Source organism: Chitinimonas sp. JJ19 (genome assembly GCF_036961565.1).
GTDB lineage: Bacteria > Pseudomonadota > Gammaproteobacteria > Burkholderiales > Chitinimonadaceae > Chitinimonas.
The window spans coordinates 286,970-344,640 of record NZ_JBAMDD010000005.1; the positions used below are offsets into that span (position 1 = coordinate 286,970).

38 protein-coding genes (2 of these 38 running past the window's edge) are annotated in these 57,671 nt (G+C 61.5%); 18 read left to right on the forward strand and 20 right to left on the reverse strand.

The features are described 5' to 3' along the window. From V7714_RS08705 to V7714_RS08730, 6 genes are all read right to left on the reverse strand, one after another. Nucleotides 1-5,256, reverse strand: the 5' end (the start) of a protein-coding gene (locus V7714_RS08705; protein ID WP_335709366.1) for an amino acid adenylation domain-containing protein. Its footprint begins 7,638 nt before the window's first position; only the first 5,256 of its 12,894 coding nucleotides appear in the window; its start codon is at nt 5,254-5,256; its stop codon lies off the left edge, out of view. Between the two features lie 28 nt (nt 5,257-5,284). Then, nucleotides 5,285-6,247: a TauD/TfdA family dioxygenase gene (locus tag V7714_RS08710; protein ID WP_335709367.1), complete on the reverse strand. Its 963-nt coding sequence runs from the start codon at nt 6,245-6,247 to the stop codon at nt 5,285-5,287. Nucleotides 6,248-6,257: 10 nt separating this feature from the next. After that, entirely contained in the window at nt 6,258-12,635 is a 6,378-nt protein-coding gene (locus tag V7714_RS08715) for an amino acid adenylation domain-containing protein (RefSeq protein WP_335709368.1), read from the reverse strand. A gap of 167 nt (nt 12,636-12,802) precedes the next feature. Continuing rightward, nucleotides 12,803-15,202: a penicillin acylase family protein gene (locus V7714_RS08720; RefSeq protein WP_335709369.1), complete on the reverse strand. Its 2,400-nt coding sequence runs from the start codon at nt 15,200-15,202 to the stop codon at nt 12,803-12,805. Nucleotides 15,203-15,276: 74 nt separating this feature from the next. Next, nucleotides 15,277-15,888 (reverse strand): acyl-homoserine-lactone synthase, encoded by a 612-nt coding sequence (locus V7714_RS08725; protein WP_335709370.1) that lies wholly within the window; start codon nt 15,886-15,888, stop codon nt 15,277-15,279. A gap of 494 nt (nt 15,889-16,382) precedes the next feature. After that, a complete protein-coding gene (locus V7714_RS08730; RefSeq protein WP_335709371.1) occupies nt 16,383-16,778 on the reverse strand; it encodes a DUF4902 domain-containing protein in 396 nt (131 codons plus the stop codon). 190 nt (nt 16,779-16,968) lie between these two features. On the opposite strand from V7714_RS08730, the gene V7714_RS08735 reads away from it, so the two are divergent. Next, a complete protein-coding gene (locus V7714_RS08735) occupies nt 16,969-17,682 on the forward strand; it encodes a LuxR family transcriptional regulator (protein WP_335709372.1) in 714 nt (237 codons plus the stop codon). A gap of 31 nt (nt 17,683-17,713) precedes the next feature. Here the strand turns inward: V7714_RS08735 and V7714_RS08740 are convergent, their stop codons facing one another. The 3 genes from V7714_RS08740 to V7714_RS08750 form a co-directional block, all read right to left on the reverse strand. Further along, complete coding sequence (locus V7714_RS08740) at nt 17,714-18,199, reverse strand: GNAT family N-acetyltransferase (RefSeq protein ID WP_335709373.1); 486 nt, start codon at nt 18,197-18,199, stop codon at nt 17,714-17,716. Between the two features lie 238 nt (nt 18,200-18,437). Beyond that, nucleotides 18,438-19,091 (reverse strand): GNAT family N-acetyltransferase, encoded by a 654-nt coding sequence (locus V7714_RS08745; RefSeq protein WP_335709374.1) that lies wholly within the window; start codon nt 19,089-19,091, stop codon nt 18,438-18,440. Nucleotides 19,092-19,371: 280 nt separating this feature from the next. After that, nucleotides 19,372-19,848, reverse strand: coding sequence for an FKBP-type peptidyl-prolyl cis-trans isomerase (locus V7714_RS08750; protein ID WP_335709375.1), 477 nt, complete (start codon nt 19,846-19,848; stop codon nt 19,372-19,374). A gap of 830 nt (nt 19,849-20,678) precedes the next feature. Here V7714_RS08750 and V7714_RS08755 point away from each other — a divergent pair. Further along, nucleotides 20,679-22,661, forward strand: a complete 1,983-nt coding sequence (locus V7714_RS08755) for a methyl-accepting chemotaxis protein (protein ID WP_335709376.1) — start codon at nt 20,679-20,681, stop codon at nt 22,659-22,661. A gap of 166 nt (nt 22,662-22,827) precedes the next feature. On the opposite strand, the gene V7714_RS08760 is transcribed toward V7714_RS08755, so the two are convergent. Further along, nucleotides 22,828-23,427 carry a hypothetical protein gene (locus V7714_RS08760; protein ID WP_335709377.1) on the reverse strand — a complete coding sequence of 200 codons (600 nt, stop codon included), beginning with the start codon at nt 23,425-23,427 and terminating at the stop codon, nt 22,828-22,830. A 436-nt stretch (nt 23,428-23,863) separates the two neighbouring features. Here V7714_RS08760 and V7714_RS08765 point away from each other — a divergent pair, with 436 nt between their 5' ends. Both V7714_RS08765 and V7714_RS08770 read left to right on the forward strand, forming a co-directional pair. Beyond that, nucleotides 23,864-24,616 carry a substrate-binding periplasmic protein gene (locus V7714_RS08765; RefSeq protein WP_335709378.1) on the forward strand — a complete coding sequence of 251 codons (753 nt, stop codon included), beginning with the start codon at nt 23,864-23,866 and terminating at the stop codon, nt 24,614-24,616. Between the two features lie 73 nt (nt 24,617-24,689). Beyond that, the gene (locus V7714_RS08770; RefSeq protein ID WP_335709379.1) at nt 24,690-25,712 is read left to right on the forward strand and encodes a hypothetical protein; all 1,023 of its coding nucleotides are present in this window, start codon (nt 24,690-24,692) and stop codon (nt 25,710-25,712) included. A gap of 121 nt (nt 25,713-25,833) precedes the next feature. Here V7714_RS08770 and V7714_RS08775 read toward each other — a convergent pair whose 3' ends face one another. The 3 genes from V7714_RS08775 to V7714_RS08785 all read right to left on the reverse strand — a co-directional run bounded on the left by V7714_RS08775 (nt 25,834) and on the right by V7714_RS08785 (nt 27,629). After that, on the reverse strand, nt 25,834-26,385 hold the full coding sequence (locus V7714_RS08775; protein WP_335709380.1) for a CPCC family cysteine-rich protein: 552 nt from the start codon (nt 26,383-26,385) through the stop codon (nt 25,834-25,836). 46 nt (nt 26,386-26,431) lie between these two features. Continuing rightward, entirely contained in the window at nt 26,432-26,731 is a 300-nt protein-coding gene (locus tag V7714_RS08780; protein WP_335709381.1) for a hypothetical protein, read from the reverse strand. Nucleotides 26,732-26,849: 118 nt separating this feature from the next. Beyond that, nucleotides 26,850-27,629: a substrate-binding periplasmic protein gene (locus V7714_RS08785; protein ID WP_335709382.1), complete on the reverse strand. Its 780-nt coding sequence runs from the start codon at nt 27,627-27,629 to the stop codon at nt 26,850-26,852. Nucleotides 27,630-27,954: 325 nt separating this feature from the next. Here V7714_RS08785 and V7714_RS08790 point away from each other — a divergent pair, with 325 nt between their 5' ends. Continuing rightward, nucleotides 27,955-29,067, forward strand: coding sequence for a hypothetical protein (locus tag V7714_RS08790; RefSeq protein ID WP_335709383.1), 1,113 nt, complete (start codon nt 27,955-27,957; stop codon nt 29,065-29,067). Here V7714_RS08790 and V7714_RS08795 read toward each other — a convergent pair. The 4 genes from V7714_RS08795 to V7714_RS08810 all read right to left on the reverse strand — a co-directional run bounded on the left by V7714_RS08795 (nt 29,064) and on the right by V7714_RS08810 (nt 32,728). Beyond that, on the reverse strand, nt 29,064-29,933 hold the full coding sequence (locus V7714_RS08795) for a DNA-binding domain-containing protein (protein WP_335709384.1): 870 nt from the start codon (nt 29,931-29,933) through the stop codon (nt 29,064-29,066). The two genes, V7714_RS08790 and V7714_RS08795, sit on opposite strands and share 4 nt — an antisense overlap. After that, nucleotides 29,926-30,900, reverse strand: a complete 975-nt coding sequence (gene bufB, locus V7714_RS08800; protein ID WP_335709385.1) for an MNIO family bufferin maturase — start codon at nt 30,898-30,900, stop codon at nt 29,926-29,928. Before bufB ends, V7714_RS08795 begins: the two co-directional genes overlap by 8 nt. A 2-nt stretch (nt 30,901-30,902) precedes the next feature. After that, entirely contained in the window at nt 30,903-31,376 is a 474-nt protein-coding gene (locus tag V7714_RS08805; RefSeq protein ID WP_335709386.1) for a hypothetical protein, read from the reverse strand. Nucleotides 31,377-31,459: 83 nt separating this feature from the next. After that, nucleotides 31,460-32,728 carry a ferritin-like domain-containing protein gene (locus V7714_RS08810; protein ID WP_335709387.1) on the reverse strand — a complete coding sequence of 423 codons (1,269 nt, stop codon included), beginning with the start codon at nt 32,726-32,728 and terminating at the stop codon, nt 31,460-31,462. Nucleotides 32,729-33,149: 421 nt separating this feature from the next. Between V7714_RS08810 and V7714_RS08815 the strand changes: the two genes are divergently transcribed. The 5 genes from V7714_RS08815 (at nt 33,150) to V7714_RS08835 (ending at nt 40,527) form a co-directional block, all read left to right on the forward strand. After that, a complete protein-coding gene (locus tag V7714_RS08815) occupies nt 33,150-35,063 on the forward strand; it encodes a DNA/RNA non-specific endonuclease (RefSeq protein WP_335709388.1) in 1,914 nt (637 codons plus the stop codon). Nucleotides 35,064-35,586: 523 nt separating this feature from the next. Beyond that, the gene (locus V7714_RS08820; RefSeq protein ID WP_335709389.1) at nt 35,587-36,312 is read left to right on the forward strand and encodes an AraC family transcriptional regulator; all 726 of its coding nucleotides are present in this window, start codon (nt 35,587-35,589) and stop codon (nt 36,310-36,312) included. Nucleotides 36,313-36,397: 85 nt separating this feature from the next. Continuing rightward, nucleotides 36,398-36,739 (forward strand): FKBP-type peptidyl-prolyl cis-trans isomerase, encoded by a 342-nt coding sequence (locus V7714_RS08825; RefSeq protein WP_335709390.1) that lies wholly within the window; start codon nt 36,398-36,400, stop codon nt 36,737-36,739. A 292-nt stretch (nt 36,740-37,031) separates the two neighbouring features. Then, on the forward strand, nt 37,032-38,483 hold the full coding sequence (locus V7714_RS08830) for a DUF262 domain-containing protein (protein WP_335709404.1): 1,452 nt from the start codon (nt 37,032-37,034) through the stop codon (nt 38,481-38,483). Next, complete coding sequence (locus V7714_RS08835; RefSeq protein WP_335709391.1) at nt 38,476-40,527, forward strand: DUF262 domain-containing protein; 2,052 nt, start codon at nt 38,476-38,478, stop codon at nt 40,525-40,527. The genes V7714_RS08830 and V7714_RS08835 overlap by 8 nt, the downstream gene beginning before the upstream one ends. Nucleotides 40,528-40,716: 189 nt before the next feature. On the opposite strand, the gene V7714_RS08840 is transcribed toward V7714_RS08835, so the two are convergent. Beyond that, a complete protein-coding gene (locus V7714_RS08840) occupies nt 40,717-42,327 on the reverse strand; it encodes a M64 family metallopeptidase (protein WP_335709392.1) in 1,611 nt (536 codons plus the stop codon). A 256-nt stretch (nt 42,328-42,583) separates the two neighbouring features. Here V7714_RS08840 and V7714_RS08845 point away from each other — a divergent pair, with 256 nt between their 5' ends. After that, nucleotides 42,584-43,207 (forward strand): OmpW/AlkL family protein, encoded by a 624-nt coding sequence (locus V7714_RS08845; RefSeq protein ID WP_335709393.1) that lies wholly within the window; start codon nt 42,584-42,586, stop codon nt 43,205-43,207. A gap of 122 nt (nt 43,208-43,329) precedes the next feature. Here V7714_RS08845 and pdxR read toward each other — a convergent pair whose 3' ends face one another. Beyond that, entirely contained in the window at nt 43,330-44,775 is a 1,446-nt protein-coding gene (gene pdxR, locus V7714_RS08850) for a MocR-like pyridoxine biosynthesis transcription factor PdxR (RefSeq protein WP_335709394.1), read from the reverse strand. Between the two features lie 94 nt (nt 44,776-44,869). Here pdxR and V7714_RS08855 point away from each other — a divergent pair, with 94 nt between their 5' ends. Beyond that, entirely contained in the window at nt 44,870-45,322 is a 453-nt protein-coding gene (locus V7714_RS08855; protein WP_335709395.1) for a rhodanese-like domain-containing protein, read from the forward strand. 1 nt (nt 45,323) lies between these two features. After that, on the forward strand, nt 45,324-45,773 hold the full coding sequence (locus V7714_RS08860) for a GNAT family N-acetyltransferase (RefSeq protein ID WP_335709396.1): 450 nt from the start codon (nt 45,324-45,326) through the stop codon (nt 45,771-45,773). A gap of 66 nt (nt 45,774-45,839) precedes the next feature. Here V7714_RS08860 and V7714_RS08865 read toward each other — a convergent pair whose 3' ends face one another. Then, nucleotides 45,840-46,346: a hypothetical protein gene (locus V7714_RS08865; protein WP_335709397.1), complete on the reverse strand. Its 507-nt coding sequence runs from the start codon at nt 46,344-46,346 to the stop codon at nt 45,840-45,842. A 392-nt stretch (nt 46,347-46,738) separates the two neighbouring features. Here V7714_RS08865 and V7714_RS08870 point away from each other — a divergent pair, with 392 nt between their 5' ends. From V7714_RS08870 to V7714_RS08890, 5 genes are all read left to right on the forward strand, one after another. Next, nucleotides 46,739-48,592 (forward strand): M4 family metallopeptidase, encoded by a 1,854-nt coding sequence (locus V7714_RS08870; RefSeq protein ID WP_335709398.1) that lies wholly within the window; start codon nt 46,739-46,741, stop codon nt 48,590-48,592. A 34-nt stretch (nt 48,593-48,626) separates the two neighbouring features. After that, complete coding sequence (locus V7714_RS08875; RefSeq protein WP_335709399.1) at nt 48,627-50,504, forward strand: M12 family metallopeptidase; 1,878 nt, start codon at nt 48,627-48,629, stop codon at nt 50,502-50,504. A gap of 631 nt (nt 50,505-51,135) precedes the next feature. Then, a complete protein-coding gene (locus V7714_RS08880; RefSeq protein WP_335709400.1) occupies nt 51,136-54,282 on the forward strand; it encodes a collagenase in 3,147 nt (1,048 codons plus the stop codon). A gap of 227 nt (nt 54,283-54,509) precedes the next feature. Next, on the forward strand, nt 54,510-56,312 hold the full coding sequence (locus V7714_RS08885; RefSeq protein ID WP_335709401.1) for a M4 family metallopeptidase: 1,803 nt from the start codon (nt 54,510-54,512) through the stop codon (nt 56,310-56,312). A gap of 27 nt (nt 56,313-56,339) precedes the next feature. After that, nucleotides 56,340-57,671, forward strand: part of the annotated coding region (locus tag V7714_RS08890; RefSeq protein WP_335709402.1) for a M12 family metallopeptidase (this coding region is incomplete at its 3' end). Its footprint extends 545 nt past the window's final position; 1,332 of its 1,877 annotated nt are in view.

Below are 57,671 nucleotides of genomic sequence, written 5' to 3' on the forward strand. Positions count from 1 at the left end.
CAGCTGCATGTAGTGGTTGCCGCAGACCAAGCGATGGATAGCCCCCTGCGGAACGGCCACACCCTTGGGCGTGCCGGTCGAGCCGGAGGTGTACATGATGTAAGCCAGCCGTGCCGGGTCTAAAGGCAGCATGGGCAGCGCCGTCATCACGCTTTCGGCCAACGCAGCCACGGACAGGCTGGGTATGCCCAGCGCAGCCAGCACGGGCAGCATGGGCTCAGTCGAAATGGCCATCACCGCACCGCAATCTTCCGCAATCTGGCGCAGGCGGGCTTCGGGATAGCTGGCATCCACCGGTACATAGGCTGCGCCCAGGCGGCTGATGGCCAACAGACAGACGATCAGCTCGCGACCGCGCGGCAGATGCAGCATCACCCGGTCGCCCTCGGTCACCCCCCTGCCTGCCAGGCGGCAAGCCAGGCGCTCGGCGGCGATCGCCAGCTCGTCATAGCGCATGGTGCCGTGCTCATCCACCAACGCAGATGCGCCGGGCTGGGCAGCAGCCCTATCGCTGAAGCACTCATATAGATTGGCTACGAAGGCAGCCGCATCACCACCACTGGCATGCTGCGCCAGGAAAGCGTGGTCCTGCGCCGCCAGCAGCGGTAGCTGACCCACCGGCAGGGCCGGGTTGGTCAACAACGCCACCACCATGGCGTTGAACTGGGCGGCCATGCCTGCGATCGTGGCCGGCTCGAACAAGCAGGTGGCGTACAGCCACTCCAGGCTGAGACCATCGGCCGACTCCACCGCCGACAGCATCAAATCGAACTTGGCATCAGCCTGGGTTCTCGCGACCTGGCTGACCGACAAACCCGCTAGCGTCATGCGCTTGGTTTCGGCCTGCTTGAGCCCGAACGCCACCTGGAAAACCGGGTGATGGGCCAGGCTGCGGTCCGGGTTCAGCATGTTCACCAGCAACTCGAACGGATAGTGCTGATGGTCCAGTGCACGGGTAAGCCGCTGTTGTGCCTGGGCCAGATAGGCCGGCGCCGGCATGTCCCGGTCAATCTGATGACGCAGCGGCAGCATATTGGCAAACAAACCCACCAAGGGCTCGGTATCACCATGGCTGCGGCCAGATACTGCCGTGCCTATCACCACATCGTCGCTGGCGCTCAGGCGGGCGATAAACAGCGCAAACAGGCTTTCCAGGCAGCTGAACAAGGTGGTATCTGCGCTGCGTGCCAGTTGCTTGAGTGCCTGCAGCTTGTCTGTGTCCAGCCGGACGATCAGCGCACCGCCTTGGTGGTCCAATATCTGCGGCCGCTTCTTGTCCAGCGCCAAACCATGGAGGGGCGCCGCCCCGGCCAGCTCCTCGCGCCAGAAAGCTGCTTGCTGCGCCAGACCCTCTCCCTGCTGTTGCGCGCGCTGCCATTCGGCATAGTCGCTGTATTCGATAGCCAGCGGAGCCAGTGCCACACTGACGAGTGCCGCACTAGCGGGTGCAGCACTATCGAGTGCTGCCGCATAGAGCACCTGCAGCTCCTGCATCAGCAGCTCGATGGACCAGCCGTCGCAAGCAATATGGTGGATGTTCAGCACCAGTTGCGCGACATCCTGCTCCAGCAGCAATACGCTGGCGCGCAGCAGCATGCCGCCGGCCAGATCAAACTGGTGACGCAGCTCGGCGTCCATCCACGCGGCAACCACTGCTTCACGGTCAACGGCCGTCAGGCCACGGTAGTCCTCAAGCTGCACCGGCAGATGCCATGCATGATCAGTAAACTGCCGTACCTCGCCATCCACCTCGGCAAACCGGGTGCGCAGCGCCGCATGGCGCGATACCAGCTGCACCAGCGCGTCGGTCAGGGCCGCCTGGTCCAGGCTACCTTCCAGACGGTAGGCCGCCAGCATGTTGTAGTGGGCGCTGCCTTGCTCAATCTTGTCTATCAACCACAGTTGTTCCTGGGCATGAGAGAGTCTGGCGGGCGCCGCCCCTGTCCGGGCGGTGATAGGTGCCAGCAAGCCGCCCTGCAACGCTTCCCGGGCGCGGCCCTGCTCAATATGCCGGGCCAGATCGGCCAGGACCGGGTGGGCAAAGATGGCGGGTAAGGCAAGCCCAGGCCAGAGCCGGCCACGGACACGGTTCAGCATGCGCGTCGCCAGCAAGGAGTGGCCACCCAGGCCGAAGAAATCATCCTGCCGCCCTATGCTGGGCCGGCCCAGCAATTCGGCCCATATGGCCTGCAGCACCTGCTCGGTTTCGCTGGCCGGCCCAGATGCACCACCCTGCAGGTCGGCGGGGACGGGCAAGGCCGCGCGATCGAGCCTGCCGTCGTGCGTCTGTGGCCAGCTCGCCACCGGCACAATGACGCGCGGTAGTTGATGCTGTGGCAGGCTTTGCTTCAGTTGCTGCAGCAAAGCATCGGGGGTGGCGCTGCTCATGACATGCGCCACCAGTTCACCCGCGACGCCCATGTCGGCGTGGAAGGTGACCGCTGCCGCCTTGACGGCAGGCAAGCGCCGCAAAGCGGCGACCGTGACACCGGGGTCTATCCTGATGCCGTTTTTGATCGTGCATTCGTCGAGACGGCCACCACAGACCACCTCGCCGGCGATGTCCATGCGGGCGCGCAAACCGGTGCGATAGGCCCACGGGGCATCTGCTTGGGCACCCAGCCGGAAGAAGCGGTCCACGCCGGATCCCGCGTGGGTACAGCCCTGCGCGACCGAGGGGCCCGCCAGCACCAGCTCACCCCAGGCACCCAGCGGCGCTGCTTGCTGCCCTTGCAGTATCCAGGCCTGCACACTGCCGGGCCGGCCGCCGCCCGCCGACAGGCCGTCTTTCGCGCCAGCGCTGTAGAACAAGCCGCTCAGGCCCGTCTCGGGCTGGCCATAACGTGCAATGACGCGGCAATCCGCTGGGGTGCCCATCAGCAGTGCGGCTTCCAGATTTACGGGATCGTGATACTCGGTCACGATCAAGCCATGGGCTGGCGCGACCTCAATCCCATCGGCCCGCCAGCATGCCAACTGCTCGGTGCTGACGGCGACCACGTCTATGGCCTGTGCCTGCACATAGCCTGCCAGCTCGGCAGCATCCCTCGGCAGTTGGTACAGCGTGCCAGCACAGGCCAAGGCCAGTTGCATGGCCGTACCAAGCGTACCCGCCTCAACTGCTGGTCCGCCGCCAAAGCGCATGCCGGGAGCAAATGCGCCACGCGCCTCCAGCGCCAGCAGGTCGTGTGCCAGGTTGCCGTGGCTGACCAGGGCATACCCATAGGCCCCGGGCAACAGGCAGGCGAGGTCATCCGCTGCCAGTACTGCCACAGCAGGCATTGCATCGGCATACTCCGCCAACCAGCCCTCGCCAGCCACCCCCTGCAGCAGCACCAGTTCCAGCTTGCGCAAGGCATGGATTTCCGCACAGGCTGGTGTAGTGAGCACCCACGCCGGGGCAGCCGTCGCCAGCGCCGCCTCCAGCGCGTCGTTGGGCGACGCAGCGTCGATAGGCACGCAGACCGCGGCTAGCCGCCAGCAAGCCAGTGTGGCAATCAGTGCCTCGACGGCACTTTCGCTACACACGCCCACGCGATCACCGCGTGCCACACCCAGCTCGGTCAGCAAGGCCGCCAGGCGAGCCGCACGCTGCTCTACCTGGGCAAAACTCAAGCAGATATCAGCAGCCACGACTGCCGGCTGCCCGGCACACAAGGCCAGTGATTGGTCCCAGCGTGCCGGCAACAGCGTGGCATCCGCCGCTGCACCGCCGACCAGGTTGCCGCCTTCCAGCGCCAAGTCTGACAGTGCCATATCCGGTGCACTGACCATATGCCTTAGCAACTGCGCGAAGTGCCGTTGGAAGCGCGTGATGCTATCGCCCTCGAACAGCCCCTTGTCGTACTCCCAGTTCAGGTGCAGTTGCTGGTCATGCAGCTCCACTTCCAGCTTCAGGTCGTAACGCCCCTGGTGCCGGGTGATAGGACGCAGCCGTGTCTCAAGCCCGGCCAACGCCAAGGTCGTACGGCGCCCCTCATGCATGGAGAACCACAGCTGGTAGAGCGGTGAATACGCCGGATCGCGCGCAACCTTGAGCTCATCGACCAGCATGTCGAACGGTACATCCTGCTGGGATAGCACGAAACCGACGTTGGCCTTGGTCACGGCAATGGCCTGACGCAGGCTGTAGTCCTGCGGTAGCCGGTTACGCAGCACCACGGTGTTCGAGAAATAACCGCTGGTGGCTTCGAATTCGGCCCGGGTACGGTTGGCTACCGGCATGCCGAATACCACATCGGCTTCATTGCCCAGCTTGTGCAGCAACACCGAGTAGGCCGATGCCAGCACGGTAAACAGCGTGGTCTGCTCAGCCTGCGCCAGCGCGCCCAGCTGGCCGACCAGGCCATCATCCATTCGGTACTCCAGGCGTCCGGCCACGCTGGGCTTGCCGATCTCGCGCGGCATATCAAAGGGCAGTGCATGCAGCCTGGGTGCATCCGCCAGGTAGTCCTGCCAGCGTGCCAGCTTGCTGTCCAGACGGGCACCCTGCAGATGGCTCCGCTCCCAGCGAGCGTAGTCAAGATATTGGCAGCTAGGTGGTGTCAGTGCCGGCGTCACCTGATCGACATGGGCGTTGTAGAACAGGCAGAAGTCCCGCAGCAGGATTTCCTGCGACCAGGCATCCGAGGTGATGTGATGCGTTACCAGGAGCAGCACGTGCTGCTCGGCCGACACGGTATAGAGCGTCGCCCGAATCAGGGTGTCAGCAGCCAGATCAAACGGCATGGCCACGGCTTGCTGCATGGCTTGTTCCAGCGCATCGCCCGTGTCGCAGCGCAAGGTGTCGTATCGCAGCTCGATCGCTGGTCGCACTTGCTGCCATGGCGTGCCATCCACTTCCACGAATGCCGTCCGCAGGCTTTCATGCCGCGCCACCAATTCGTGCAAGGCGGCGGCAAGGGCGTCATGATTCAGCTGCCCATGCAGCTCAAGTGCACTGCCGCCGTTGTAGGCGCCTTGATTCTCGCCCCGCTGAACCGCCAACTGCTGCAGGAACCACAGTCGTTGCTGGTTGTATGAGCAAGGCTGCAGCGCAGCCCGCTCTGGTTCGGCCACTATCTCAATAGCCGCCTGTGCACTCTCCTGCTGGCTGGACTGCAGCAGCTCTATCAGGTCGGCCTTGTTAGCCCGCACCATCTCCAACAGCCTGTCGTCAACCGCATCCTTGCTGCCTATCAACCGCAGGCGCCCACCATCCAGCTTGAGCTCCACCGCACGTTCACGGCAGTACGCCAATGTCTCGAGTATCTGCATTGTCCCCTCCCTGGGGTTATCGTTGTTGTCAGTCGTTCCAGGTTCGGGCGTCAGCCATGGCGACCAGCACCTTGCGGGCACCGTCGTATGGGTCGCGGCCGTGCGAATACAGCATGTTGTCCAGCAGCATCAGATCGCCGCCCTGCCAGGCAAAGGACAGCTTTTCTTCCTCGTAGACGGTACGGATGGCCTCCAGCACCTCTTCTTCCAGTGGCTCACCGTCGCCGTAATAGGCATGCCGTGGCAGGCGCGCCTCGCCAAAGGTCTGCAGCAAGGCCTGGCGGTTTTCCTCGGTATGGTTGGAGACGTGGAACAGATGGGCCTGGTTGAACCAGACCTTGTCGCCGGTGTGTGGGTGCACGGCCACGCCAGGGCACACCTGCTCGGTGCGCAACTGGTCATCGTCCAGCCACTCATAGCGGATGCCATGGCGCTCGCAGTAGGCATTGACCTCTTCGCGGGTCTCGGCCTGGAATACCTCCTGCCAGGGCAGGCCCACGCTGCTGTAATGGCGCACATACTTGACACCCTTGCGCTCAAACTTTTCGCGTATCGCGGCCGGTATGCGCTGATACACCACACGGCTGTCCGCCACGGGCGTGGCCCCCCCCTGTTCGGCCGCAACCAGGCACAGGAATGCGATCTTCATTGGCCACTCGTGCGAATAGGCATTCTCGTTGTGCTGGGGAATGCTTTCTTCCTTGGGATACTCGGTCGAGGTGTAGACGTTTCCCCGCAGCTCGGTCCGGGGCGTGGAGCGGTTGCTGTAGGACAGCAGCTCACCACCGAAAAGACCGGATGCAATAGTGGCAAACTGGCCGCTGCTGATGACATTGAGTCCGCGCATCAGCACAACGCCTTCACGCTCCAGCCGCGTGTTGATGGACGTGCGGTGGTGGCTTATCCAGTCACCCAGTTTCTGGCCTTCCAGCGCCACGGGGTAGGTGATTTCCAGCAGCCGTTCGGGCGTGCAGTAGGGGGTTGTCTTCATCGCACTTTCCTCAGATTTCGATTTCAATCAAGTCTTCGCCAGCGTCCTGCGGGCGAGTAGTCAGCAGCAGTGCGTCGACCAGGGTGGCTAACGACCGGACAGAATGGTTTTCCATGAGCAGGCGGACCGGGATATGCACCCCCATCGCCAGTTGCAGTTCATTGGCCAGGCGGGTAACCAGCAGCGAGTTGCCACCAGCATCAAAGAAACGCTGCTCCACCGAGAGCTGCTGGCGCTGCAGCAGGCCGCTCATGATCCGGTGCAGGGTTTGTTCGCTAGGCGTCGCCGGCCCTTGCACGACCGGGACTGCCTGCTCGCCGATCCGCCGCAGCAAGGCCTGCCGGTCAGGCTTGCCATTGCCGAGCAAAGGCATCTCATCAAGCGCGACGATGACGCGAGGCAGCATGTAGTCGGGCAGGCTGCGGCGCAGCGCGGCCTGGGTAGTCGCCAGGTCAAACCGACCCGAGGCCACCACGAAGCTGGCCAGGGCATCCTGCCCGGCAGCATCCTTATGGAGCAGGGTCACCGCATGGCTGATGCCAGGCAGGCGTAACAGGCTGGTATCGATCTCTGCCAGCTCCACACGGAAGCCACGCAGCTTGATCTGGTCATCGAAGCGCCCACCGAATTCGACCCGGCCCTGGGCATCGAGGCGCACACGGTCGCCTGTGCGGTAGTGGGGTATCCACTGCCCGCCAGCGCTTTCAAGCTTTATGAAGACCTTATCGCTCAGGTCTGCTCGCTTGTTGTAGCCAAGGCTGACCGCTGGGCCGCCTATGACCAGCTCACCCCAGCAGCCGTGCGGCACATCCCGGCCGTCTACCTGTATGCGCAAGGCCTCGCCGGGCAGCGGCAAGCCCAGCGGCGCGACGTCTGGCAGGGCGTGCAGGTCGATCTCATGGGTGAGGCAGCCTATGGTGGCCTCGGTCGGGCCATAGTGATTGATCACGCGGCAGCCCCGCTGGTGGCAGGTAGCCGCGATGGCTTGCAGCAGCTCGCGCCGCAGCACTTCACCGCCCAATATCAGGAAACGCTGGGGCACAGGCGCCGGATACAGCGTGTCATCACACAAGGCAGCAAAATGCCCCGGCGTGATTTTCATAACGTCGATGCCCTGCTGCTGCACATAGCGGCTCACGGCAGCACCATCGAGCATCAGTGCGCTACCCATGAGATGCAGGCAGGCTCCGTGCCAAAGACCCAGGTACAAGGTGGTATTGCCCAGGTCGGTATGGAAAGCCGAATTGACGGCATAGTGGCTACAGGCCTCGAAACCGTAGCGTTCAGTCATGGCTGCCACGTAGTGGGCCAGGTTGGCTCGGCTGACCCGCACGCCCTTAGGCATGCCGCTGGAGCCCGAGGTGTAGATCAGATAGGCCTCGGCATCAGGGGCAATGCCGCCATCCGGCAGTACCGTGCCTTGGTAGTCCGACAACCAGTCGGCATCGGCGACACCATCGAGCAGCACCACATCCATCGCACCCACCGCCATGTGGGACAGTGTCTCGGCATACCCCAGCAACACCGTTGCGTCGGCATCGGCCAGGACAAAATCCAGGCGCGCTGCCGGCAGCTTGGCGTCCACCGGCACATAGGCAGCACCCAAGGCCTGAGCCGCCAGCATGGCGACCAGGCCACCTACCGTACGGTCGGCACACACCGCCACACGGCTGCCTTGCACCACGCCACACTCGGCCAGCAGGCCGCCGAGGCGGCGGACCTTGTCGGCTAGCTGGGCATAGGTCAGCTGCAGATCACCATCGCGGACGGCAGCAGCGCCGGGCGTCAGGCTGGCGTGGTGGAAAACCCGGTCGGCGATACAGGTGCCGGTCTCGTAGGGATGGGCCATGGCCACTGTTGGCAGCGCCGCAGCCAGGCCCAGTTGGGCAGGTATCTGGCAAACCGCTTGCTGCAGCAACTCAGGCAGGCGTTGCAGGAGTTGCAGGTAGCCATCCAGCATGCGCTGCATGCTCGCCTCGGAGAACAGCGATTCAGCGTAGAGCCACTCGATCTCCAGGCCCCGTGCGCCTGGCGCCGCCGATACCATGAGATCGAATTTGGTGTTGGCCTCGTCTGCGTGCAGCATCTGTACGGCCAGGCCATCCAGCGCCAACTCGCCTGCCACCTGGGCATGCAGCACAAACCACAGCTGGAACAGGGGATTGAAGCTACGTGACTGGGCCGGCGCCAGGGCGTCGAGCACATGTGAGAACGGCACCTGGTGATGGCCGAGATGCTCAGTCCACTGCGCCGCATTGCGGCTCGCCACCGTCAACAGGGTGTCTTGCGGCTGGTAGCGGGTACGTACCAGCTGCGTGTTGATGAAGCACCCGATATTGGGATACAGCTCGGTATGAAACCGTCCGCTGACCGGGGTGCCTACCAGCACATCGCGCTGCTGGCTGTATTCCCCCACGATCACGGCAAACGCAGCTTGCAGCAGGCAAAAGAGCGATATCTGCTGCGTCGCTGCCAATTGTTGCACCGCAGCCGTGCTGATCGGGTCCAGTTGCCCGCGCAACACCCGGCCCTGGTGGCTGGCCTTTTCAGGCCGCGCCTTATCCAGGGGCAGCTCATGCAGCACCGGTACGCCTTCTAGCTGACCACGCCAATACTGGGCAGCCTGCTCGAACGCTGTGCTGCCTTCCTGGGCCAACTGATGGAGGGCGTAATCCTGGTAGCTCGACTGCAGCGGTGCAAGCTCAGCGGGCTCACCGCCCTTGCATTCCCGGTACAGGGCAGCCAGCTCGGCCAACAGATTGCTCAGTGACCAGCCATCCACAGCCATATGATGCAGGGTCACCAGCAATACATGCTCGTCCTGCCCCAGCGCCAGCACGCGGGCGCGGATGGGGAGATCCCGTTCCAGGTCGAACGAACGCAGCCGCTCATCCTGCTGTGCAGCTGCTACCACCGACGCACGCTCCGATGTCGGCATAGCGGCCAGGTCTTGCCAGCCCAGGTCGAAGTCCTGCGCATCGCGCGGGCACAACACTGCCGACTGATCCCGACGTACGACACGGCAAGACAAGGGCTGATGCCGTGCAATGATGCGCCGCAAGGCTTCGGTCAGCGCCGCCCGGTTCAAGGGGCCACTCAAGCGGTATGCGCCGGGTACGTTGTACTCATGGCTACCGCCATTCAGCAGATGACTCAGCCACATCTGCCGCTGCACGAACGACATGGGCACCTCATCCAGCGGCGCACTACGCGGTATTGGGGGTGTGCTGTCCGTAAGCCGCGCCCGGCATGCATCCACCCGCTCGGCCTGCAGCCGAATGGTGGGCAACTTCAGGACGTCGACCAAGGTCAGCCGGATGCCATAGAACTCGTTCAGGTCGGCCAGGATGCGCATGGCCGCCAGAGAGTGCCCTCCCTGCTCGAAGAAGTTGTCATCGAGTGACGGTGTCGTACCAGGCAGCGCCTTCGTCCAGCACTGCCAGACTCGCTGCTCGGTCTCATTGGCCGCACCGTGCGCAGCGGTATCGTGCTGGACCAGGGGCAGGCCCATGCTGCGCAGGCACCCTCGGTCTATCTTACCGTTGGGGTTGAGGGGCAGTTGGTCGATCAGCGCAATATGGGCCGGTACCATGTAATCTGGCAGGCTGCTGCGCAGATGGCTGGCCAGTGCCGCTGGCAGGCTATCGGCCTCGGCATCAGCACGGGGCCGTACATGGGCACACAAGCACTTATCTGCCGCCATGCTGCCCACCACCACCACCGCCGCTTCCAGCACATCGGGATGTTGACGCAGGCAGTTCTCTATCTCGTCGATCTCGATACGGAAGCCGCGTATCTTTACCTGCTGGTCTAGCCGGCCCAGGTAATCCAGCTGGCCGTCTTGCCGCCAGCGTACCTGGTCGCCAGTCTTGTAGAGACGCCCCGGCATGTTGGGGGCCGGATCGGCGATGAAACGCGCGCGTGTCAGTTCGTCCTGGTTCAGATACCCCAGGGCGACGCCAGCGCCACCCACCCACAGCTCGCCAGGCTCGCCCAGGGGCAGCAGGCGTCCGTGGGTATCCACGACATAGCAGGTCGAGCCATTGACAGGCTTGCCTATAGGAATGGGCTGACTGGGGTCGCCATGCGCGGTCACCACGGCACAGGCGCTGAATATCCCGTTTTCGGTGGGGCCATAGCCATTGATGAAGACGATATCCGGCTTCATGGCTTGCAGCTTGCAGACGGCGGCAGGCGGTACCACATCGCCACCCGCCAGCACAAAGCGCAAGCTGGGGGGGACTGCCTTGAGCTTGCCCACCCAGGTATCGAACAAACCTGCGGTCAGCCACAGGGTGTTGACGCCGTTGGCTTCAATCTGCCGGGTCAGTTCATCCAGGTCCAGCACGCTGCTGTTCCGCAGCACCAAGGTGCCGCCATTGAGCAGTGGGGTCCAGATTTCAAAAGCCGCAACATCAAAGGCGATATTGGCCGCCTGCAGCGTGACGGTTGCCGGTCCCAACGCCAGGAAGTCAGGGCCATCCACCAAACGCATGATGGCCGACTGCGGAATGATGACCCCCTTGGGGAGGCCCGTCGAACCCGAGGTATAGAGTATGGAAGCTGGCAGGGTCGCGATGCCCTGGCCCTGGGTCGGTAGCGTTGCCGGTAGCGGAGCCGAGCCATCAGTCAGCGCCAGGGTCGCGATGAAATCCGGGTCGTCCAGGTTCACACAAGGCACGCCCAGCATCATCGCCTTGGCTTGCCCCGTCGTATCGGTCAGCAAGCGTGCTGGCTGGGCGTCTGCCAGGATATGCGTCAACCGCTGCACCGGGCAGGCTGGATCCAGCGGTACACAGGGGCGACGCAGCATGGCAATCGCCAGCAAGGCCACTATCGCAGCGGGTGCCGGCTGCAGGTGTATGGCCAGCGGTGCGGTGTCATCGGCCGTATTCTCACGCAGCCAGTTGGCCAGGCGTCGTGCCTGCAGCTGCAACACCGCATACCGAATCTCACCAGTATCAGACCGTAGTGCCACCGCCTCGGGGTAGCGCTCACACATGGCGTCGAAGCGGGTTGCGATGTCCACGCCGCCAGGAGGGAAGGCCTTGCCTTGACCCCAGTCTTGCACCAGCAGCGCCTCTGCCGGCGGGACCAAGGCGACCTTGTCCAGCACCAACGACGGGTCACGCTCATACTGCTCGGCGATATACATCAGCCTATCCAGTAGCAGCGCCGCCTCCATCGGTGTGAAGTACGCCTCGTTGACATCCACCTGCAGCTGCATGGCCTGGTGGCTGCCAAAATCACAGACATTGAACGAGAAGGGAATCTGCGCCCACCGATTCGCCAGATAATGCGTTTCAGTCTGCAGATAGGTCTCGTCGGTCTGGTAGTCCAGCTTGAGATAGTTGAATTGCAGATCGAACATCCGGGCTGGTCGCCCACCCACGGCGCGAGCCCCCTGCATCCGCTCAGCCATGGAGACATCCTGGCTGCGCACGCAGTGCGTCATTGCCTGCTTGGTCATCGCCATCAAGGCACCTATGCCGGCATGCTGCGGCCGCGACATCGTGCAGGGCACTACGTTGACGTAACTGCCGACGATGGCTTTCTCCTGCCCCCGGCGATTGTGGGTAGGTAAGCCTATGACCAGGCAGTCCTGCTGCTTCAATACCGAGAAATAAGAGAACACCAGCGACAGCAAGAAATGGTGCAGCTGGAATCCATGGGCCTGGGCCAGTGCCGTCCATGCCTGGACCTGCTGTCCACTGAGATCGCGTACCACCCGCACGCTGGGCTGCGGCGTGGCTACCAGCGCCCTGGGGGACAACAGCGGCATAGCCGGGTTGCCTGCCTGGGCGGCTGGGCTGGCAGCAGCAGGCCGATTCTCATGGCGCTGACGCCGTGTCGCTATGCTTTGCAGAAAGCCGGTATCCGGTACGGCAGCTGCGGTGCCACGGCCAGTCTGAGCCAGATAGCCCGCCACCAGCCGCCGCACCCATAGCCCAAAGCCCCAGCCATCGATAACCAGATGGTGTGCCACCGCGCAGTACCAGTATTCATGCTGCCCTACCTTGACCAGGGCAGAACGGTGCGGCGCCTCGCTATCCAGCTGGAACCGGTACTCGAACAAGCCATCCAGCCATTCCCTGGCAGCCTGGGCTGGCACCTCGGCCTGCGTGAAATCATGCAATGCCAGCACATGCGCCTGCTGTTGCAGATACTGCTGCGGCACGCCGGACTCAATACAGAAACGGATCTGAAAGGCATCGTGGCCCGCCACTGCGTGCTGGAAAGCACGGCAGAACGCCTCTTCATCCACTGCCTCACGCAACACCACATAGCCGCCGATGTTGTAGAGCGGCACATGTGGATTGATGGCCTGGTCCAGAAAGATATCTAGCTGCGCCGGTGACAGATCTACGCAGGAATTAGACTGGTTCATATGCATTGCTACCCATGATTGGCACAGCTTGACCCCAGGCGGATTGCGCAATCGCGGGCAACAGGCCCCCGATGCGCCCGCATTGCGGGGCATAAACACACGGAAACGGTATCGGTGGATGGCGAGGGAAAGCTCGCCATCCCTAGGTTCGACCTACGTGGCGCAGGCTATGGCGCAGGCTGCTCCGCGCGCTTGGGCTCCAGCCGCAAGTGGTAGCGTGCCTGGCCAGCCAGTAGCGGCAGAGGCTTACCTTGCTGCCACTCCTGATGACCACTACGGAAATAGGGCGAGAGCGGATTCGCCGACTGGCCGGCCGGCATCGTCAGAAACCCGTCCTGTTCATGGCCGGGCGATACCACCAGGCGCATTGCAGGGCCAAACGACTGGGATTGCGCCAGCACGGTATTGCTATCGCCATTCATCTCCACGCTGGGCATGTCGAGGAAGCGGCCAAGCAAGGGCAGGCTATTGCTCATGGGATGCTTGATCTCCGACCGGTTTGCATCACCCCAGCGCGCCTTGGACAAGTCACCACCGTAGCGTGCTTTGTAAGGCTGGTAGACCTTTTCCAGCAGTACCTGGCGGTAGTAATCGCCCCAACTGGCTACCCCGGTGGGCACCAGTGCCGCAGGCTGTTGCGACACCACACGCCAGAGCGGTGTTTCCCAATTGGGTACCAACTCATACCAGCGCAGCTCAGGTTCCCGCTTCAGCAAATCCTGCAGCAAGGCAGGCATCACCCCATCGGCCAGCTCATCACGGAAGCGGCGGACCACCCGGTAAGCGGCAGAATCCACACTGGCGTGACCATTCCACTGCCCCAGCACCTTGGCCAGTTCATGCTTCTCAGGCGTATCCGGCATATCGGCCACCACCTTGCTGACGAGGCCATGCCAGCGCTTCATCAGGGGCGCCGTATCATCGAGCTGCAAGGCGTGCATATCCTGCTCGCGCAGCTTGCCACTGGATGCCAAGCGCTCATGGATGCGCATGGCCCGCACGCCCAGCGCAAATTGCGAGCCCTCACCAATCTTCTTCAGATCATCGCCATCAACCACGCGGTTGTTGGCTGTCCACAAGTAATCACGATCACTGCTGGAGCGCACGGGGTACTCGTCCGCCGCCAGCCAGCCAGACCATCCCGTGCCAGCACCCCAGCCTTGCGGCAGCGTTCCGGCCAGACCAACACGACGCGGTATGCGGCCTGCGATGGTCCAAGCGGCATTGCCCTGGGCATCGGCCAGCACGAGGTTCATATGCGGCATGCCTGCCACTGCGGCAATCTGCCTGGCCCCTGCGATGGACTGCTCGCGTATCAGCGGAAACAGGCTCAGGTTGTTGCCTTCCGCGTAGTGCGCCACCCAGCTCAATGCATAAGCCGCCTGCTCGTCCTCCGCGACTATCGGCCCCCAGCGTGTTTCGCGTACCTCCAGAATGACATCGGCACCACCTTTGACTGCGATGGTCTCGCGCATCACCTTGCTTGCCCCCGCCAGCGCCGACTTCTCCACGCGGACCAGATCACTCCAATCGCCGTTGGCATTGGTCAGACCCCAGGCGATGCTGCCATTGCTACCTGCCACCAGCATGGGCAGGCCGGGTACGCTGACCCCGACGGCGGGCGCCAGCCGGTCTGCGCTGGCGATATTGATGCGGTAGAAGGTATTGGGTTGCTGCAAAGGCAGGTGCATGTCGTTGGCCAGCAGTGCACGCCCATCTACGCTCTTGCGGCCCGATACCACCCAGTTGTTGCTGCCGACGATGTTCTCGGTCATGCGCCGACGCCCATCGGTCTCCGTCACCCAGCCGTCGTGCACCGCATCTGTGGCGGCAACCGCCAGGGGCTGCCTGAGCAGCTTGGGCAACGCCATGCTGATGCGCGCTTCTGGCGCATCAGCTGCCGTCATGGGGGTATCCCACTCTGTACGGTTGGCCAGGATGAAATCGGCGAATTCCGCATCGTACTGGCGCACCAGCTTCTGCCTCGCCATCTCGGGGTGGGTGCCACCGTCTTCCTGCAGCAGCATGTACATCGCCATGTTCACCAGCAGCGTATCCTCTTCACGCCAGGGCTGCGGAGAGGTAAACAGCATCGCATACTCGAAAGGGGCGGCCTTCAGTTGCCTGAGCCCCTCATTCACCCCCGCCACATAGTTGCGCAACACCACCCGCTGGTCTGCCGGCAGCAGGGTCACGAATGATTGCGCCCGGGCACGGAAGCGATGCAGACGTGCACGCTTGTCGCCTTCCACGGCACGGCTGCCGTAGAGCGCGGCCAGTTCGCCAGCTGCCTTACGACGCATCAGATCCATCTGAAAGTAGCGTTCCTGTGCGTGCAGAAAGCCGATGGCGTAGGCGGCATCATGCATGTCGGCAGCCTTGATCACAGGCGTACCTCTCTCATCACGCTCTATCGACACCGCCTGCCGCACCCCGGCGACTTGCACCGTGCCGTCCAGCCGCGGCTTGCTGCGCACCACCGCCACATAAAGCAAACCCAGCACCGTCACCAGTGCAACCAGGCAGACACCGCCTGCTATGGCCAAATACTTGGAAAACCGCTTCAAAATATCCCCCTGCTCTATTCAGATGGGAACCGTCAGGCCCCGAGAATGCATTACCCACACCACCCACATCAGGATCAGGTGATCAGCCCCCGACCGGCATCCACCTGCCTGGTAGGCGTGATGCCCAAGGCAGATAGGGTCTGCTCATCGATTTCTATCCAGAACGCCAGAACAGGTTTGCCATCGATCAACTGTGGTGCTGAGACACGATGGACATTCACCCCCATGCGGCGAAGCAGACGCTCATTGCCCACGGCGGAGAAGGCGATCAAGCGCTCAGCGCCCTGCTCGGAGGCCACCCGCACGATGTCGGCCATCAGTGCGCAGGTATTGCGCCAGGCCTGTTCTCCGGTCAGCCGCATGCCTTCTGGCGTGCTGATGGCAAAGCGCGACAACTCCCAGATCTGCGCCGAGCGGGGCAGCGGAATATCACCCATCAAGCCCGGGAAGACCTCACCCAGCAGATAGGGGCCGCTGGTGGGCAGAAGCCGACCACAGCCACACACCCGGCCCTGGTCATCGTGTGCCACCACGTAGAGCGTGTCGGCGCGATCGAACGCATCACGCTCCAGCCCGTCTTCCGTCTGCAGGGGCCAACCCAGCTCACGTATGAACACTCGATGGCGATACTGCGCCAGCGAAACCTCCATGCCTCCCCGCAGCTGCTCACGGGTGCCAGAAACCATCTGTAACATCGCGCGACCCACTCTTTTTGTTTATTGGATGGAGCGCATTTAACGAGTTAGCTAGGAATTGCAGTAGCTGCCCGTTTGGGCAGGCAGCACCGCCGGGCTATGAACACAGCATAATGTCAATTGAATAACTCATCACACGCCATTGTTTTTATTATAAAAACCCAACTGAATAACTCCCCAATTGCCGTCCAGGCCACCACAAGCAATACGCTCATCTCGCCAAGCACATGGACCGACGCCGCAACAAAACAGGGTTCATGCACATAGGGCAGGCGTTCAACATACAAATACCCTTGCAGGGTAATTAACCTTGCCAATAACCCTTTAAGGGTATTTCTGCTTGCATCCAGTGCGTGCAGCTTACGACAAACCGACAAAATATTACTTGCATATCAACAACTTAAAAAACAAAAGCCCCTTTTCCAATAACATGGGAAAGGGGCTTTTACAGGGAAGCAAGTAAGCCGCAGGTGCTACATCAGCAATTACTGTTTAATAGTGCAGGCCGGTATGGCCTCCAATGCAAACAACACCTGCCAATCATATTCATTGATCCAGGACTCCAGTAACCGACCCGTTTGAATCGCACCTAAGTCATAGCCTGCTTCGCAACGCAGCATGACATTGCTGCTAATACCGCCGGGTGCCAGCATGATTCCACCAGAAGGGTCGTACAAATACCACGCCCAACCTAAACTAATGCAAGGTTTACGTGCATCTGAAACATATTCACAGTACCCTGCATCAGTTGCCTGAACCCCTTGCTGCAGCAATTCTGAAAGCAAGTCCATATCCGACCAAGCCATGTTGAGATGAATGCGTACACAGCGGAGCTCTGTATATGTCAGCCGTATCAATCCGTCAGGTGCTAGCGTGTGCATACACGCCTCTCCCTGCTTGCTCGGAACGGCGTCCCCCACCATCCTGGGTCTATCCCTAAAGCGCTAGGTTTCATGCCCTTCTCATTTAATTTCATGTGCCTAAAAGTGACCCGTCGCCGCATCCTACCCACTTCGATCTCTCGCTGACACTGTCCGTTCGGGCATGCTGACAACCTCGGAATAAACCGCTATGGCCAACTGGCGCGAAACGTACCTGGAGCTGTTTTCATCTGCCGAAACCGATACCGTCCTGTTCGAGCGGCTCGCTCAGAGCGTCGTCGAACTAGGCTTCGAGCATTGCTCCTTTGGTTTGCGCATTCCCCTGCCTGTCAGCGCCCCTAGCTTCTCCCTGCTTTCCAATTACCCCGATAGATGGGTGCAGCATTACGTTGCCAATGACTACTTCGTTCAAGATCCGACCGTCAAACACGGTCTGACGGAGTCCATGCCGCTGCAGTGGTCGGCCACGACCCAGCAGGACCACCATGAATTCTGGGAAGAAGCACAGCAGCACGGCCTGAGCCATGGGTGGTGCATGCCCTGCCATGGCAAGTACGGCCTTACCGGCATGTTGTCCTTGGTGCGCTCCGGGGAGGCACTGGAGGAATCCGAGCTCAACGCCAAGGAACTGCAGATGGCCTGGCTCTCCAAGCTGGTACATGGCGCCATGACCCAGTTGATCGCCCCCAAGCTGATGCCGGAATGCGATATCGAACTGACTGCGCGCGAACGGGAAATCCTGCGTTGGACCGCCACCGGCAAGACTTATCTCGAAACGGGCATGATTCTGGGTATTGACGACCGGACAGTCAAATTCCACCTGGTCAACACCATGCGCAAACTCAACGCTGCCAACAAAACCGAGGCGGCGATCAAGGCCTCAATGTTGGGCATGTTGTTCTGACACCCCGGCAGCCGCGTTCAGCTGCGAATACCTAAGGCAAACAGCTGGCCGACAATGACGCGCTATCACCCAGCCTCTTTTGCATGAACACACTGAGCGGATGCTCGGGGTAGTCACCGAACGCACCACATACCTGAAAGCCGTGCTTTTGGTAAAAGGCCAGTGCGGCGGTTTGATACGGCCCGGTCTCAAGTTGCAACAGGCGGCAACCACGCCGATATGATTCCGCTTCGAGTTTCGCCAGCACCTTGGCTGCCGCGCCTTGCGAGCGGTAGGCTGGGCGCACAAACATGCGCTTGAGCTCGCCCGCCTCAGGCTGCAGGACGACGGCACCACAAGCAACAGCCATACCCTCCTCGTCCCTGGCAACGACGAACATGACGTTCTCTTGTTGCAGTGCCGAGAGGTCCAGCGCGTAACGTGCTTCGGCTGGATACAAGGTATCCTGATACGCATCCAGCTCCGCAATAAGCGACACGACTTCGGGCTGGTTGGGCAGTTCTAGTTCTATACGCATGGGGAATGAAGAGACCTTAAAGCGATTGAACGGACATCTGGGCCCGCTGAGGAATTGATATTACGGGCCGCCATTGCCGTACTTCAAACCCGTCGCTACCGATTGCCAAGCAGCCACGGCCAACCTTCATGGTGATACTAAATTTGCGCCACGCAAGCTAGGCATGAACAAAATCCGCCCAGCGCCAACCTGGCGCTGGCACCTGTTCATTCCCGCACCCAGGCGTGACTTGCCTTCCTCACAGGCTTTCTGCCGAATCGGGGGAAATCACCTCCCAGGTCCCGAACTGGCTCAACCCCGCTGCCTTGGCCAAGGCGGCGGATATGTGGTTGTCCACCTGGCAGCGGTATTGCGGCTGGTAACCCAGACCACAGGCATGGCGGCTGATCGCACGCACTACACGGCTGGCGTGGCCCTTGCCCCGGCTTGATGCCAGCGTGAGCACGCCCATATCGCCCAGCTTCTGGCCTTCCCAGGGGTACATGCTGGCGGCACAGACCAGGCGCTCGCCCTCGAAGGCGCCAAATACCAAGCAGTGATCCAGTTCGACATAGGCATCGTCCAGATCCTGCTCAGAGGCCGCCGCCTGGAACTCGGCAAACACCGCCTCATCGGCCGCAGTCAGCTGGCGTAGGGTGGGTACCGATGCCTCTTCCAGCAGCACACGCTTTGCGGCTTCGGAGAAATAGAAAACATAGTCGGCACCGTGCAGGGCAAGCTGCCCATCGTGCAGCTTTTGCCGCAGTACCTGTTCGGTCAGCCCCTGGCCGCTGCCCAGGCACAGCTTGTCCGCCAGTGCGGGCGTCATGACGGCGTGCGTGTGGCCATCCGCAGTCGCCAGCAACATTAGCCGCCTGTCCTCACTGAGTGCCGGGTTGACGGCAAGCGTCAATTTGTCTGCACGGCACCGTATTTCGCCGGCAAGGAAAGCGGCCTGCCAAAAATTTTCAATCTCATTAGAAAACAAAGACATCAATCACATCGCTTTACCGTCATGGCATGCCGCACGGCCTGCCTCGCAGGCCTACAGCACACAAATTTTTGCATGCTACCGAGCCCAAGGCATGGCCATAGCAGCAGCCCAGAGCCCTCCCAGCAAACCCACGAAGGATGGCCAGGCAGGCGCCAGACATCTGCTATGGCCTAGCCAGCTAGGGCTCGGCTACCCAAGCCTAGTGGTGATGACCATGCTCACCATGGACATGCTGGTGTTCGATTTCCTCTGCCGTCGCAGCACGTACATCGATCACCTTGAGGATGAAGCGCATGGCCTTGCCGCACAGCGGGTGGTTGCCATCGAGCAGCACGGTTGGCCCCTTGATCTTGGTAACAAAGTAATAGCGCGGCTCGCCATCCGGCCCCCGGCGCTGTATCTGGCCACCCACCTTGACCCCTGGAGGGAACTCGGCCTTGGGCATGGTCGTCACCAGCGCTTCATCGCGCTCGCCAAAGGCATCTTCGGTAGCCAGTTCAACCGTGGTCTGGTAACCCGGCTCCTGCCCTTCCAGCGCAGCCTCGATCTTGGGGAAGAGGTTGTCGTAGCCACCGTGCAGGTAGGCCGTCGGCTGTTTGCCCTCGTCGAACACAAAGCCTTGGGTGTCTGTCACCTTCATCAGCAGGGTGACGGCAGTATTCTTTTCAATCTTCATGGGGAGAACTTCTTGCGTAGGTAAAAGGTTTGCTGTTTGCTAGGGCAGCAGCAACTGGCTGATGCGGCACCGCCTGGCGAGGCATGGCCTGCATCCGATGCCATATTGTTCCTTAGTCTGCGCACTGACGGGAAGCAGAAATTGGTCATAGGCGTAGGAACGCTGTCTAACTAGGCGCCGTTGTATCGGCAGGCGACATGCTGCGCAAAGGCAAGCTGACACAGGGCCATGCCCGGGCTATTCGTCGTGCGGATGATCTGCGAGGAAGCGGGCAATATGCGGCTGTAGAAACCGCTGCTGCGGGCCTTTTGACCTTGACCAGCATGCTGTCAAGCATCGGGCAATTCGGCAGTCTGGCGCATGGACTCCAATACTGCCAATGCAGCCAGCAGTTGGGCGCCATTCTCAGGGCGGTGAAGGCTCACGCCAGACTGTTGCGCAACCCGCTCGATTATAGCCTCACGCGCCAGCCCCAGCTTATTGGCCACATGCAGCGCACAGGACCGTGCATGGGATGCCCGGTGCGAGAATGGCAACGTCTCATCCAGCAGTTTACGTCGATGCGAGCTGAACGACATTCAATGACTCCCCTACGTGTCTCATTCCCATGGCTTGGCGCTGTGTGTATGAAGTAGCGTACTACATGCCTTGAGAGCGCTCCCAGCATGCCAGCTTTGATGCGCCGCACCATTTTCGGATGAACGGTATCGTGCTATCGCATGCCAAGCCCTCCCCTTGTCTCTATAACAAGAATGCTACCGGCGAATGCCTGCGTGGCACGCATCGGTACGTCACCACCTTTGTGGTGCGCCTATGGAGGAGTCCAAGACATGACGCTGGCGAACATTCCTATCCGCGGCAAGCTCCTGCTGCTGCTGGCCCTGCCCTTGTTGTGCCTGTTGCTGGCGGCAGCCAGTTGGGCGTGGTCTGGCTATCAGCTGGCCCAGCAGCTGGAAGCCACCGCACGCCTCACCGTACTGGCCGACCGCGCTGGCACGCTGATTCATACCCTGCAGGTTGAACGCGGCACCAGTGCTGGTTTCCTGTCCAAGGCTGATGGCAATGCTGGCGTGCTCGTCGAGCCACGCACCAAATCGGATCAGGCCGTGGCAGATTGGCGCGCCGCCCTGGCCGCCAATCCGGCCGAGGGCCAGTTGGGCCAGATGCTCACGCGCAGCATAGCGGGCCTGGCTGCATTGTCGAACGTGCGCAGCGAGGTGGACCGCCGAGGCCTGGCGCCGGCTGCCGCTATCAGCGCCTACAGCGAACGCATCGAAACGCTGCTGGGTGTGGTCGATCAACTGGCCTTGGTGAATGATGAGCCCGAGCTGTTGCGGCAAACCCAGGCGCTGATCGGCCTGCTTTGCTACAAGGAGGAATCCGGCCGCGAGCGGGCCTTGCTCAATGGCGCCTTCAGTGCCGGCAAGATAGACCTAGCGCAAGGACTCAAGGTCAGCAGCAATGTGGCGCGCCAGCAGGTCTGCGCCCGCCAGTTCGATCAATATGCGGGCGCCGCGTTACGCCAGCAGCACGCCGAGCTGCAGCAATCGTCCGACTTTACCGGCACAGCCGCACTGCGGCAGCAGGCGCTGGCGGCCATAGGCGCCGAGCAGTTGCAAGGCGATGCCCAGCAATGGTTTGCCACCTCGACCGCCCGCATCAATGCCTTGCACAAGTTGCAGGGCAGTCTGCTGAGTGAGCTGTCCGGCACGGCGACCAGCCGCCGCGATGCGGCGTACCAGCAGCTCTATGGGTCGCTGGGCCTGCTGGCCGGGGTATTGCTGGTAGTCGGTGCCATTGTGCTGGTAGTGGCGCGCAGCATCATTCACCCTATCCAGCGGCTGGAGGGAGTGATGGACGGCGTGCGCGAGCATCTGGACCTGACCGAACGGGTACGTCTGCCGGGCACGGACGAGTTGGCCCGTATAGGCCGGGCGTTTGATCTGCTGCTGGACAAACTGGCCGAGACCTTGGGCGATATCGGCCAGCGTGCGGTAGCCGTGACCGGCGCATCGCAGCAAATGGCCAGCACGGCGGGCGAGGTGGCCGGTGCCTCGCACCTGCAATCCGAGGCGGTATCGGCGATTGCGGCGGCGGTAGAGGAAATGTCGGTCAGTATTTCGGCGGTAGCCGCCATCACCACCGACTCGAAAACCCACGCCATGCGCACGCAGAGCCTGGCAGGACAAGGCGCCGAGATTGCCGGCAAGACCGTGGGCGAGATGGAGCAGATGCGCGAGCAGGTGGATGAATCCAGCGCCGCACTGGCCCGGCTGCGCGAGCACTCAGGCGCCATTGGTGAAATAGTCGGGCTGATACGCGATATCTCTGACCAGACTAATCTGCTGGCACTGAATGCCGCCATAGAAGCCGCCCGTGCCGGCGAGCAGGGACGCGGCTTTGCCGTGGTGGCCGACGAAGTACGCAAGCTGGCCGAGCGGGCGAGCAAGGCCACCAGCGAGATATCCCTGCTGATCAATCATATCCAGACCGATACGGTGCAGTCGGCCGATGCCATGCAGCAATCCTGTGGACGCATGGATGGCGGCGTGCAACTGGTACGCAGTGCCGCCGAGGCCTTGCAGCGCATCAACGACGAGGCCGTCATCACCGGCCAGGACAGCAACCAGATCGCCGCTGCCATGCAAGAGCAGCAGGTAGCCAGCGGACAAGTCGCCAACCGGGTGGAACAGATTGCGCAGTTGGCCGAAGAAAACAGCCGCTCCATCGACCGGGCGGCCGACCTGGCGGGGCAGTTGGACCAATTGGCCGGCGAGTTGCAGAGTTTGTTGCGGCGATTCAGGCTGGCTTGATGCGCTTGCGCTCGGACTCCTGCATTTAACGTCACCGCGGCTAAGCGAGCGAAGACTGACGTGATTGCCCTGCAGACTTGCTTCGATTGATCACGTGCGGGCAAGGGGCAACAACACCGCTGTGCCACCCCTTGGCCGCAGCACTGATGGCCGCAGTAGGCTTCGCTTAGACCGGCACCCGCAGCAGGTTAGGTGGCAGGTTGCCCCGGAATATCGGCCGATTGGCGTTGTCGGTGATCAGCAGGTACTCATAGGTCGCGGCGGCATGGTGGCGCGAGTAGTAGAAGGCGCGGCGGCCCCCCAGGGTGCGTATGGTCAGGCGCCCATCACGGCTGGCCGAAAGATCATACTCGCGCGCCGTGCCGCCGCCAGCCGCGCCAGGATTGGTGGTGTGGGGGCCACGGTCATGCCCGGGAAAGGGGTTGTTGTTGTCTATCAGGTTGCGCACAGCCGCCTGATAGACCAGGGGAATCTGGGCAAACCGGATGTAGTTCCCCGGTGTACGGCCTCGCCAGGCATGCTTCTGGGCATCCAGCTCGGCATGGGCGGCGGCAATGCGCTCCACCACTTGCGACAGGAAGTCGCCAGTCGACACAAAAGCCATGTTGTCGCGGAATATGGCGGCGACTGCTTGATCCAGGCAAAAGCGGTTGAAATAGAAGTGGGGGCGTCCCGCCTGCTGAGCCGCAGAAAACCGCTCCAGCGTGGCCATCGCCTGTGCCTGGGGCAGTTGTATGCTGGCACCGGTAATCAGTATCGTCATCATTTCTCCTTTGTTTGTTCTGTTTATCTCCGCCATTTATGAAAATGGCATGGGGGCGCACCATAGCATGAGATACGGCAAGCCGGCGATAGGCAGCCGTGCCGTCCGCTGTGTGCCCAGCTAAGCCATGCTTTGCCCGCTGGTTGCGGGGTAAGGGTGTCGCAGTAAACGGCCGTCGTAAGCACGGCTGAGCCAGCCATCAGCCAGGGGCAGCGCATCGGTGGCAAGCCCGCGCCGCGTGACCTTAAAACACCGCCACAACACGGCAAGTCCGGCGTGCCCCGCCGGCCTGGGCACCTCGTCGCTTTAGTCGCGCACCGCTTTGTCGGTCCTCACATTGAGCGTGTGCCGGACAAAGTCCACGCAAGCCCCGAACGCGCTTGATATCCTTAAGCAGTACCCGCTATCAGAGTACGGGATAGCCTTTGAGAGGAAGCACATGGTGTCGAGATGGATGGCCAGGGCCGCGCTGGCCCTGATACTGCTGGCAGGCGCACTCCCCGCCAGTGCCCGCGAGCTGCTGGTGGTCGGCACCCAGTTTGGCCGGCTGTTCGAGCAGGTGCCCAGTGGGGAGTTCGAGGGCTTGGCCGTCACGCTGGTGCGTGAGTTTGCCAGGGCCAGCGGCCATACCGTGCGTTTTGACATCTACCCATGGGCGCGGGCGCAGATGGTGGTGCAGACCGGTAAGGCCGATATGCTGATCGGCCCCTACAAGACACCCGAGCGCGAACAGCTTTTTGCTTTTTCCGACAAGGCTTTTTACCGCGATGAAATGGTGTTCTATGCGCGTGCGGGCAGCAGTACGCGCTGGGATGGCGACTATGCCCAACTGCGGGGGCTGCGCATCGCCGCCATCCGGGGCTGGGCCTACGGTGCGGGCTTTGAAGCCGCGCGGGCGCAGGTGGATATGACCAACAACCTGCAAAGCGGCATCCTGATGCTGAGCGAAAAGCGGGTAGACCTGCTGGCCACCAATCGCCGCAACACCGAAGCCCTGCTGGCCACCATGGCCAGCCCGCCAGATATCCAGGCGATCAGCCCCATCATCGAGGTGCAGGATGGCTATTTTGCCTTCCCCAAGTCGGCAGAAGCCGCCTCTTTGCGCGCAGAATTCAATGTCTTCTTCAACAACCTGATACGCAAGGGCGAGCTGGCCAGACTGGCACGTCAGCATGGTGTGACCATACCCTGAAGTTCGTTATCTGCGGCGACTTGTAAATAGCTGGCTGGCCAACGATAAAGAATGCCAGACACAGGAGAGCGCCATGAATCGAAAAGGGAGCGGTGACCAGCAACCTTTCTTTGCACCTATCCCGGTTCCGCCCGTGCGCCCTGCTGTGCGGCGCCCGCTCAACCCAAACGCGATTCCCTATGTGCCGCTGCGCCAACGGCAAAGCCGCGCCTATATGTACACCCCCTTCGCCAACGAGGACAGCCTCAAAAGCGCGCTGGGCGAAAACATGGTGCGCATACGCAAGGGCAAGCAGGCGCATGGCTTGCTCGCCCCTAGCCACAAGATGGCCGATAACCTGGAAGCCATCCGGCAGCAACGCCTGCAGGAATGGGGCGGTACCATACACCAGGCCAACCAGACCCTGAACAACCACGCACAGCGCGGCCGTGCACAGGATGCGCTGCTGCTTGATCGCATCAAACGCATTACCGATCACAACAAGGGTAGCCCCTTGGCCAATATGAAGCTGAAGGCCTCGCAGATCAAGAAGCAGCAGATTGAGTTGGAGAACCTGAAAACCGAAAAGGTGATGGCGCAGAGCGACCTGGGCCTGCACCAGGAGCGCTTTGCCGCGCTACAGCAGACCCGCATACTCAATACCTCGGCCCACCTGTATCCCCAGCTATACCCCGACCCACCGCTGCAACACCTGGCGCACAAGGACAAACTCTATGTGCTGGGACACGGCGCGCCCGACAGCAGCAAGCTCTACGCCACGCAGGACGGCAAGCAGTCGATGGATGTACCTGCCCTGCGCGAGCACCTGAAACAGGCCGGCTTGCCCAAGAACTTCGTCGATCTGCGGTTAACCGCCTGCCAGGGCGTACCGCCGGTCGAGACACCAAAGCAGCGCGAAGCTTCGCTGAAGTCCAACTATCTGGTGCCTACCCTGTACCAGGCCATCAAGGAGGACTTCCCCCGCATCCGGGTGACCGGCTATGCCGGCAATGGCGTCACCTTCCCCTTCAATTCAGACCACCATCTGCGGTCGGCGCCGCACGATGACCTGATACGGGGACGGCGCAAGGAGTTGGCCGTTCGCTACCCCAGCTGACGCAGCCTTCGGATTCTGAGAGCCATGATCGCTCGTTCTGATCACTTGTGGTCACTCCGCTGAACCTCAGTATTGAAACTGCTGCACAGGTGACCTGAGAGAGGTCAAGGGAGTAGCAGTATCACGTGCCGGTCGATGCAAATCGTTCCCGACCGTCAATGAGTACGTGCGCGCGAGCACTCTCGGTAACCGCGCCGAAACATTGGACATTCAGGCGCGCTTCGCGCAACGTCATATGATTCGGGCTGCTCACATGGTCAGTTTCCGTCGTTCCATCGTCCTCCCAGAAACACACGCGACAAATCTCATACACGCTGCGCTCTCGCAGGCTGCGGTACCCGCAACAGGGACACGTAGCCAGCTCTTCCATATCACCATCAACGACTTCGTGGCACCCCAGGGTTGCAACTTGGTCCGTCAGATATGAATTGAGGACGCCCACATAGGTGCTGCGGAGAGCGACCTGTAGAAGTGGATCATAGAGCGACGCTCCTGGATTATCCGGCTGGCCGGTACGCCCTATTGCCTCTCTCAACACATCGGGGAGTTTTTGGTAGTCCGGGTCGCTCGCGTCGATGGCCCACCAATCGAGCAGCAACGCTTCGCGTTCGTCATTTGAAAGCTTGGCAAGAGATTGTCGTACCAATAGGTCAATCGCTTCATTTCTCGTCATAAGGCAATCTTCCATTGCTACCGTCCAATCAGTTGAAGTGCGTGGCCTACCGAAGACGCATACAACAAGACTCGATTTCGCCGGTTGCAATCAAATCAGCGACTGTTCGTCGAATCACATCCACGCTGATCGTCTCAACTACAATCATATCCACCGCCCAGATGTACGTACCCTCAGCGCATTCCCCAGAATTGCGATATCTCTTCATAAGCGTCCGAAGATTGTCTACGGTAAAAAATGTTGCCGCGAAGATCCTGCCGTCTTCAAGGCTAACCAACGCGTCGATATTGTCATCGACCACAGCAACGATTTCGCTACCCGATGGTGTACTCAGCTGAAAATTCATGGCTTCAGTTTCCAAAATAAGTGCCTATCAGGTAACCAATAGCCTGCGCATGCGTTAACAGCGGGTGTAATCACGAGAGATAAAAGCGAGCGGTCATGCCCGCCAAATCCGCAACCGCCTACTTGAACTGCTGCATTTCCGCCTTGTACTCGGGCGATTCCCTGACGGCGGCGACACTATCCCAGATTTTCTGGGCATAGGCCGGGTACTTGCCCACAAACTGTTTGGACAGCATCAGAAAGTAAGGCTTGGATACCAGGGGTGGGTCTACCCGCTCTATCCTGGCCCGGAACTCTGGCCGGCTCTCGACACTGGTATCTCCCCGCTGGGTTTGCAGGGCCACGCCCGATACCCGTCCAAGCAATAACTTCTGGAAATTCTCGTCGGTACTGCGTACGCCTTCATCCAGCTTCAAGCCCATGGCGGCCAGTTGGGCCACGATGGAGAAACCCGGCTGCACGCCTATGGGCAGGCTGGCATGGCGTATGGTGGTGCCGTCCCACTCCAGCTTGCTGCCCTTGAGGCGGTAAAGGCTATAGCTCTCGTCCAGCATGCGCCTGGAGGGGTCGGGCTTGTCACCCGACATGGGGTAGACACCCAGCTCCATCCGGTCGCGTGCAAAGCTGATCTTGAACAAGCCATCCATCTCCCCCGCACCGACCAGGGCCATGCAGCGCTTCCAGGGCAGGGGCGTGATGCGTATGGGCAGCGACAGCTGCTTCTCGACCATGCGCATCATGATGACATTGAGGCCAGGTCGGTCTTTCATCACCCAGGGATAGGCGTCTTCCTCTTCTGAACACAGATGCAGCTGGGCGGGCCGCTCTGCAGCCCAGGCCTGCAAGGGCAGCAAGAGCCAGGCGGTGAGGGCAAGCAAACAAGACAGCTGCGGTCGCATGGTGCACTCCCGGGACGACGCACGGGCACGCGGAGACATGCCCTTATCCCATCAGGGTAGCAGCCGGCCGGCGCATTGCCAGCGTAACACCAACTACGCACCGTTGCGCTGACGCATGCGCGGCACGGACAAATGGGTGGTTTTCTACCCGCTGCTGGGTAATAAACCACCCGGCCCGGCCAGGCAGGCCCAGGACACCTTCTGATGGCCCTGCTTGGCTGGACACGGTTTCGGGCCGCCGCCGCCCGGCCGTCCAGCCGGCCACCCCATGGTGCAGGACTTGCTAAGGCAAAGCGCATACAGGCCTAACAAAGGAAGCACCAAGATGAGCTCGCGCGACGGCAAGGGAAAAAGGACGCTCGCCACTTTGGCAGCAAGCAGCACAGTCAAGCCAGCACCCAAGGCCAAAAAACCCAGGCCAGCGACCCTGCCCGACCTGAACATCCCCCATACCTACATCCGGCAGTCCAGCACCACCGTAGGCCCCTCCCACCCACTTACGCCCAAGGTGGGCAAGCCATTCCACGATGCGATAGGCGCACTGCGTGATGGCGGCGACCAGATCGTCAAGACCCAATTCAACCTGAAGGTAAAACGAGGTACGGCCAAGTCGGTGAGCGTACCGGTCGAGGGGGAGTTCAGCGTGATAGGCCAGGGCACCGGCCTGGTACAAGGCTCGCTGCATACCCCCAACCTGACCGCCTATAAGGGCTCCACCGAGGATCGCAGCGTACTGCCGGCCAATCTCAGCCTGCAGCGTGCCCGGCTGGAGGGCCGCGCCATCAAGCAGCTGACGGAGACCGGCTACCAGGCCGATGCCAAGAAATCCCAGCTGGATGAGCTCAAGCTGAACAAGGATGGCAGCTTCCCCAAGAAGACCACGCTGGGCGGCATTGCGCTGGGCGCTCACCTAGAGGACATCACCGCGTACAGGGCAGTCAGCCTGCGGGACGTCGGTTCCGCCATACGGGCGAAGACCATGGCCACCAAATGGCAGATACTGGCGAGTGGCAAGGAGGACGCCGGCCAGGGTTTCCGTAACAATCTGCTGGCGGCACTACCACAGCTGGGCAATGACGATGTAGAGACAGCAGGCCTGAAAAAGACCGGCATCGCAGCGGTCAAGGCGCACTGGGAGGCTGGCGGCACGGCGTTCAGTAAACGGAAGCAGACCAAGAATATCCAGGCCTATCACCAGGAGGCCCATCAGGCTGCCAGTGATCTATTCGTGAAGAAGTTCAAGGATGTCCGGGCAAGCGGCGACTTTGCCCAGGCCGGCAAGTGGTGGACCAAGAAGAGCGCGAAGCTGCAGGCCATCTTTACCGATCTGGCATCGCCGGACGAAGCGACCCGCAATGAGGCCGCTGAGCGCTACCGTGCCATAGGCACCAAGTACGTGCAGCGCAAGTTCGATAGGCATGGCATCAAACGAAGCTAGCTGCACTCCCCGGCCGCTGCAGGTGTGGCTGCCAGCGGCCCTTGCAGGCTTGAATCCAGCACAAGAAAACCCGCCTGCAGCCAGCCGCGTAACCAGATTGGGGCATGGCTGTGTATCGCCTCACCAAACTGCTCGGCGGTCGCCGCCAGGGCTTGTGCCAGCGTGCCATCGGCCTGTGCCCAGCGGCTCAGCAACGCGTACTGGGCGGGTTGCAGGCTGAAGATGCCCAGGCGGTAATGGGTACGCACCAGGGCCAGTTGCACCTGCTGCGGCAAGGGAAAGTCAGGGTCTTGGTCATCGGCAACCTGCTGGTAGTAGGCACCGACCGGAAAGCGGTACTGCCGCAGCGCCAGGCAGGGTTGCAGCCGCAGCGCGGGGTGGTCCTGCTGCGCGGGCGTCGCATAGCCCTGCTCCTCGGCGCCAAGGGCGTCGAACAGGCTGTATAGCGTCCACTCGAAATCTGCCAGGTCCACCATGAAGTCTATCCAGGCTTCTTGCTGGGCGGCGTGGGCATCGGGCCGGTTCTGCTGCAGGTAGTCGGCAAACCCTGCCCCCAGGTGTGCCAAAGTAGGGCTGTGGGAGGGGTGGGCACGCAGGTACTCACGGGTAAAATCGCGGAACAAATCTGGCCCCAGCGCGTGGGACAGCGCCTTGAACTGGCCCTGCATGCACTGCAGAAGGCGCGCAAAGTAGGCACGCTGGTAGATGGCCAGGTGCTGTACCGGGTCCAGCTGGCCGGTGGGCGCGATATAGCGGGCGATCAAGGCATGATCCGGCCCCTCGGCTTGTTGTAACAAGGCGGATTGCATGAATTGCTGCAGCTGGGCCAGCGCAAGTGGCACCACGTCGGCGCGACCATCACGCATCCTGGCGCTCCTGCTCCATCATCACCATCTGCTGTGCTTCTGCCATCAGGGGCGCGACCATGAAATCCACCGGGGTGGAGACCGCTTCTGCGGCATCGCCCCCACCCGCCTCTGCCACCGGCCAATGGTTCATATGTTGCTGCATGTAGCCCCTGGCCTTGTGCAGCTCGGCCAGGCAGGTATCGAAATCCGGGATATTGCCGTCCCATTCCAGCAGGATGGCCGCCGCCGGGCTGCGCCGCCAGACCTGCTGGAACAACTGCCAGACGGCTGCGGCGACCGGGCGGTCATGGGTGTCGATGATATGGCTGCCGCAGTGCTGATGCCCTGCCAGGTGCAATTGCACGATGGCCTCGTACGGCAGGGCCTGCAGGTAGTCTTGCGGGTCCAGCCCGGCGTTGTAACAGCTGACATAGCAGTTGTTGACGTCGAACAGCAGCCGGCAGCCTGTCTGGGCCACCAGCTCGGCCAGGAAGGCCGGTTCGGTCCAGCTTGACTGCGTATAGCTCAGGTAGCTGCTGGGGTTCTCCAGCACCAGCGGGCGCTCCAGCAGCTCTTGGACAATGCGGATGCGCTGGGCCACATGCTGCAAGGTCTCGTCGGTCAGTGGCAGGGGCAGCAGATCGTGGGTGTGTTTACCCTGTATCCCGGTCCAGCACAGGTGGTCGCTGATCCACTGCGGCTGTATCTCATCGGCCAGGGCTTTCAAGGCCTGCAGGTAGCTGAAATCCAGCGGATCGCTGCTGCCTATCGACATGGACACCCCATGCATGACCAAGGGGTAGCGCTCGGCCACCTGCCGCAGCACCTGGCGTGGCCGGCCGGCCGAGTACATGAAGTTCTCCGAGATCACCTCGAACCAATCCACGGCGGGGCTATGCGTGAGGATGTGCTCGACATGGACATGCCGCAATCCCAGGCCCAAGCCTAGCTGTGGCCAGCTGCCGCCAGGGTGTGGGGCGTGCATGCTCAGATGCAGCTACCGCCACCGCTCATGCCACTGGCGCCGCAGGCGGTGTAATCGGGATCGAAATTGGCATCCAGCCAGGCGGCCGTAGGGCCTACCGGCGATGGCGAGGGCAGGACCTGGCGCCGGGCATCCTTCATGCGCTGCTCAAACAGCGCGCGGGCGCGCAGCCATACGCTCTGGCCCTGGTTGGGGCCATTGGTGGAGAAGCGCTCGGCATTGATGGGCACTGCACAGGACCCCAGCCAGGCACAGGGATTCTCGCCGGGGTGGTTCTGCTCTTCGCCCGTGCCATAGAGGCCACAGCCGCCCTGGCCTCGGCAGTTGTTCAGGGTATGGCAGGAGTGGGCGGCGGCCGTGGCGCAGACGCCGCTGCCGGCGCAGCTATTGGTCCCCAGCCTGTCATGCCCCTTGCAGGCATTGAGGCCCATGCAGGCATGCAGTTCACGGGGCTGCTTGATCACGGGTGAAGTCATGGCATCTCTCGCTACGCATAGGATGGCGGTCGGCAAACCCGCCATCGGTCGTTGAACACGGCATCAACAGGCCAAGCTGCTACCTAGAAGCGCACGATGCCGTCCGGCCCGACATTCACGTCGGGCAGGTCGCGTATGCGCCCCAGGATATTGCTGTCCAGCCCCAGGCTGGCTGGTACGGCCAGGCACAGGTCTATCAACTCCTGCTTGGCGGTGGCCAGGCTGTTGAACTGATAGTTCTCGAAGGTCGGTGCCAGCACCTGGCCGGCCTTGTTGTTAAGGTACTGGTAGCGCATGCCACCCAGTATCTTGTCGAGTATGAAGATCATGCCCTTGTGCATACCCACGTAGAACAGCGATTCCTGCGCTTCGCCATCCAGGCGGTAGGCGGTTTCGGTCAGCAGGAACAGATAGGAGTACACCGCATTGGCCAGATCGACCAGGGGCAGGAAGGCGGCGGGATAGCCGGCACGGGTAGGGTTGACCGGGAAGGGCTGGATGATAAGGCTGAGGTCGCTGGCGCTGAAGCTGTTGATCTCCTGCCGCAATGCATCGTACTTGTACCAGTGCGATACCTCGTTGCCTTCGGGGTCGTCGCGCTTGTGGCTGGGGTCATTGGTATAGCCCTCGCCCTGCAGCATGATAGAGTGGATTGCCATCTTGGCATCGTGCTTGCAGCGTATGCGCCGCAGGTGGCCGCTATCTTTGTTATTGGGATACTGGGCCTGCTCTGCACCGCGCTTGACCGGGTTGAACGGGTCTTCCGGCTGCTGGATGTAATAGGCGTCCTTGGGGTAGACCGTGTCGACATTGTTGGGCGAGTAATACCCCCGGTGCGCTGCCAGTTGCTTGTCGGCACGGCCATAATCCTCGTCGCTGGTCTGATCTATCAGTTCGACGATATAGCGATAAAACTGGCCGATGGAATCCCAGTTGTCGCTCTGTGGCGGCGCGCCCTCGGCCTCGGGCACCTCGATGACCTTGAATTGGTCGAGCTGGTGCGCCGACAAGGGCTCCAGCCCTACGGCAAAGCCAGCTTTGTGGTGGGGCAGATTGGTCGGGTAGGCACCGGGCGAGCGGCAGTACAGCTTGGGCTCGCCACCCAAGGCTCGCAGGATATTGCAGCTCAGCGACATGTGCAGCATCTCTTCCACCGCCACGCTCATTAGCAGCCCACCTGCCTTGTTGGCAAAGGTGGCCAGCGCCCGGCCATTGGGCAGGCTGTCGGTATCCTGCGGCTGGCGCTGGATGGAGTAGTAGGTATAGAGATAGATCGGGATGGTGGACAGCTCGATCTCGATGGCAGTCTGCAGATGCGTGTACAGCGCCTTGCGCAGTTCGGGGCTCATCATGGCCTTGCGTTCCCAGCTGAAGATTCATCGGAAAACCGGCCCCGGCAAGGCGCACGCTGCCCATGCGCCTGATTGCGCCAACACAGCCGGGTCTGTGTTGTTTGCTGGAGCATAGAAAACAGCAAACCGGAAAAAATCATCCATATGGGGGAAGCGGCAAGCCGCGTGGTGCGGAACACTAGGCGGCTTGCATAGGCCACACGCGCCGCCTTTCATTCAAGGCGCGAAGAGCAGCTAACAAAACCCAGCGTAGCGGTTCTGGCTAGGCGTGCGTGCGCAGACAGTACGTGGGTACGGCAAGCTCGCACAACAACGCCAGAAGGGTTTTGTTAGCTGCTCTATGCTGCTAAGACTGCTAATCACTCATCACGGCCGCCAGTGCAGCGGCCCAACATTGATCGTATCCAGGAGACAGGAAAACATGGCCCGCAAAACCGCCACCGGCAAGGCTAAGCCCGCCAGCCCCCAAGGCTCCGAGGTAGAGCGCATCAAGCGCTTTATCCGGGCCAAGGGCGAGCAGATGCTGGAGCACCGCAACGTCACCAGCCTGGGCATAGGCTACAAGGAAGAAGCCGGCAAGCCGGGCAGGACCCTGGCCTTGCAGTTCACCGTCGAGCGCAAGGTGGCGCTGGAATCGCTGGAGGCCGTGCATGGCGCGCCCATACCCGCCAGCTATGAGTTCGAGGGCATGGCCATCCCTACCGATGTAATACAGCGCAGCTACAAGCCGTCCTATATCCAGGTGGCGCTGGAGGCCAAGTCCCCCCGCAAGTCGCGCGTGGATCCGGTACTGGGCGGCGTCAGCATCTCCCATGTCGACCTCAGCGCCGGCACCCTGGGCGCCGTAGTGCAGGATGCCGCCAGCGGGGAAGTGCTACTGCTGTCGAACTGGCATGTGCTATGCGGCGCCACCGGCAAGGAAGGCGACACCATCGTCCAGCCCGGCCCCTTTGACGATAGCCAGGTGCAACGCAACAAGCTGGGCGTGCTCCGGCGCTCGCACCTGGGGCTGGCCGGCGATTGTGCTGTGGCTTCGCTGGCCGGGCGCAAGGTCGACACCACGGTGCTGGAGCTGGGTGTGGCCATAGAGAGCATAGGCAAGCCCGAACTGGGCGATCTGGTGGTCAAGTCGGGGCGTACCACGGGGGTCACCTATGGCGAGGTGACTCGCATCGAAACCCTGGTCAAGATGCCCTACGAGGGCATGGGCATCGTCAATATCTCCGGCTTTGAGATCGGCCCGTCTGCCGCCCACCCGGCCGATGGCGACGAGATTTCCAAGGGGGGCGACTCGGGCGCAGCCTGGTTGGCTGCCAACCCCAAGACCGGCAAGCCGACCTCGGTCATGCTGGGCCTGCATTTTGGTGGCGATGTGCAGGGCAGCGACGGCGAATTCGCCCTGGCCTGCAGCGCCCAGGCCGTGTTCCAGAAGCTGGAGATTACACCGCTGGACAAGACCGCCCGCACCAAGCCGGGCAAGCCGCCCAAGGCCGGCAAGTCTCTGTTGCAGACCGGCTTCCAGACGGGCTTCCTGGACTTTGAGGTAGCCCTGCCTACCTTCAGCGGCAAGCTAGCCAAAGACCTGATCGGGCTGGATGGCACGGACCGCATCGACTACTGCCACTACAGTGTCTGGCTGTCCAAATCGCGCAAGCTGGCCCGCTGTGTGGCCTGGAATATCGATGGCAACAGCAAGAAATCACTGAGCCGCAAGGGTATTGCCTTCAGCAAGGACACCCGTGGCGAGCTGGAGGACTATCAGCTGGGAGACGAGCTCTATGCCAGCAACGATCTGGACCGGGGCCATGTGGCCCGCCGGGACGACCTGGTCTGGGGGAGTATGGAAGAAGCCCAGCAGGCCAATCTCGACAGCTTCTATTTCAGCAATATGACCCCCCAGCACAAGGCCTTCAACCAGGCCTCGCTCAAGGGCAAGTGGGGTGAGCTGGAGGACGCCATCCTGGACGAGGTGGTGGTCAAGGACCTGAAGGTCAGTCTTTGGGGTGGCCCGATACTGGACGAGGACGACCGCCCTTATCGCGGCACCCGGCTACCCGACGAATTCTGGAAGGTGGTGTTCTTTACCGACGACGCCGATGGCAGCCACAAGGCCAGGGCCTTTATCCTCAGCCAGAAGGATTTGCTGGGCAAGCTCAAGCCCGAGGCACTGGAGCTGGAGATGTTCCGCTGGTACCAGGTACCCCTGGCCACCGTGGAAGCCCGCTGCGGTTTCAAGTTTGACGCCGCCATCAAGCGCTACGACGCTGCCACGCCGCAGGGCCTGGGCAGCGTCAGTGCCCGGCTGGTGGAGGCAGGCCGCTTCTTCGAAATCTGAGCGCCCGGTATGAACAGAGGTCATTGACGGGTGTGATGGACAGCGCCAGGGTAACCCTGGCGCTGGATGCCCGCACAGTCTGGGCGCCGCCGACAAAACCCTGCTGGCGTAGTTGTGCCAGCTGGCCATACCCACGTACTGCCCGCTGCATGCACCTTGCCAATACGGCCACGCTGAGCTTGGTGTGCCGCCCTAAGCCTGAGGCACGCCCTGATTGCACCCCCACCCTCGCCTGACCCTGCGGCCTGCTGCACTGTCCAAACAGCACAAGCTGCTGTCGTCCCACATCCCCACGTTCTATAACAACTGTGTTGATCCAGAACGCATGTGTCTTTTTCACATGGGGCTTGACCCATCCTTTCGCAATACAGCGTGCTATATATAACCCTTTTCGGGTAAACGCAGCTGCGTATCCAGAGGATGCATCATGGCGTGGCAGCCGCACATAGCAAATCAACTTGATCACAGGCGGGATGAACAGGGGTGGCAGGCCGCGCATCTGCACGGGGCGGCGCAGACCGCCATGCTGTTCGACGGCGTGCCGGGCTTTGCCTACATCGTCAAGGATGCCGCCGGACGTTACGTCTCCTTCAACCAATCGGTGATGCAGCGGGTAAAGGCCCGCCGGCCGGAAGACATACGTGGCCACACAGCGGCGGAAATCTGGCCCGGCCCCATGGCCGCACGCTACAACCAGCAGGATCAATGGCTGATCAAGCGGCAGCTGCCCATCTTCGATCAGCTCGACCCGACCCTCTATGCCGATGGCGAAACCGGCTGGTGCATAACGCATAAGTACCCGCTCTATGTCACTACCGGCGAGCTGGCTGGCATCCTGTGCCTGTCACGCGATCTGCCGGAAATCTCGCGCAACGGCCTGATCAACGAGCAACTGGCCAATGCCGTGGATCGCATGGTCATCCACTTCGAAGACAAGCTGCAGATTGCCGACCTAGCCGAGCAGGCAGGCCTTAGCAGCAGCCTGTTTTCCGCCCGTATCCGCAAGATCTACGGCATCAGCCCGGCCGACCTGATACTGCGCAGCCGCATCCGCGCCGCCTGCGCCCTGCTCCGCCGCGACGACGCACCGCTCAGCCAGATTGCCCTGCAATGCGGCTTCTATGACCACAGCCTGCTAAGCCGGCAGTTCCAGCGTGTAATCGGCACCAATCCCTCCAGCTACCGCAAATGGCTGCAGACCCAGCCGCAATCCACCCTGGTGCCGTGGGAACCACACTGGCCCCGCTAGTGCCCTGCTGTACCTACGCCCCCTTGCACCGGCTGCCAAATCCTGCGACAACGCCGGCTGCACGGTATTTCAACGGAGCGCAGGCATGAGCACGGAACTACAGATCATCGATATACAACTGGGCGAGGGCAAGGCGGTCGTCAAAGGCGCCCTGATCACCACGCAGTACCGTGGCTATCTGGAGGACGGCACCCAGTTCGACTCCTCCTACGACAAGGGCAAGCCCTTCCAATGCGTCATCGGCAGCGGCCGCGTCATCAAGGGTTGGGATCTGGGCCTGATGGGCATGAAGGTAGGCGGCAAGCGCAAGCTGCTGGTGCCAGCCCACCTGGGCTATGGCGAGCGCCAGATCGGCGCCCATATCAAGCCTAATTCCAACCTGATCTTCGAGATCGAGCTGCTGGAAGTACTGACACGGGATGATTGAAGCGCTGCACATTGGCAGGTGCAGCTGCGGAATCTGATCGCTCGTGATCGCTCTGCTGATTGGATGTGATCATCACCGCACTTTCAGAGACAGCGGATTGGCGGAATCGTGACCGTCCAACTTTTTGGGGGGCATTCACATCAGGAACGATTCAATGCGGTCTCCCAATTGTGCCAAATGGCATTGAGAGTTGAGTTTTTATGCCATCACACCATCCCCCAATCGAGATTCTGTTTTCTACAGTGGGTCGACTATCCCCGAAGTCAGTCGCCGACCTACCCAAGGATGCGTGATGAAGAGCCTCAATAATCAGGTGCAATCAGTGAGCCAGTTGTTGGCTATCACGCAGCTTGCCATCCCCGGTTATCAACGCCCCTACCGCTGGAGCGCCAAAAACATCGCGGATCTATTTAGTGATCTGGCAACCCGTCAGGAAAAGAGCGCCTACCGGCTGGGCTCTGTGGTGTTTCATCAGCACACCGATACCAAGCGGGGCGAAACGCTCGATATCGTCGATGGTCAGCAACGCACGCTGACCCTGATGTTGACTGTCAAGGCGCTGATTGAGGTACTGGATGACGAAAGTCGTAGCGGTAAGGACAAAGCAACCCGATTCCAACGCCAGGATCTGCGGCAGCAGCTGGCGGCATTAAGGACGCCCATCGACGCCTTTATGGCACGCCAATGTTTCCCAAGCCGGGATTCAGAACTGAACCTCAGGCGCAACTATCTGGAGCTGCGCCGGCTAGTGGCCCGCCCCGAGTTTGACGAGCAGCAGATCGACTTTCTGCTAAACCGTTGTCAGGTGGTCTGCTTTGTGCTCCAGGATATCTCGGAGGCGTTTCAGTTCTTCGATTCGCAAAACGCCCGAGGGCGCGATTTGGCGCCCCACGATCTGCTCAAGGCGTTTCACCTGCGGGAGTTTGCCGAGCATGAGGCCAGCCTCAAAGCCGAGGCGGTCGCACATTGGGAACGTCTGCCCAGCGACGAGCTGGCCAACCTGTTTGCCCACTATCTCTATCGGGTGCGGCAATGGGCCGAGGGCAAGTCGGCGCGCTACTTTGGCAAAAGTGAGGTGGATCTCTTCAAGGGGGTTAATCTCGACCAGGTCGGCCACTTTCCCTACGTGGAGGCACTGCGCATCGCCCACCACTTTGTCGACGAGTACAACAGCCAGTATCAGCGCAAGATTGACGGCCAGTGCATGGCGTTTCCGTTTCATCTCGACCAGATGATTATCAATGGCCGGCGTTTTTTCGAGATGGCCGAGTATTACCAGAAGCGGGTGGCCGCCATCGTGTCCGAGGAATCTGACTCCGCCCGTGGGCAAGCGGCCACGCTGCTCGGTGAAGCACTGACCCTGCAGGCAAGTAAAGTGCTCAGAACCTTGGGCAGCTACGAGCGTCGTCACCGCACAGGGGATCGCTATGTACGGGCCATGTTCGATTGCGCACTGATCTTCTATATTGACAAGTTCGGCAGTCAGGGACTCTCGCTGGCCATCGAGAAGTGCTTTATCTGGGCTTATCGCTGCCGCATTCGCCAACGGGCGGTACAACTGGCAACCATGGATAACTACGTGCTGGAGCACAATCTGATCCGCGCCATTCGCGATGCACGCCTGCCGGGAGATCTGCATGGTTGCACTTTGCCAAGCATGAGCAAACAGGAGAACAAGAACAATCACAATGGCACCGAAGATGAGCTAGTCGAGCTGTTTCGGGAGATGAAATATTATGAGTGACGCAGGCGTTAGCTCTTTTTCTATTCGCGCTCTGCTGGAAGACAGCGCCCGCTATCTGGTGCCCATGTACCAGCGCAATTATGCCTGGGGTGAGGGGGAGATCACCCAGTTGCTGCAGGATGTTCTCGATTATCAGGACAAGCTAAACAGCGAAGGCAAGCACCAGACTTACTATATCGGCACGCTGGTCGTGTTTGCCCGAGGAGACGGCAGCTTCGAGGTGATCGATGGCCAGCAGCGCTTGACTACCCTCTCTCTGCTGGCCAATTGGCTGAAGCATCAGGGTAAAGGGGCGGTGGATATGAGTTGGTATAGCGCTATCAACCTGACTTTCGAAAGCCGCCCGGTATCGAGTCACACCTTCGAGCGCTTATGGCAGGGCGTTGCTCCCCACGATTTGAGGGAAAGTACCTTTAACGAAGGGTTGGTGAATGGGTTTGAACTGATCGGCAGGGCACTGGCTGAGCTTGGTCTAGCTGCTGCCAGATTGACGACCTTTAGTGACTACCTCTTAAAGCATGTGCAGATCACTCGCATCGAGGTGCCCAAAGATACCGATCTCAACCACTTCTTCGAGGCGATGAACAATCGCGGCGAACAGCTGGAAAAGCACGAGGTGATCAAGGCGCGGTTGATGGAGACGCTGAACCAGATCCCCGAGGAGGTGACTCGTCGCCAAAGCATCCATGTACTGACTCGTGTATGGGATGCCTGCGCCAATATGGAACGCTATATCCAGTACGGCTTTACCCCGGATGAGCGTCACCTCCTGTTCGGCCAGAATGACTGGGGACAGTTTTCCCCACAGGATTTTTCCCACCTGCTCAATCTGCTCGCTCCCTCTTACAGCACCAAATCGTCGGATGACACTGGTGATGGTCTGACTGTCGGCAGCCACGGGCGCACGCTGTTGGCCATTTTGCAGGATGACAAACTCAATGTAGACCAGCAAGTGGAGGAGGAAAGTGCTGGCTCGGAGCGCTTTCACAGCGTCATCAACTTTTCCAACTTCCTGCTCCATGTGCTGAGACTTGTCAGCCGTGACCCTGACAACACAGAAGGCGTGCCGCTCGATGACAAGCAGCTGATCGATCAGTTTGAGCTGCGGGTGATAAGGCAGTCGGATCCAGTTACGGCAGTCCAGCGCTTTATCTATGGCCTGTTAAAGAGCAAGTATCTGTTTGATCAGTTCATCATCAAGCGAGAGTTTGCCGATGGAAAAGATGGCTGGAGTCTGAAGCGGTTGCACTGGTACTCAAAAGAAAGCGTCAGCTACATCAATGCCTTCGATGAGAGCGAGGATGGATTTGATGGAATGAACCGGCGGATCCTGATGCTGCTGTCGGCGTTTCATGTGTCGACCTCAACACTGGTTTACAAGCACTGGCTAAACGGTGCTCTGCGTTATCTGTTCGACAACTGCCGCCCTGAGCAACCGGTGGAGAGAGGGGCTTATCTTGCCTACCTGGAGAGTCAGGCTCGCCGCTTTGTCTTCCAGCGCTTTCTGTCGCCGAGTGGAGGTGCTTCCTATTACCAGATGCTCTACGGTGATAACTCTCTTTTGCCCGGAGTCGAGGTTGATGAGCACTGGCATGAGTTGATTAAAACCAAACTGCGTTTTGGCCATATCGAGAACAACTTTGTGTTCAACTTCCTCGACTATCTGCTGTGGGTGCGAGATCGTTCTAGCGACAAAGTAGTCGGCTCCTTTGAGTTCACGTTCCGCAGTTCGGTGGAACACTTCTCACCCCAGCATCCCATGGATGGCTATAAAACTGTCGAGGAGAGTGCGCTCCATTCGTTTGGCAACCTTTGCCTCATCAGCCACAGCAAGAACTCGCGCCTGAGTAACTTCCAACCCACACAGAAACAAGAGCACTTCAAGGCGAGCCTTGCCAACAACCAAATTGATAGCCTCAAACTACTCTCGATGATTCGGTTGATGGAAAAGGAAGGCCACTGGCGGGAATCCGAGATTGCAGCGCATCAGGTCGAAATGCTGAAGGTGCTGGCAGATGCGGCAGCAAAGATGGAGGAACTTTAAGAGTCGGTTCCCGATAGCAGGCAAACAACATGATTACGACGATTGAATGTAAAGCGGCTAGACATGCGCACAACCCATCACACCAAATAGCATCGGATTTTATAGCGCCCGCTGTTTGGTCTGGCCTACCTACACACGGATGAGCCTGCCCCCGGCCTAAACCGGGGGCATTTCAGGCCAGACTTCAACCTACTTGGGGAAGGTATAGGTAACCGAGAAGTTACCCGCGCCCGAGTAGGACTTCACCTCGAAATAGTAATGCCCTGCCGTACCGGCATAGTTGATGGTCTCGCTGGAGGTGGGGCCGGTGGCCGACGCCACCACCGCCCAGGCGGAGCCATTCCACTTGTACAGCGCCAGCTCGAAGTCGGTGTTGGCCGGCCCGGTCAGCTGCAGCTTGAAGTTGCCGCCCAGATTGCTGGTATGGGCGCCGGCAGCCGGCAGGTTGACCCATTGCTTGTTGGCCACCGAACCCGTTACCGTCACTGGCGTGGTGCCATCGCCGGGCTTGTAGTAGTTGGCAAACACCACACCAGCTCGGCGTTCGTTCACCGCGTGCCAGGGCTGGCCCAGGGTGCGCATGCGCGAGTTCTCGGTGGGACGGTACATGCCGCTGGTGCAATAGCGGCCACCACGGAACAGACCCAGGGTGCCGTTGGCGTAGGCGCCCGTCGGCGTGGGCACCTGCACATTCGATGGAATCAGGCTGCCCCATTTGCCGCCATTACGCGTGCCTTGCAGGGTGACGTTGGCTTCGGTGGGCTCACGGCTGGTATCGCAGCTGCCGTAGTCATACTCGTCCGCCAGCTTGAATGCAGTGTGGCCTATCTCGTGCAGCGCCAGCTCAATGGCCGAGGTGTGCATGGTCATGGTGGCTATGCTGCCGCCAGCACCGCCATAGCGGGTAGAGTTGGCAATCACCACGATCACGTCGCGGCCATCGGCGGCGGTCACCGAACCCACGTTGGAATACACCAGGTTGTCATCGGCACAGACCAGGCGGTCCAGGCCCCAGCAGCCTATCTGCACACCCAGGGCGGTGTTCTTGTAGATGCCCTTGTCCGGCTCATCCACGCCAGATTGGGCGCTGACCACATCGACGCGGCGGATATTCATGCCGGCCTTGTTGGCACCAAACAGGGGGTCGGCCAGCATGCCGTTGGCGACCTTCTGGGCGTCGCTGGCCCATTTGCCCATTTCGGCGCTGGTATAGCCATCCCCTATCAGCACGATGTCCATGCGGTTGTTCGACGGGCCGGTATTGTGCAGCAGCACCGAGCTGGCCTGGGCCCGTACGGCCATCATGCGTTCGCCGCCATTGAGCAGCTTGTCCAGCAGCTTGCGATCGAAGCGCTTGGCGGGCTTGGCAGCGGCAGCAGCAAAGGCGCGCTCATCGCCCAGCTCGGTGTTCTGCCCACCCACCAGTTCAACATGGTCCAGTGTCTTGTAGCCCGGCACCCGTACTTCGAACACGGTCTGCGGCAGGGTGACCTTCTGGGCGTGTTCTATCTCCCCGGTTTCGGGGTTGAACGATTCGGCATTCAAGGTGGCCGGGTTGGCTACCCGGCTACGAAACAGTTCCCTACCTTGGCGGTCGCGTCCCACCACATAGAGATCGGATGCACTGGGTTGTACCGGCTTGGGCGTGCTGGTGAACTGGCCGGTCTGGGCATGGACCAGCTCGTAGTCGCTGCTGCCCCTGTCGTTGTTCTGCTTCACTCGGAGCAGCAAGCCGTCCGCCGCGTATACCGCCTGACCAGCCAGGGCCAGCCCCAGCATAAAGGGTAGGGAATGCTTCATGATGCGCCTCTATTCTAATTATGCCGATGGGATATCGGCTGCAGCATCATGAACTTAGGAGAGTTTGTACGATTGTACGGATTTGTGCAGGCTGAGACCAAAAGCATGCAAATCTGCTGGATGGTATATGCAAATCGGGTAAAAAGCCGGGATTCCGACGGATGGCAGCAGCTTGATCAGCATCAATACCGTGCTTGCCGGGCTCAGGTGTAATCCAGGCCAGGATTTCTCACCAACCTCGCAAAGGATATTCCCCATGAAAACCAGTACGCTCAAGCACTTGGGCCTTAGCCTGGCACTGGCCGCCACCGCAGCCCTGCCAATGGCAGCACAAGCCGAGGAAGGCCCCTGGCTGGTACGCCTGCGCGCCGTCAACCTCGACAGCGCCAACAAGGACAGCACGGGCCTGGATCTGTCCATCAACAACAAGGTGATACCAGAATTCGATATCTCCTATTTCTTCACCCCGGAGCTGGCAGCCGAACTGGTGCTGACCTACCCGCAAAAGCAGACCATACGTTCAGGCGGTGTAGACATCGGCAGCCTCAAGCATCTGCCACCCACCCTGACCCTGCAGTACCACTTCAATAGCCAGGGCGCGCTCAAGCCCTATGTTGGCGCTGGCATCAACTACACCCGCTTCTCCCAGGTGCAGTTCCACCCCGCCGTCGCGGCCGCCTTGCAGCCCAGCATCGGCAAGAACAGCGTGGGCCTGGCTCTGCAAGCTGGCCTGGACTACAAGCTGAACGACAGTACCTATCTGAATTTCGATATCAAGAAGGTACAGATACGCACCGACGTGAAATCGGCCGGCACCAAGGTCGGTGAATTCAAGGTCGACCCCTGGTTGATCGGCGCGGGTGCTGGCTGGCGCTTCTGAGAGCCTGATAGGGATTACTAGCGGCATCAAGAATCCGCCTACTGCGGTGGCACCCGGGAAACCCGGGTGCTAACCCTTTGCGATAACTCAGGCAGCGGCTCTCCCCTGATTGAGCCCCTCCCCTACCCCGGCCGCTTCAGGCCCGCCAATACCTTCACCGCCCCGGCCATCTCGTCCGGTGTCAGTGCCGCATAACCCAGTAGCCAGCCTTCCTGCCTGGGTGTGCCCAGATACAGGCTGGACAAACTGGGCGTGGCGATGCCCAGGGCGGTAGCCTGCCGGCTCAGCGGCAGCTCCCATCCCGTGGGCAGGCTGGCTGCCAGTTGCAGGCCGCCGTTGGCGGCTTGTGGCGACAGCCAGGGCAGGTGGGTGGTCAGCAACGCCTGCAGGGTATCGCGCCGGCTGCGATAGAGCTGGCGCATCTGCCGCAGGTGGGCGGCAAAATGGCCCTGCTCGATAAAGTCGGCTGTCACCGCCTGAGACAACTGGGTGCAATGGCCGTCCTGCACCGTCCGCGCGGTCACCATGGGCTCGACCAGGGCCGGTGGCAGCACCAGGTAGGCCAAGCGCAATGACGGGAACAAGACCTTGGAGAAGGTACCGAGGTAGATCACCCGCTGCTGGGCATCCAGCCCCTGCATGGCCGGCAAGGGGTGGCCGTCGTAATGGAATTCGCTGTCGTAATCGTCCTCCACCAGCCAGCAGCCGTGCTGGCGGGCATAGTCAATCAGGCCCAGGCGGCGCGGCAGGCTGAGCGTCGCCCCCAGCGGGTACTGGTGCGAGGGCGTCAGGCAGATCAGCCGGGGCGCTGCCGACTGCGGGTCGAACTGCAGGCCGTCCTGGTCCACCGGCAAGGGCAGCAGACTGGCCCCTGCCGCCGCAAACGCGGTTTTGGCGCCACGATAGCCGGGTTCTTCCACCCAGACGGTGTCGCCGGTATCGAGCAGCATGGTGGCCAGCAGTTGCAAGGCCTGCTGCGAGCTGGTCAGCACCAGCACCTGTTCGGCACTGCAGCGCACCCCGCGAGATTGCCCCAGATAGTGGGCAATGGCCCGGCGCAGATCCGGGTGCCCCTGTGGGTCGCCGTAGCGCATCAGCGCCTCGCCATCCTGCCTTAGCCGGCGGTTGAGCAACTGCCGCCAGGTATCGGCCGGGAAGGCCCGCAGCTCGGGGCTGCCGGCGCAAAAAGCCTGGGGGCGGAGTGGATCCTGGCAGCCGCCGCCACGGCGTATCTGCTCGCCCCGGCGCGACAGGCCCAGGCCAATGGCAGGTATGCCGCTCTGCACCGACGCTTCCCGCCTGGGCATGGCGATGCGGACAAAGGTACCCTGGCCGACATGCCGGCCCAGATAGCCCTCGGTTTCCAGCTGGGCATAGGCCGCCTCCACCGTCACCCGCGAGAGGCCCAGGTCGGCCGCCAGCACCCGCGATGCCGGCAAGCGGGCGTGCTGTGTCAAAGTGCCGTTGGCAATAGCCTGCCGCAAGGCACGGCACAGCTGCTCGCGCAGGCTGGTGCCGGGTGCGGCGGTCTGCCGGAACAGCGACAGCCATAGGCTGGGCATCGTCATGAATTGGCCTTATCAAAGCAAGGGAATTGGCCTTAATGATAGCGCCAAGCCTGCCTACAATGGCCTTGCCTACCAACCAAACCAGGTACCCGCCATGCCAGCCACCTCCCTAGTTCTCGCCTTCCCTGCTGCCTCCCCCGCCGACACCGCCGGCTTTATGCTGGCCAAGCTGGCCTACCACACCGATGCCTGGGATGTGGCCGAGGACCTGCGCAACAACGTCAGTGAGATCGTGGTCATCGACACCCGTAGCGAAGCCCACTATGCCGCCGGCCATGTACCCGGCGCCATCAGCCTGCCGCACCGCCTGATGGATGCCTCCAGCACGGCGCAGCTCGACCGTAGCAAGACCTATATCACCTACTGCGATGGCATAGGCTGCAATGGCTCGACCAAGGGCGCCTACAAGATGGCCAGCCTGGGTTTCAGGGTCAAAGAGATGCTGGGTGGCCTGGATTTCTGGCAGCGCGACGGCCACCCCCTGGCCACCGGTACCGAACCCGGCAGCCTCTCTGGCCTTGCACCCGCCATTGTGTGCGGCTGCTGATATGAGGGGCCCGGCGACCATACGGCTGGCCACAGCGGCCGATGCCGCCAGCCTGGCCGGCCTGTGCGAAGAACATGCCCGCTACGAGCGCATCCCCTATCAGGCAGAGGGCCATGACCAGCGTCTTGCCACGGCACTGCAGCAGGCGCGCCTGCACGCCTGGCTGGCCGAGCAGTCCGGCGAAGTGCTGGGCTATGCCAGCACCACGCTGGATTACGCCACCCTGGCCGGCCGAGCCTATCTACACCTCGATTGCCTCTACCTGCGCCCCAATGCGCGCGGCCAGGGCCTGGGCCCAGCCTTGCTGGCAGCGGTTTGCCAGCATGGCCGTAGCCAGGGCTGCCAGGAGCTGCAGTGGCAGACGCCAGACTGGAACCAGGGCGCCATCCGCTTCTACCTGCGGCTGGGCGCCCAGCAGCGCAGCAAGGTCCGCTTCAGCCTGGAGCTATAGGCGGGCATCAGGGACGCCAGCAGGGCTAGTCACCGTCCAGCGATGGCTTGCGTTCATCATCGAAGCTCAGTTGGTTGCCCGCCGGAAAGCCATCACCACGCGGTCGCCATAGGCCTCGTCGGTCACCACCGATACCGTGCGTATCAGTTGCGCGCCCTGCAAGGCCACCCGGTCACATATCTTGGTGTCGCCGTCGTCATAGCGCAGGGTGGCCTGCTCGTGCTCGCCCTCGGGTGCACCCCAATCGAGATCGGGCACCAGCAGAAAATGCTCGCCGCCCTCGCTGTTGACCCGTCCGTCAAAGGGCACCACTTTTTCCTCCAGCACGCCGTTTGCCCCAAACCATTCAACTGCCGGCTCGCCGTTGCAGGTCTGGCGGAAGCTGCCATCGGCCTGTACCTGCAAGGTAAGGCCGTCGGTGGCTTCCAGCAGTGCCAGCAGTTCGGGGCTATGGCCGTACAACCAGTCCACCACGGCGCTATCGTCGTCATCCTCATCCGGCAGATCCAGTTCCACATTGATGTGGGCAGTGCTCACCAGATGCCATACGCCGACCAAGTCCTGTTCGTCCATTCCTCTACTCCTTGTCTGTTGTTGTTCGCTGGCTATCCACGCTCGCCAGGCTCGCCAATATAGTGGGGCGGGCGACGGTCAGTCCATGCCGCCACCACCCCGCCACAGCCGATACCGACCCGGCAGCAGCATCACCACGCTGCCCATAGACCTGCCCTGATGCGTCTTCGCTGCAATTTTTTTAGGCGAAAAGCCGCAGCCCAGGCAAGCCAAGGCCGCGCAAAATTTTTAATATTCTTATTTATTTTCAATAGCTTAATTGACCATGCCAACAGCATTAAGCGGCACTTCAAGCTAACTTAAGCCGCCGCCGCGCTGACATGACGATTGCATGATGTTGTAGTGCGCTCCGCAATTATTCACCTGTCATCAAACCACTAAGGAGAGCTTCAATGACACAGAACAAGCGCGTGGGTGCGACACGGATTGCCCTACTCGCCCTCGCGGTAGCCGGTGCGCTGCATGGCGAGGCCGCCACCCGTATCGACCTGGGCCAGAATGTACAACGCGATGGCGCCTTGGCCTCGGCCGATCTGCGAGCCACCCAACACAGCATGGCTACCGCCGACGGCGGTCGCAAGATCAAGTATCAACAGTACTACCAAGGCGTACGGGTTTGGGGCGAAACCGCACCCGTGGCCCACTTTGCCAAGCAAGGCAATGGCCTGGTCTCCAGCACACCGACGTTCAGCACCGGTGTCGTGGTCGATGGCATCGCCGCCGACCTGCCTTCGGCCCAGCCGCGCATGAGCAAGAACGATATCCAGAAACTGGTGCGCATGCTGGCCGCCCGCCAAGGTCTGATGGCCAACCGCGCCGAACTGGAACAAGCCGAGCTGCTGGTGCGCCTGGATGAAAAGAGCCGCGCCCAGCTGGTCTACATCGCCTCGCTGCATATCCCTGGCGATGAGCCTACCAGCCCCACCTTCATGCTGGACGCCAATACCGGCGCCGTGCTGATGAGCTGGGACAGCCTGGCCCACCGCGACGCGCATGGCCCCGGCGGCAATGAGAAGGTCGGCAAGTACATGTATGGCAAGGACTACAAGGCCCTGGACATCACGCAAGACTGCCGCTTCGATAGCGAGAACGTCACCACCATCGACCTGAAGAACGGCACGGCCAGCATCACCGCGCCCTACCAGATGGCCAGCTGCCCGGCCACCGGCACCCCGGTGAATGACTACCGCACCATCAACGGCGCCTACTCGCCAGTCAACGACGGCCATTACTTCGGCAATGTCATCTTCAATATGTACCGCGACTGGTACAACACCCGTCCGCTGACCCAGAAGCTGAAGGTGCGCGTGCACTACGGCAATGGCTATGAAAATGCCTTCTGGAACGGCGACAGCATGACCTTCGGTGACGGCGCCACCCGCTTCCACCCGCTGGTCTCGCTGGGTGTGATGGCCCACGAAGTGAGCCATGGCGTGACCACCCAGAGCTCCGGCCTGATCTACCGTGGCATGTCGGGCGGCATGAACGAAGCCTTCTCCGATATCGCAGCCATGGTGTCCGAGCAATACATGTACGGCAAGCCAACCTGGCTGATCGGCGGCGAGATCGTCAAGGGCGGCGCCGACAAGGCACTGCGCTACATGGCCGAGCCGGAGAAGGATGGCAAGTCCATTGGCCACGCCAGCAAGTTCACCGACAAGCTCAACGTGCACTACAGCAGCGGCGTGTACAACAAGGCCTTCTACACCCTGGCCACCACCAGCGGCTGGGATGCCCGCAAGGCATTCGACATCTTCCTGGGCGCCAACCGCCTGTACTGGAAGGCCAACAGCACCTTCAACGAAGGCGCTTGCGGTGTGATCCAGGCTGCGCGTGACAAGGCCTACAACACGGCCGACGTGATTGCCGCCTTCGACAAGGTCGGCGTGCGCTGCGATGGCACCACCCCGCCCGAGCCGCCCACCGGTGGCAGCCCCATTGCACTGAAGAGCGGTACGGCCGTCACCGGCATCAGCCTCAACGCTGCCGGCAAGCAGGTCTACACCATCGAAGTGCCGGCCAACGCCCGCTTCCTGGCCGTGCGTGCCGGTAGTGGCAGCGGCAATGCCAACCTCTACGCCAAGTTCGGCAGCGAGCCCAGCAAGAGCAGCAGCGATGCCAAGTCCGAAGGTAGCGCCAATGCCGAAGCCCTGGTGATACCGCAGCCCAAGGCCGGTCGTTACTACGTGTTGCTGGATGCCCCGGCTGCCGTTGCTGGCGCCTCGGTCATCGCCATCGCCCGTTGATGCCGTCAAGAACCCCTAACCGGACTAGCCCAACATGAAAGCTCCCTACTCCATCCTGGCCGCCTCGGTCGCCGCAGCCCTGCTCAGCACAGGCGCATTTGCCGCCGCTGGCGACAACCCCGAACTGGAACTGCCGCGCCGCGTGCAAACCGCCACCGCCACCATCCAGGGCACCAATACCCAGATGACCTACACGGTCGTCAACGGCATGGCCCTGCTGGGTGACATTGCCCTGGGCCGCCATGAAGACATCCAGCGCACCGGCATTCCGCCGCTGTTCGTGGGTGACTGGACCAAGCCGGTGTCGTCGCAACGCGGCGCCACTGCCCAGGACAACCACTTCAAGAGCGCCACCCGCTGGCCCAACAACACCCTGTACTACACCTTCGACCCGGTGCTGACGCAGAAGAAGCGCGACGTCATCATCGCCGGCATGAAGCTGATCACCGACAAGACGGCCATCAAGTTCGTCGAGCGGACCAATCAGCCCAACTACGCCAAGTTCACCTCCTCCGGTGGTTGCTGGGCCTATGCCGGCATGAAGGGCGGCGAACAGCCTATCTCCATCGGTGATGGCTGCGAGAAGGCCGGTGTGGTAGCCCATGAAATCATCCACACCCTGGGTTGGATGCATGAGCATATGCGCCCTGATCGCGACAACTACGTGACAGTGTTCGAAGAGAATATCTCCGATACCCTCAAGAGCCAGTTCACCAAGCTGCGCGCCGACCAGGTCGACTCGACCGGCAGCTACGATATCGACTCGGTGATGCACTACCCCACCTGGGCCTTCAGCAAGAACCAGAAGCCCACCATCCTGCCCAAGGACAGCAGCGTCGATCCCAAGCGCCTGGGTCAGCGTAACGACCTCAGCCCTGGCGATGTGGCCTCGCTGAAGCAGTTCTACCCTGGCGATAGCGGCACGGTGGATCTGAAGATCGCCCTGTCGGCCCTGGAACTGCAACTGGACCAGGACAAGAGCGGTTCGCTGACGCTGGACGTAGCCGGCAGCGAAGCCGAGCTCAAGGGCCTGAAGCTGGAAGCCACCTCGGACAACAGCTCGGTGATCACCAGCAGCGGCGTGGTGTTCGGCACCGGTATGGGCAACCAGCGCACCCTGCGCATCACCCCGGTGGCCAAGGCCTACGGTGTGGCCAATGTGACCGTGCGGGCCATTACCGCCAGCGGCAAGGAGGCCAAGGCCACCTTCAAGCTGACCGTAGTGAAGGATCCGAACGGTGGCGGCGGCAACGGCGGTGGTAATGGTGGCGGCAATGGTACCGAAAAGCCTTATGACAAGGCCGGCAAGTACCGTGGCGGTGATCGCGTCAGCTTCGAGGGCAAGGTTTACGAGCTGACCGTGATCGTCAAGGGCCAGAAGGTTACCAACTACTACATCTTCGGTTCGATGTGTCTGCCAGCCAGCTGCTCGGCCGAGAAGCAAGGCAACTACGGCGGCCTGACCTTCTACTGGTCGGTGGTCGGTGACAGCGGTGGCGGCGGTGGTCAGCCCAAGCCTGTTTGCGACACCGTGCTCGATACCCAGCGCAGCTACCAGATTGCCACAGCCGGTCAGCGTAAAGCCCTGGTTGCCATGGCCGATGTAGCCGGCGCACCTGCCATCCTGTGGCAGGACGGCGGTGCCCAGCGCTGGCAGCTGCAACGCAATGGCGAAGGTTTCTACAGCCTGGTCAGCCCCGCCGCCAAGCTGGCGCTGGAAGCCACGGGCACCGAACTGGTAGTGGCCAATGCATCGGCCAATGCCAGCCAACAGTTCTGCCCCAAGGCCAGCGGTTCGGCCTACCAGTTGGTATCGCGCCAAAGCGGCCGTGGTATCGGTGTCGCTAGCGAGGCAGATGGCGCAGCCGTCACCCCGGCAGTTGCATCCAACTGGCTGCTGACCGCACAGTAAAGCGGTCTGGACCCGCCCAGCTCCCGGTTCGTACTCCTCTGCGAACCCACTGGGCGGGTCCTTTGTCTCCCCTTTTTCTCCTCATGCATCCTTGGGCCACATCTGTGGCCCTTTTTTTGCCCGCTCGATATGCAGGGGGCACGTAGATGAGAAAAACAGGATAACGGTGACGGCAGGCAACAGCGCGGCCTCGCGGCAGCACCAGGCCCGGTGCGGCGAACATCAGTGTGAATAATATACAACGGGGCCGGACGGCCAGATGGGGAGCAGGCTGGAAGCCTTGTCAATGCTGGCTTTGCAGCTTGTCTATAACCCTGATCGGGTAAACGGAGCTTGCAAAACGGCGCAACCGTTCGTCCCAAAATATGACAATGTCATTGACATGATCTTGGTGATACGTGAGTATAACCTCACGTCATAACAATGCGCGAGCTATTCGCGCCTCGAAATCCCGTTTGCATACATGAATTTGCAGACAAACAGGGTCCGGATGCCTGCCCGGACCATGCCGTGGGTGACGAGATCTGCAATCCCAGGGAGCAGGCACAAAGGACGCCGTGAGTACGACGCGATAAAGACGTCGGCCGGGGACGTCTTCCCAAACATGTATACAAAGGATGCAATAGAGAAAATGGCTTTCAAACACGCCAAGCCTGCGCTTGCCCTGGTGGCCGCCGCAGTCAGCAGTTGCTTTATCAGTGCCAACGCCGCCAGCCTGCTGGCCCCTGCCCACAGCAATATGCCGGTGGAGCCGCAAGAAGCGGTCGTCGGCACGGCCACCCGTACCGACCCCAGCCCGACCAGCGATCCACGCATGATGGAACGCCGGCCGCTGTTGAAGTCCATGATGGCCGACGCCAACTGCAATGACACGGCCTTCGGCACCGCTCAGGGCGCCGCCCTGGTGAGCCTGATCAAGTCTTCCACCACCAATTGCGTGAATGGTCTGTTCAGCCTGACCGGCAGCAATGCCCGCAACACCTTCAACGAAGCCAAGATCATCACGGCACTGGAAGAACTGGGCCGCCTGGGCGCACGTTACGACGGCAGCAACAAGGACAGCATCCATCAGGTTGTACTGTTCCTGCGCGCTGGCTACTACGTGCAGTACTACCACGAGAAGGATGTGGGCGCTTACGGCCCGGCCGTCAAGGCTGCCCAGCAGAAGGCACTGGATGCCTTCTTCGGCAACAAGGCCATCTACACGGTTTCGCCCGATAACGGCAAGATCCTGGGCGAGGCCATCATCTTCATTGACAGCGCGGAAGAAAACGCCCGCTACATGCCGCTGATGAAGCAGATGCTGAATAGCTTTGGCGATGCCCAGCTGAAGGACAACTCGGTCCGCAACGCCTACAACAGCATTTTCAGCGTGTACTTCCGTGGCCATCAGAACGCCGATTTCCAGGCGCTGGTAAAGACTGACGGCAGCTACGCCACCGTCCTGCACGACTTCTACCGTCGCCAGTTCAAGCTGCGCGGTACGGGTTCCGAGTTCATGCTGGCCAACGCTGCCCGCGAGCTGGCCCGTTTCCTCAAGTATCCCGAGCGCAAGGCTGAAGTACAGCCCCTGCTGCGCGGCATGATTACCGACAACCCCATCAAGGGCGCCGGCTCCAGCATCTGGGCGGCCGCCGTGGATGGCGCAACCTATTACGACGGCAGCAACTGCAGCTACTACGGCACCTGTAACTATAAGGAAGACCTGAAGGCTGCCATCCTGCCCATCACCCACAAGTGCGGCCCCACGGTGACCATCCGCGCCCAGGAGATGACAGCCGAGCAGCTGGCCAACTCCTGTGACGTGCTGTCCAAGGAAGAGAAGCTGTTCCACTACGGCACCTTCGGCAACACCGACCCGCTGGCCAGCCCACCGGTGGCAAACGACAACAACACCAGCCTCGAAGTGGTGGTGTTCGACGACTACAACAATTACAACACCTACGCTGGCACGCTGTTCGGCATCAGCACCGACAACGGTGGCATGTATCTGGAAGGCAACCCGTCCAAGCCAGGCAACCAGGCTCGCTTTATCGCCCATGAAGCCTCGTGGAAGCGCCCGACCTTTGAAGTGTGGAACCTGCAGCATGAATACATCCACTACCTCGATGCCCGCTACAACCTGGAAGGCGACTTCGGCAAGTCCAACAAGTACGAAACCACCTGGTGGGGTGAGGGCGTAGCCGAGTATCTGTCCTATCAGAACAACTACAGCGCCGCGATCGACGAAGGCCGCAAGAACACCTACAAGCTGAGCACCATCTTCAAGAACAACTACAGCATGGCCGATTACAGCAATCGCGCCTATCGCTGGGGCTACCTGGCCGTGCGCTTCATGTACGAGCGCCAGCGGGCCGATCTGGAGAGCTTGCTGAGCAACACCCGCAGCGGCGACTACGCCAGCTATACCACCAAGCTGGCCAGCATGGGCGCTCGCCACGATGCCGAGTTTGCCCAGTGGCTGACCACGGTCGGCACCGGCGGCGAATTCGTCGGTGGCAAGCCCTTCGGCCCCAGCGGCAGCAATACCGCCCCGCAGCTGAATGGCCTGCGCGATGTCAGCAGCAATGTCGGCCAAGCCATCCCGGCCCTGAGCTTTATCGTGGCCGACAAGGAAACCGCTGCCGGTGAACTGAAGGTCACTGCCGTCGCCAGCGACAGCAGCCTGATCCCCGCCGGCGGCCTGATCCTGGGCGGCAGCAATGGCCAGCGCACGCTGACCATCAACCCGGCTGCCGGCAAGAGCGGCGAGGCCACCGTGACGGTGACCGTGTCGGACGGCAAGCTCAGCAGCCAGAGCAGCTTCAAGGTCAAGATCGCGGCCGTGGCAGGCAACACCGCACCACAGCTGAGTGGCCTTGCCAATGTCAGCACCAAGTTGGGCCAGGCCATACCCGCCATGCGCTTCAGCGTGACCGACAAGGAAACCGCCACCAGCCAGCTCAAGGTCACAGCCGTCGCCAGCGACAGCAACCTGATCCCCGCCAGCGGCCTGATCTTGGGCGGCAGCGATGGCCAGCGCACGCTGACCATTAACCCGGCTGCCGGCAAGACCGGCGAAACCACCGTGACGGTAACCGTCACGGACGGCAAGCTCAGCAGCCAGGCCAGCTTCAAGGTCACCATCGCCGCCGGTGCCGTCAATACCGCGCCGCAACTGAGCGGCCTGGTGGATGTCGCTGCCAAACTGGGCCAAGCCATACCCGCCATGCGCTTCAGCGTGGCCGATAAGGAAACCGCCGCCAGCCAGCTCAAGGTCACCGCCGTCGCCAGCGACAGCAGCCTGATCCCCGCCAGCGGCCTGGTTCTGGGCGGCAGCGATGGCCAGCGCACCCTGAGCATCATCCCGGCAGCCGGCAAGACGGGCGAAAGCACCGTCACCGTGACGGTCTCGGATGGCGCCCTGAGCAGCCAATCGAGCTTCAAGGTCAAGTTGTCGGCCGATGGTTCGACCTGCCCGGTCGAGCGCAAGGATTCGCTCAACGACGGCTGCGTGCGTACCAATATCGGCAGCAACTACTCGGCCTGGTACTGGATATATGTGCCGCAGGGCACCACCAGGCTAACCCTGACCACCAGCGGTGGCGAGGGCGATGCCGACATGTTCGTGAAGAGCCGCAACTGGCCGTCGCCGACTGACCACGACGCCAAGTCCAGCAACCCCGGCAACAACGAGCAGGTGGTGATAGAGAACCCGCAAGGGCGCACCTACTACCACATCCAGTTGCAAGCCAAGCAGAGCTTCAAGGGGCTTTCCCTCAGCGCCAAGCTGAACTAAGTCCAGGCGGGTACGGCCCTGACGGGGCGTGCCCGCTGTTGTACAGCGCGACTATCCAGCGCATCGGATGTTCGCCTGACGGTGCGTCTGCAAGGGCTTGCCCTCGCAACGCATCGTCCTCCCTGGCAAGGAGCCAGGACAGCCCAGCCATACCTGACTGGAACGCATAAACAACAAAGGCAAAATGCATGATGAAGAGAAGAGCGCCAGGCGCAAGCCGGCAAGCAATGTTGACGATGGCCATCGTGGCTGCCCTGGGTAGCCAGGCCGCCACCCGCATCGAACTGGGTCAGGGCGTACAATTCGAGGGTGCCCTGAGCGCCGCCGAACTGCGCCCCACCAGCGTCGAGATGACCACCGCAGATGGCAGCATCAAGCGCAAGTACCAGCAGTTCCACCAGGGTGTGCGCATCTGGGGTGAAGCAGCACCGGTCGCCCAGTTCAGCGTCGGTCAGGATGGCAAGCAGTCGGATGCGCCAGCCTTCAATGACGGCACCCTGATCGGCGGCCTGGCTGCCGATCTGCCCAATGCCAAGCCAGTGCTGTCGGAGGCGCAAGTGGCCTTCCTGACGCGCCAGCTGGCCCGTCGCCAAGGCCATGTGCTGAGCGCGGTCGAGCTGGAAAAGTCGGAACTGGTGGTGCGCCTGGATGAAAAGTCCCGCGCCCAGCTGGTCTACCTGACCTCCTTGCATATCCCGGGCGAAAAGCCTGCCAGCCCGAGCTTCATGATCGACGCCAATACCGGCGCGGTACTGATGAGCTGGGATGGCCTGGCCCACCGCGATGCGCACGGCCCCGGCGGCAACCCCAAGATGGGTCAGTACTACTATGGCAAGGAATACAAGGCCATGGAGATCACCAACGACTGCAGCTACGACAACGCCAATGTGGCTACCTATGACATGGGTAACCGCACCGCCGAAGTGCGCAGCCCCTACAAGCTGGCCAACTGCCCGGCCACCGGTATTCCGGTCAACACCCAGCGCGTAGCCAACGGCGCCTACTCGCCCCTGAACGATGGCCATTTCTTCGGCGGCGTGGTGTTCAACATGTTCCGCGACTGGTACGGCATCCGTCCCCTCAAGGACAAGCTGATCGTCCGCGTGCACTACGGCAACAACTACCAGAACGCATTCTGGGACGGCCAGCGCATGACCTTTGGCGATGGCGGCAGCAGCCTCTATCCGCTGGTGTCGCTGGGCGTGATGGCGCACGAAGTGAGCCACGGCGTGACCGAGCAGAATTCCGGCCTGGTGTATGCCCGTCAATCGGGTGGCATGAACGAAGCCTTCTCCGACATGTCGGCCCAGGCTGCCGAGTTCTACCACATGGGCAAGGCCTCGCTGCTGATCGGCGCCGAGATCTACAAGCGCCAGGGCCAGGCCATGCGCTACATGCTGAACCCTGAGCAGGATGGTGCTTCCATCGGCCACGCCAGCAAGTACAACGACAGCATGGACGTGCACCACTCCAGCGGCGTGTACAACAAGGCCTACGCCTTGCTGGCCACCACCAGCGGCTGGGATGCACGCAAGGCGTTCGACGTGTTCCTGGGCGCCAACCGCCTGTACTGGAAGGCCAACAGCACCTTTAACGAAGGCGCTTGTGGCGTGATCTCGGCAACCCGCGACAAGGGTTACAACATCAATGACGTGATCTCGGCCTTCGACAAGGTTGGCGTGCGTTGCGCCAGCGTGCCGCCGCAGCCGGGTAACACCGCCACTGCGATCGCCAACGGCGCCACCGTGAGCAACCTGCAAGCCAATGCTGCCGGCCAGCTGATGTATGTGGTGGATGTGCCAGCCAATGCCAGCTTCCTGACCGTGCGTCTGGGCAATGGCAGCGGCAACGCCAACCTCTACGTCAAGCAGGGTGCCCTGGCTTCGACCAGCAGTTTCGACGCGTCCTCGACCGGCGCCAGCAATGCTGAAACCGTGCTGATCAAGTCGCCCCGTGCCGGCAAGGCCTATCTGCTGATCGACGCCAAGGCCGCTGTGTCTGGCTTGTCGCTCTACGCCTACGCCCGTTGATATCGCGCCGTATCCAAGGAATAACAGATGAAGAAACCGCAACTGGCCCTGTTGGCCACCGCCATCGCGATGATGGGCAGCACTGTCTGGGCCGATGTCGGCACCACCCCTGAGCTGGACACCCCGCGCCGCATCGAAACCGCCACCGCCAAGATCCGTGGCACCGACCAGAACATGACCTATATGGTCATCGATGGCCGCGCCATGCTGGGCGACATCATGCTGGGCATGCACAAGGATGTGCAGACCAACGGCATCAACCTGCCCAAGCTGGACCTGCCCAAGGCCGCTGGCGACAAGCTGGATTCCGGCCGCGTCGTGGCCAAGGACAACCATTACAAGTCCGCCACCAGCTGGACCAACAACACCATGCCGTACACGTTCGATCCCTCGCTGAGCAAGGCGAAGCGGGATGCGATTGCCGTCGGCATGAAGCTGATCAGCGACAACACCAATATCCGCTTCGTTCCGCGCAGCAGCGAGACCAACTACGTCAAGTTCGTGTCTGACGGCGGCTGCTGGTCCTATGTCGGCATGATAGGCAAGGAACAGCCGATCTCCATCGGTGATGGCTGTGAGCGTAGCGGTACCGTCGCCCACGAAATCATGCACGCCCTGGGCTGGATGCACGAACAGATGCGCCCTGACCGCGACAACTACGTGCGTGTGGTGGAAGAAAACATCCAGGACGGCATGGCCAGCCAGTTCACCAAGCTGCGTGCCGACCAAGTCAACCCGGCCGGCGGCTACGATATCGACTCGGTGATGCACTACCCGAACTGGGCCTTCTCCAAGAACGGCAAGCCCACCATCGTGCCGCTGGACCCCAAGGTCGACCCCAGCCGCATGGGCCAGCGTAACCAGTTGAGCGCGGCCGATATCACCGCCATCAACAAGTTCTACCCCGCAGTGAACGGCAACGTGCCGCTGACCATGACCACCAGCACCAGCTCGGTCAGCTTCATGCAGGACAAGAGCGGCCAGTTCAGCCTGACCCTGGCCGGCAGCGATGCCGACCTGAAGTCGCTGCGCTTTGATATCCGCAGCGACAACAGCGCTGTGGTCGCTCCGGCAGGTGTGGTTGTGCAAGCCGGCACCGGCACCCAGCGCACCGTAACCATCACCCCGGTGGCCAAGGCCTCGGGCGTGGCCACCATCACCCTGCGCGCCATTGCGGCCTCGGGCAAGGAAGTCACGGCCAGCGTCAAGGTCACGGTCGCCAAGGACACCACCGGCGGCGGTGGCGGCGGTACCAGCACGGCCAAGCCGTATGACCGCGCAGCCAAGTACACCACCGGCAACCAGGTGAGCTTCGGCGGCAAGACCTACAGCATGACCGTAATGATCGACGGCAAGGTC

Excerpts from the sequence above, each read along its gene's own strand:
- V7714_RS08715 (WP_335709368.1), bottom strand. The coding sequence starts at position 12,635 with ATGAACCAGTCTAATTCCTGCGTAGATCTGTCACCGGCGCAGCTAGAT.
- V7714_RS08855 (WP_335709395.1), top strand. The coding sequence starts at position 44,870 with ATGCCAGCCACCTCCCTAGTTCTCGCCTTCCCTGCTGCCTCCCCCGCC.
- V7714_RS08735 (WP_335709372.1), top strand. The coding sequence starts at position 16,969 with ATGGCCAACTGGCGCGAAACGTACCTGGAGCTGTTTTCATCTGCCGAA.
- V7714_RS08885 (WP_335709401.1), top strand. The coding sequence starts at position 54,510 with ATGTTGACGATGGCCATCGTGGCTGCCCTGGGTAGCCAGGCCGCCACC.
- V7714_RS08805 (WP_335709386.1), bottom strand. The coding sequence starts at position 31,376 with ATGACTTCACCCGTGATCAAGCAGCCCCGTGAACTGCATGCCTGCATG.
- V7714_RS08750 (WP_335709375.1), bottom strand. The coding sequence starts at position 19,848 with ATGAAGATTGAAAAGAATACTGCCGTCACCCTGCTGATGAAGGTGACA.
- pdxR (WP_335709394.1), bottom strand. The coding sequence starts at position 44,775 with ATGACGATGCCCAGCCTATGGCTGTCGCTGTTCCGGCAGACCGCCGCA.
- V7714_RS08825 (WP_335709390.1), top strand. The coding sequence starts at position 36,398 with ATGAGCACGGAACTACAGATCATCGATATACAACTGGGCGAGGGCAAG.
- V7714_RS08810 (WP_335709387.1), bottom strand. The coding sequence starts at position 32,728 with ATGATGAGCCCCGAACTGCGCAAGGCGCTGTACACGCATCTGCAGACT.
- V7714_RS08780 (WP_335709381.1), bottom strand. The coding sequence starts at position 26,731 with ATGAATTTTCAGCTGAGTACACCATCGGGTAGCGAAATCGTTGCTGTG.
- V7714_RS08740 (WP_335709373.1), bottom strand. The coding sequence starts at position 18,199 with ATGCGTATAGAACTAGAACTGCCCAACCAGCCCGAAGTCGTGTCGCTT.
- V7714_RS08870 (WP_335709398.1), top strand. The coding sequence starts at position 46,739 with ATGACACAGAACAAGCGCGTGGGTGCGACACGGATTGCCCTACTCGCC.
- V7714_RS08775 (WP_335709380.1), bottom strand. The coding sequence starts at position 26,385 with ATGACGAGAAATGAAGCGATTGACCTATTGGTACGACAATCTCTTGCC.
- V7714_RS08725 (WP_335709370.1), bottom strand. The coding sequence starts at position 15,888 with ATGGTTTCTGGCACCCGTGAGCAGCTGCGGGGAGGCATGGAGGTTTCG.
- V7714_RS08790 (WP_335709383.1), top strand. The coding sequence starts at position 27,955 with ATGAGCTCGCGCGACGGCAAGGGAAAAAGGACGCTCGCCACTTTGGCA.
- V7714_RS08860 (WP_335709396.1), top strand. The coding sequence starts at position 45,324 with ATGAGGGGCCCGGCGACCATACGGCTGGCCACAGCGGCCGATGCCGCC.
- V7714_RS08795 (WP_335709384.1), bottom strand. The coding sequence starts at position 29,933 with ATGCGTGATGGTCGCGCCGACGTGGTGCCACTTGCGCTGGCCCAGCTG.
- V7714_RS08845 (WP_335709393.1), top strand. The coding sequence starts at position 42,584 with ATGAAAACCAGTACGCTCAAGCACTTGGGCCTTAGCCTGGCACTGGCC.
- V7714_RS08875 (WP_335709399.1), top strand. The coding sequence starts at position 48,627 with ATGAAAGCTCCCTACTCCATCCTGGCCGCCTCGGTCGCCGCAGCCCTG.
- V7714_RS08730 (WP_335709371.1), bottom strand. The coding sequence starts at position 16,778 with ATGCACACGCTAGCACCTGACGGATTGATACGGCTGACATATACAGAG.
- V7714_RS08815 (WP_335709388.1), top strand. The coding sequence starts at position 33,150 with ATGGCCCGCAAAACCGCCACCGGCAAGGCTAAGCCCGCCAGCCCCCAA.
- V7714_RS08765 (WP_335709378.1), top strand. The coding sequence starts at position 23,864 with ATGGTGTCGAGATGGATGGCCAGGGCCGCGCTGGCCCTGATACTGCTG.
- bufB (WP_335709385.1), bottom strand. The coding sequence starts at position 30,900 with ATGCACGCCCCACACCCTGGCGGCAGCTGGCCACAGCTAGGCTTGGGC.
- V7714_RS08830 (WP_335709404.1), top strand. The coding sequence starts at position 37,032 with ATGAAGAGCCTCAATAATCAGGTGCAATCAGTGAGCCAGTTGTTGGCT.
- V7714_RS08770 (WP_335709379.1), top strand. The coding sequence starts at position 24,690 with ATGAATCGAAAAGGGAGCGGTGACCAGCAACCTTTCTTTGCACCTATC.
- V7714_RS08755 (WP_335709376.1), top strand. The coding sequence starts at position 20,679 with ATGACGCTGGCGAACATTCCTATCCGCGGCAAGCTCCTGCTGCTGCTG.
- V7714_RS08840 (WP_335709392.1), bottom strand. The coding sequence starts at position 42,327 with ATGAAGCATTCCCTACCCTTTATGCTGGGGCTGGCCCTGGCTGGTCAG.
- V7714_RS08835 (WP_335709391.1), top strand. The coding sequence starts at position 38,476 with ATGAGTGACGCAGGCGTTAGCTCTTTTTCTATTCGCGCTCTGCTGGAA.
- V7714_RS08865 (WP_335709397.1), bottom strand. The coding sequence starts at position 46,346 with ATGGACGAACAGGACTTGGTCGGCGTATGGCATCTGGTGAGCACTGCC.
- V7714_RS08820 (WP_335709389.1), top strand. The coding sequence starts at position 35,587 with ATGCTGTTCGACGGCGTGCCGGGCTTTGCCTACATCGTCAAGGATGCC.
- V7714_RS08710 (WP_335709367.1), bottom strand. The coding sequence starts at position 6,247 with ATGAAGACAACCCCCTACTGCACGCCCGAACGGCTGCTGGAAATCACC.
- V7714_RS08880 (WP_335709400.1), top strand. The coding sequence starts at position 51,136 with ATGGCTTTCAAACACGCCAAGCCTGCGCTTGCCCTGGTGGCCGCCGCA.
- V7714_RS08760 (WP_335709377.1), bottom strand. The coding sequence starts at position 23,427 with ATGATGACGATACTGATTACCGGTGCCAGCATACAACTGCCCCAGGCA.
- V7714_RS08785 (WP_335709382.1), bottom strand. The coding sequence starts at position 27,629 with ATGCGACCGCAGCTGTCTTGTTTGCTTGCCCTCACCGCCTGGCTCTTG.